This is a genomic window from Mesorhizobium sp. CAU 1732 (assembly GCF_039888675.1).
In the GTDB taxonomy this organism is placed as follows: Bacteria; Pseudomonadota; Alphaproteobacteria; order Rhizobiales; family Rhizobiaceae; genus Aerobium.
Genome location: NZ_JBDQQR010000001.1, coordinates 2,306,046 through 2,362,251, shown reverse-complemented (window position 1 = coordinate 2,362,251; position 56,206 = coordinate 2,306,046). Strand labels below are relative to the sequence as shown.

The following is a 56,206-nucleotide window of genomic DNA, read 5'->3' as shown; positions in this document are numbered from 1 at the left end:
CCAGCACCGCCGAGCCGGAGCGCGCGAGGTCGATGAGGGCCTGCCTGATATGTGCCGCCGCCCCTGCGTCAACGCCCCAGGTCGGCTGGTTGACCACCATCACGACCGGTTTGCGATCGAGTTCCCGTCCGACGATGAATTTCTGGAGGTTTCCGCCCGACAACGCCGCCGCCTCTGGATCTTCGGCACTCTTGCGCACGTCCATGTCGGACGAAATGCGCTTGGCGGCGGAAGACAGCGCGGCGGTGCGGATCAACCCCATCCCGCCGAGAAATGCCTTGGCGTCCGTCTTGAAGCGCGACAGCAGCAGGTTCTCCGACAGGCGCATGCGCGGCGCGGCGCCATGACCGATCCGCTCTTCGGGGACAAAGGCTGCGCCAAGCAGCCTGCGCTGCGTGATCGTCAGCTTTCCCGCATCCTTGCCGCGAAACCGGATCACGTCGGCTTTTGCCTGGATCGCCTCGCCGGATACCGCTTCGAAGAACTCACCCTGGCCGTTTCCGGCAACGCCCGCGATCCCGACCACTTCGCCCGCATTCACCGTCAGCCGGATGTCGCGCAGCGGGATGGAGAAAGGCGTCGCCGGCGGGCGGGTCAGGCCGCGAATTTCCAGCATCGGGGTCCGCTCGCTGGTGACGGGAGCCTCGCGGTGGACCTGCTGCACCTCATTGCCCACCATCATGCGGGCGAGCGAGGCCGCCGTCTCCTTGCGCGGATCGCAGTGATCCACAACCTTGCCATGCCGCAGCACGGTCGCGCGATCGCAAAGCCGCTTCACCTCTTCCAGACGGTGCGAGATGTAAAGGATTGATTTTCCTTCCGAACGAAGCCTTTCGAGCGTTTCGAAAAGCTTGTCGGCCTCCTGCGGCGTCAGCACAGACGTCGGCTCGTCCAGGATGATCAGCTCGGGTTCCTGCAGAAGGCAGCGGATGATCTCGATGCGCTGGCGCTCGCCGACCGAAAGGTCCCCCACCAGCGCATAAGGATCGAGCGGGAGCCCGTAGGTGACGGAAAGCTGCCGTGCGCGCGCGGCGATCTCGTTGATCGTCGTATCGTCGTCGAGCGAGAGCATGATGTTCTCGGCGGCAGTCAGCGCCTCGAACAAGGAGAAGTGCTGGAAAACCATGCCGATGCCGAGCTTGCGTGCCTGGGCGGGGCTTGAAATCGTGACCGTCTCGCCCTTCCAGACGATGTCGCCGGACGCGGGTTCGAGCGAACCGAACAGCATCTTGACCAGCGTCGACTTGCCGGCGCCGTTCTCGCCCAGCAACGCATGGATTTCGCCCTTCTCGATCGTCAGGTCGATCGAGTCGCAGGCCTTCAGCGTGCCGAATATCTTCGTCAGGCCGCGAACATCGAGCAGATCGCGACGCGGAGTCACGCGTGTTTCGTCCACTACGCCCCCATTGAGTCAGATTTTGTTTTTGTTCCCTGAAACATCGTAGGCGCGCTACGGCGATGGTGCAAATGCGCGCCCAGCTTGAAAGTGCTTCAAGATTTTCAACGCAAACTCATGGAATGAGGATCGTGGTGCCCGTCGTGCGCCGTGCTTCCAGATCCGCATGCGCCTGCGCGACATCCTTCAGGGCATAACGCTGGTTGATGAGAATCTTCACCGCGCCTGATCCCACGACGTCGAACAGAGCGGCGGAGGACTCTTCGAGCTCCGCGCGCTTGGCGATGTACTGGAACAAGGTCGGGCGCGTCGCGTAAAGCGATCCCTTCTGCGACAGGAGGGCGAGGTTGAAAGGCGGGATGGGCCCCGACGACTGGCCGAACGTCACGAACATGCCGCGCGACCGCAGGCAGTTCAGCGATCCCTCGAAGGTGTCCTTGCCGACGGAATCGTAGACGACATCGCACAGTTTGCCGCTGGTGATCTCCTTCACGCGGGCTGCGAAGTCCTCTTCGGCATAGTTGATGACGTGCTCGTAGCCATTCGCTTTCGCGAGTTCGGCCTTCGCCGCCGATCCGACCGTTCCGATGAGCGTGACGCCCAGCTTGCGGGCCCACTGGCCGAAGATCAGGCCGACGCCGCCCGCCGCCGCGTGATAGAGGACGGTGTCGCCCGCCTTCACCGGATAGGTGCGCCGGAGCAAATATTCCGCCGTCATGCCCTTCAGCATCATCGCTGCGGCGTCCTCGTCGCTCACCGCGCCGGGCACCTTCACCAGCTTTTCCGCCGGGATCAGCCGTTCCTCGCAATAGGCGCCGAGCGGCGTGGTGTAGGCGACACGATCGCCTTTCTTGAGAAAGGTCACCCCGTCCCCGACAGCCTCCACGATTCCTGCCGCCTCGCCGCCGGGAACAAGCGGAAGTCCGTTCGGCGCGGGATAGAGCCCGCTGCGATAGTAGGTGTCGAGAAAATTCAATCCGATCGCCGTGTGGCGGATGCGAACTTCGCCCCCGCCCGGCGCACCAACTTCGACATCCTCATAGCGCAGCATGTCTGGTCCACCATGTTGGTGGATCATAACGGCTTTCGACATGTCAGGCCTTCCTCAGTCCAAGTGTTGGGAACAGCTGCATGACGCCGCCGATCACGAAGAGATAGATGCTGGTGATGCCGACGCCCACCTGCACGGGCAAGGATGCCTGCATGCCTTGCGCCAGCGCAGCACAGGAAAAGGCGCACCAAGCCAGAAAGACGCCGAGGTTCAACGGTCTCAGGCGTTTCACCCGCACCGGGTGCAGGAAATTGATGGGCACGAAGGACAGGATCGCCGCCACGACCACGACCGCGAAGGACACATACTCGCCGGTCTGGAGCACGAAAAGCGCGAAGACCAGCATGTTCCAGACGACGGGGAAGCCCTTGAAGAAGTTCTCCTTCGTCTTCATCCCGACGTCCGCGTAGTAGATCGCGCTCGACACGACGATGATCGCTGCCGAGAGAAACGACAGCCCCTCGCCCATGAAGCCGCTCTGATAGAGCGCGAAGGCGGGGATCAGAACATAGGTGACGTAGTCGATGATGTTGTCGAGGAGTTCGCCCGACCATGTCGGCAGCACTTCCTTGACCTCGAGCTTGCGCGCGATGGGGCCGTCGATGCCGTCGACGAAGAGAGCCAGCCCGAGCCAAAGGAACATGGCGGTCCATTGCTTTTCGGCGGCTGCCACGAGCGACAGGAATGCCAGGAACGAGCCCGAAGCCGTCAGCAGATGAACGGAAAAGGCACGAGCCTGCGGCCACGTGACCTTCTTGCGCGGGCGCGGAATACGCTCGGAGAGCTTTCGGCGCGTCACACCCTTCCTCACGGCCGGCGTCCGCACGTCCGCAGGATACGCGGGGCGCGTCCGAATTCTCGCAGGGCTTGCGGCACTGTCACACTGTCATTCCCGATCGACCACTCGGCTTGCGCCATCCGTACTCCTCCGAAACGCCGAAACTACAGGCAGCCGCTTCGCCTGCACAAGCGCTATAGCGCTCGCCTGGGGCTGAGATCGACCACCCGTCCCGGTTTTCAACAAGCGGTAGCATGAAACCGGATGGCGCGCCTCGCAAGGCGCGGCCTTGTCGCAACGGAGAGAGATCGAATGTGTTCCTGTCCGTTATGCGGTTATCGGGACGCTCAGGAGCCGTTTCCGGCATCGACAACACCGCGCAATGGGCCAATTCGACACGTTGATCAGGTAGCGAGATCGCCCCTATATGAGTGCCGTCGACGCAACCATGTGGTGGCGCTTGAGGAGACCCGGGATGACGCGTGAGTACGATATCATCGTAGCTGGTTCAGGTCCCGTGGGTCTGATGGCCGCGCTGTTGCTTGGCCGGAGCGGTTTGCTCGTCCTGCTGGCGGGTCCCGATGTGAACCTCTCCGATCGCAGGACGACGGCGCTCATGAAACCGTCGCTGAACTTCCTCGAACGGCTCGATGTGCTCGATGATGTGCGAACGCATGCCGCGCCGCTGCGGGTGATGCGGATCGCGGATGCGACGCAGCGCCTGTTGCGCAGCCCCGTCGTGACCTTCCGCGCGGCCGAAATCGACGAGGACGAGTTCGGCCTCAACATCCCGAATGCGCGCCTGCTCGACGTCCTGGCTCACGCGGTCGATTCAACGCCCGGCGTCGAGTGGCGCAAGACGATGATCGCACATTGGGAACCGGGCGAGCATGAGATCGTGGGGCGTCTGTCCGATGGCGATTCAGTCACGGCGAAGCTTGCGGTCGCCGCCGACGGCCGTCTGTCGCCGGCGCGCGAAGCGGCCGGCATCGCGGTGCGCACGAAAGAGAGCAGGCAAGCGGCGCTGGTCCTGACGTTCACGCATACGCGGCCTCACGACGATATTTCGACCGAGTTTCACACCGAGGACGGTCCGTTCACGCAGGTTCCCCTGCCCGGCAACCGGTCGAGCCTCGTCTGGGTTACGCGGCCGGAGCGAGCCAAGGAGCTTTCCGGATTGGACGATGCCGCCCTTGCTCGTCTCATCGAAGAACGCATGCAATCGATGCTTGGCCGCATCGAGGTTGAGGCCGGCCGTCAGGTCTATCCCTTGAGTTCCGCTTTGCCCGACCGGTTCGCGGCGCGGCGCGTGGCGCTGGTCGGTGAGGCGGCGCACATCTTCCCGCCGATCGGCGCGCAGGGCCTCAATCTGGGTATCCGCGATCTGGAAAGCCTAGATGCGATCTTGGCCCGGCATGTCGGCGACCCCGGAGCCCCCGACGCGCTGAGCGCCTATGACCGCAGCAGGCGTCCCGACATTCTGGCGCGCGCATCCGCGGTCGACCTGCTCAACCGGTCGCTTCTCTCCGACATGCTGCCTGTCCAGGCCGCACGCGCAGGCGGCCTTGCCCTGCTCGGCGCGCTGCCCCCGCTTCGCGCGCTCTTCATGCGCGAAGGCCTGCGGACCGGAAGCGGATTTGGAAGCCTGTTCGCCGCGTCAGGGAAATAGGTCGGGCGGCAGGATGCCCGACTTGATCAGATACAAAAGCGCAGTCACCGTGCCGACGGACAAAAGCGTGGTGACGAGAACGCTCGCCGACGCCCGCTGAACCCAGACGCCATATTGCTGGGCGATCACGAACACGTTCGTGGCCGTTGGCAGTGCGGCAAGCAGAACGGCCGAAAACACCCACACTTCGGAAAAATTGCCGATCGCGCTGAGCACGACGTAGCACAGGATCGGGTGAACGATCAGCTTGAGCGCGGCGATCGGCGCCAATTCGAGCGGCATCCGTTGCAGCGGACGCAGCGCCAAGGTCACGCCCATTGCAAAGAGCGCGCAGGGCGCCGCTGCCTGCGCCAGATACTCCAGAAGCCGCGCTATCGGTGCTGGCGGTTCGAATTGCGCCCATGCCGCAACCACGCCGATCGCGGTCGCGATGATGAACGGGTGAAGCGCGATGCGCTTGACCACGCCGATGGCGAGTTGCATGGGCGATGCCTTCTCGCCGCCCGCCAGAGCCATCATCGTCGGCGCCACAGCGAAGTGGACGATGTTCTCGAAGCAGAAGATGAGCGCCACCGGAACCGCGGCCTCCGGCCCGAAGGCGAGCAAAGCCAGACCTGGCCCCATATAGCCGATATTGCCATAGGCGGCGGCAAGGCCCTGGATCGTGCTTTCGGCGATCGCGCCGCGCGAGACGACAAGTGCGCCGACGAACATGATCGTGAAGACGATGTAGGTCGAAAACACGACACCGAAAATGTAGCGCCATTCGGTCAGTTGCTCGATCGGCGTGCGCGCCAGAAGCTGGAAGAACAGCGCAGGCAGGGCAATATAGATGATGAAAATGTTCATCCAGCCGAGCGCTTCGATCGGCTGCTTCGATATCCGGGCAGCCAGGGCGCCCAGGAAAATCATGCCGAAGAAGGGCAGAACGAGCCCGAAAATGTCTGCCATGTTTGCTCGAAATCTTGGACGAAACCGGCTGAAAGCTACGAAGACAGTTCGCGGCTAACTGTTCCGTGATGTGACGTCAAGTTGGGGAAGGATTGAATTGTGCGCTGCAATGCGCCAAATAGGGCTCAAGGTACAGGCGCATGCGTGAAGCAAAACTAGCGAAGTTTCGAATTGGTCAGGTGGTCCGGCACCGGCTTTTCCCGTTCAGAGGTGTCATCTTCGACGTTGACCCCGAGTTCGCGAACACCGAGGAATGGTACGACGCCATCCCTGCCGAAGTGCGGCCCCGCAGGGACCAGCCATTCTATCATCTGCTCGCCGAGAACGACGAGACGGAGTATGTGGCATATGTGTCCGAGCAGAACCTGCTCGACGACAGTTCGGGCGAACCGGTGCGGCATCCTCAACTCGCAGAGTTCTTCGAGAAAACGAGCGATGGCCACTACGCGCCCAAGGGCCGCGCGCAGCACTAGTCCAAGATATCCAGACACATCGCGCATAACAAAAAGGCGGGCCTCGCAGCCCGCCTTTTTCAATTCCTATGAAGGTGGGCTTAGTTGCCCTGCTTCGCCTTTTCCTGCTCTTCCTTGAGCTTGCGCGCGAAATCGTCGGTGTTCTTGCTGACGAAATCCTGGATCTGGCGCTGGCGATCCTCGATGTCGGCCTGCTGGAGCGGCTCACCGTCGAACGCATTGGTGAAGCCGGCGAGCGTTACCTTGATCGGGTTCGGCTGGTTCTGGAAGTTGACCGAGGTCAGCGTGATCTCGGAGCCGCGCTTGAAGGATGCAACGAGCTGGTCGGTCAGAGCGCCTTCGGCAATGCAGCGATCCGGAAGACAGATCATGTAATCCACCTTCTGCACCTGGCCGCCGTCGATCTGGAGGCCGATGCCGGGAGGCATCATGCGGCCGGTCGGCACGGTGACCTGAAACACCTTGCGGTTGACCTTGCCCTTGACCTCGATGAGGCTGACGCCGGTCAGAAGCTGGCCGCTGTCTGCGACCATGATGTTCTGGACGTTGCAGATATCCACGTCTTCCTGCTTGCTGCAGGCCTTGAACCAGCCTTCCGGCAGGCTCTGCTGCGACTGCTGCTGCGCTGACACAGGGGTAATGGCGCTCGCGGCGATGCCGAGGGCTCCGGCGGCCAGAATGGAAAGTCGGGTCGCGTTGGTCTTCCGGCGGTTCATAGGGTCGTTGTCCTCTCAAATTGAGCTGCGACGCTGCGCTGGCGGTTGATCCGCTACTGCTGAGCAAATGCGGCGACAGAATGGCTCTCGCGCGCCTGTTACACCGCGTTGGGCCGCAAATCCAGACCTCCCGGCGAATTTCAACCTATATGGCACGCGGGATTCCTGTCTCTCGGGGCCCATGTTAGGGTAAGTCGAATCATCCCCGAATGCCATCGTGCCGGAGTATCGTATGCGCCTGTCGCCATTTGCGATGACATTGATGGTCGCTCTCGCCATGCCGGCTCTCGCGATTGCCCAAAATGGCCCGAGCCATGCGATCGCGATGCACGGCGAGCCGGCGCTGCCCGCCGACTTCACGCATTTTCCCTATGCGAACCCGGATGCGCCGAAAGGCGGGCGCGTGGATTATGCGCTGCAGGGCTCGTTCGACAGCCTCAATCCGTTCATCGTCCAGGGTGATGGCGCCAGAGGCCTCTTCGACCAGTTCCTGGGCTCCAACGTCTTCGAGACGCTGTTGATGCGCTCGCGCGATGAGCCCTTCACGCTGTATCCGCTGATTGCGGAACGCGTCGAGACCGATGACGCGCGCAGCTTCATCGAATTCACGCTCGACCCGCGGGCGCGGTTCTCCGACGGCGAGCCGATTACGCCCGACGACGTCATCTTCACGATGGATTTGTTGCTGGAAAAGGGGCGGCCGATCTACCAGAACTGGATCCGCGCCGCCGACAAGATCGAAAAGGTCGGCGAGCGTGGCGTGCGCTTCACGTTCAAGCCGGATGCGGGGCGCGAGGCCCCTCTCCTCATCGCGGGCCTGCCTATCCTGCCCAAGCACGCAACCGATGCGGAGAATTTCGACAAATCCTCGCTTAAGCCGATGATCGCTTCAGGACCCTACGTCGTCGACAGCGTACGACCCGGCGAACTCGTCGTTCTCAAGCGCAATCGCGATTATTGGGCGAAGGACATTCCGTCCAAGCGCGGCTTCGACAATTACGACGAGGTGCGCATCAACTACATCCGCGACGACAACACGATGTTCGAGAGTTTCAAGAAAGGCGTCAGCGTCATCTATGAAGAGACCGATACGGGGCGCTGGTCCACCGGATACGACTTTCCGGCCGTGAATGACGGCCGCGTCATCAAGGACACGTTTCCGGTCGAGTTCCCATCGGGCATGTACGGTTTCGTCATGAACACCCGCAGGGCGATGCTCGACGATCGCGACCTGCGCCACGCGCTGGCCGGGTTGTTCGACTTCGAATGGGCAAACAGAAACCTCTTCAACGGCGCCTATGTGCGCACGCAGAGCTACTATGCGGGATCGGAGCTGTCCTCGTCCGGCGTGCCGGCAAGTGCGGCGGAGCGCGAGCTTCTTGCGCCCTTCCCCGACGCCGTGTTGCCCTCCATCATGGACGGCACCTACAAATTGCCGGCTTCGGACGGCTCCGGGCGCGATCGCGGCTTCCTGCAGCAGGGCTTCGAGGCTCTCAAGGCCGCAGGCTATACGCTCGACGGGCGCAGGCTAGTGGACGAGAAAGGGCAGCAGCTCTCCTTCGAGATCATGCTCAACGGAAAGTCGGGCGAGCCGCTCGCCATGGCATGGGCGCGCACCCTCGGGCGGCTCGGCATCAGCACCAACATCCGCGTGGTCGACAGCGCGCAATATCTGCAGCGCCAGCGCACCTACGATTTCGACATGATGCTGATGCGCTACACCTCGTCCTTGTCGCCCGGCGCCGAACAGATCGGGCGATGGGGCTCCAGCACGCGCGACCTCGATGGCACATACAATTTCGCAGGCGTTGCCGATCCGGCGGTGGATGCGATGATCGACGCGCTCGTGAACGCACGCTCGCAGGAGGATTTCGTCACCGCCGTGCGTGCCTTCGATCGCGTGCTGTTGAGCGGCGCCTATGTCGTGCCGCTCTATCACCAGCCCGACAAGTGGGTCGCACGATGGAAACAGATTCAACGGCCGGAGGAAACGCCCGTCTATGGGCCGCAATTCCCGACCTGGTGGAATGCAACTGCAAAAGGCGAAGGGCAATGAGCGAACCGATCAAACTCGTCATCGATGTCATCTCCGATGTGGTGTGCCCGTGGTGCTTCATCGGCAGCAAACGGCTTGAGAGCGCGCTGGCAATGGCTGAAGGCGTCGAGGCCACGATCCACTGGAGGCCGTACCAGCTCGACGCGACCATTCCGCCCGCCGGCCTGCCGCGGCGTGAATACATGCTGGCGAAATTCGACAGCGAGGAGCGGTTGCGGGAAATTCACGCGACGGTGGAAGGACTTGGCGAAGTCGAGGGCATCCGCTTCAATTTCGACGCGATCGAAACATCGCCCAACACGCTCGACGCGCATCGTCTGATCCGCTGGGCCGGTTCGCCCAAATCGCCGCCCGGTGCGCAAGGTATCGTGGTCAAGCGGTTGTTCGAACTGTTCTTCGAGGAAGCCCGCGACATCGGAGATCGCAGCGTTCTGGTCGAAGCGGCCGGCGATGCGGGTATGGACACCGCTCTGGTCGAAGCCCTCCTGAGTTCGAACGCCGATGTCGATGCGGTGAAATCCGAGATCGAGACCATCGCGCAGATGGGCGTTCGCGGCGTTCCGTGCTTCCTGCTCGAAGGGAAATTCGCGCTCATGGGGGCGCAGGACCCTGAGACGTTGGCCGATGCGATCAAGAAGGTCGCCGAAGCCAAGGCGCGCGGCGAACTCGATGCTCCCCAGACTGCCTAAGTCTAAGCCGCGACCTTCTCCGCCAGTTTCGCAAGCTGCGTCATGACGACCGCCGAGCCGGCCAGCCGCTTTTGCGGGGTCGGCCACTCGCGCATCAGGACGATGCTGTGATCCGGCCGGATTTTTGCCAGTGAACCCTGCTCGCCGATGAACCGCACAAGCCCCGTCGGATCGGGGAATTCGCGCTTGCGGAAATGGATGACGACGCCCTTCGGCCCGGCATCCAGCTTCTCGACATTGGCCTTGCGGCACAGAGCCTTGATGAAGACGATCTTGAGCAGGTGATCGACTTCTTCCGGCATCGGCCCGAATCGGTCGATGAGTTCCGCGCCGAACCCGTCGATTTCTTCGGTGGTTTGAAGATCGGCGAGCCTGCGATAGAGGCCAAGACGCAGTTGAAGGTCAGGCACGTAAGCCTCGGGAATCATGACCGAAGTGCCCACGGTGATCTGCGGCGACCAGCTTCCGTCGCTGATCTCGCCCGAACCGCGCAGTTCGGCAACCGCCTCCTCCAGCATCTGCTGGTACAGTTCGAAGCCGACTTCCTTGATATGGCCGGACTGTTCCTCGCCCAGAAGGTTGCCGGAACCGCGAATGTCGAGATCGTGGCTCGCCAGTTGGAAGCCCGCGCCCAGCGTATCGAGCGACTGCAACACTTTCAGGCGGCGCTCGGCGAGCTGTGTCATCGTGCGGTTGGCCGGCAGCGTGAACAGCGCATAGGCGCGCAGCTTCGAACGCCCCACCCGGCCGCGCAACTGATAGAGCTGCGACAGGCCGAACATGTCCGCCCGATGCACGATCATCGTGTTGGCGGTCGGGATGTCGAGGCCCGACTCCACGATCGTGGTCGACAAAAGCACGTCGTATTGCCCGTCGTAGAAGGCGTTCATGATGTCGTCGAGCTCGCCGGCCGCCATCTGACCATGCGCGGTTCCCACCTTCAATTCGGGCACCTGCTCGGTCAGGAAGTCCTTGATCTCGGCAAGATCGGAGATGCGCGGCACGACGTAAAAACTCTGTCCGCCGCGATAGCGCTCGCGCAGAAGCGTCTCGCGGATGACGAGCGGATCGAAGGGCGAGATGAACGTGCGCACGGCCATGCGATCGACCGGCGGCGTGGTGATCAGCGAAAGCTCCCGAACGCCGGTCAGCGCAAGCTGAAGCGTGCGCGGGATCGGCGTTGCGGACAGCGTCAGCACATGGACGTCCGACTTGAGTTCCTTCAGCCGCTCCTTGTGCTTGACGCCGAAATGCTGCTCCTCGTCGATGATCAGCAGGCCGAGATTCTTGAATTCCATCGTCGCACCAAGGAGAGCGTGGGTGCCGACGACGATGTCTACCGTGCCATCCGCGAGCCCTTTCCGCGTCTCGGCGAGTTCCTTGGACCCGACAAGGCGCGAAGCCTGCCGAACCTTGACCGGCAGGCCCGAAAAGCGCTGGCTGAATGTCCGGAAATGCTGGCGTGCGAGGAGCGTCGTCGGCACGACGACGGCAACCTGGAAGCCTTCCATCGCGGCGAGGAAGGCCGCGCGCAGCGCCACCTCGGTCTTGCCGAATCCCACATCGCCGCAGATGAGGCGATCCATCGGCCGGCCGGCTGCGAGGTCGTCCGACACGGCGTCGATGGCGGCCTGCTGGTCCTCCGTCTCATCATAGGGAAAGCGCGCGGCAAACTCGCCATAAAGGCCCTCCGGCGGGGTCAGAACCGGTGCCGGACGCATCTGCCGCTCAGCCGCGAGCTTGATCAACTGTCCGGCCATATCGAGCAGGCGGCGCTTCAGCTTCGCCTTGCGCGATTGCCACGCGCCGCCGCCAAGCTTGTCGAGCACCGCCTCGGCGGCTTCCGACCCGTAGCGCGACAGAAGCTCGATGTTTTCGACCGGCAGGAACAGGCGATCATCGCCGGCGTAGCGCAGCTCCAGGCAATCGTGCGGTGCACCGGCAGCCTCGATCGTCTTGAGGCCCACGAAGCGGCCGATGCCGTGATCGGCATGCACGACGATATCGCCAGCCGACAGTGCGGACACTTCCGCAATGAAATCAGATGCTTTTCGCCGCTTCTTTGACCGTCGTATCAGGCGGTCGCCCAAAATATCCTGCTCGGCGACAACCATGAGCTTGTCGGTTTCGAAGCCTGATTCGAGCGGCAGGATGACAAGACCCGCCTCACCGGGCTTCAGCCGTTCCGCTTCGTCCAGCGTGTTCACGCGCTTCAAATTGCCAAGCTGATGCTCGCCCAGAATTTGCGCCAGGCGATCGAGCGAACCCTCGCTCCAGCCTGCGATCAGCACGCGCTTGCCGGAAGAACGCTTCTCCGCGATGTGCGTAACCACGTGGTCGAAGACATTCGCCTTCGGATCGGCGCGTTCCTCGGCGAAGCTGCGGCCCGCATGGGCACCGGCATGCTGCAGTTTCCGGCCGCTCGATTCGGGCGCGTCGAACGGCGTAAACTCGACCGCGATGCGTTGCCCGGCACGGCTGGAGACTTCGTCGTTCGAAAGATACAGGAGTTCCGGTTTGACCGGCTTGTACGGGACAGCGTCGCCCATGCCGGCGGCGGGCTGGCGCGCGCGAGCATCGTAGTGGTCGACGATCAGTATATCGCGCTCCCCGATCGCCTCGCGCGCCATATTGTCGAAGATCACCGGCGCGTCGGGCAAATAGTCGAACACCGTATCCAGGCGCTCGTAGAACATCGGAAGCCAGTGTTCCATGCCGGCGAACCGCCTGCCTTCGCTGACAGCCGCATAGAGCGCGTCATCACGCGAGGGCGCGCCGAACGCCTCGATGTAGCTGCGGCGAAAACGGCTGATCGTCTCCGGCGTCAGCGTCACCTCGCTCATCGGCTTCAGCGTGAAGACCTGCCGCTGCCCGGTCGTGCGCTGGCTTGCGACGTCGAAGATGCGGATCGATTCGAGCGTGTCGCCGAAGAAGTCGAGGCGAAGCGGTTCCCCGCCGGGCGCGAACAGATCCAGTATGCCGCCGCGCACGGCGAACTCGCCGACTTCTCGGACGGTCGGGACGCGCTCGAAGCCGCTCATCTCCAGCCGTGCGGTCAGCGTGTTCATGTCGACCTGGTTCCCGGGACGCGCGACGAAACTCTGCGCTTCGATCGCGTCTGCCGGCGGCATGCGCTGGAGCAACGCATTGGCGCTGACGATCACCACGGCGCGATGCGGCTTGGCCTTCAGTGCCGCAAGCGATGCCATCGCATCGAGACGGCGGCCGGCGGCGTCCGATCCGGGCGAGACGCGATCATAGGGAAGGCAATCCCAGGCCGGCAGTTCAAGCACAGGCAGGCTAGGTGCCACGAATGCGAGGATTTCCGCGATCGCCGGCAAGCGCTGACCGTCGCGCGCGACGAAGAGCACCGGCTGCTCGCCGGCCTCGGCGGCAATGGCCGCGAGCGCGAATGCTTCATAGCCGTCGGCAACCCCGTCGACGACGGTCGTAGCCGAATTGGTCTTCGGAAGACGGATAGAATCGATCAGAGTCATGGTCTTAGGATATCGGGCTTGCGCGATAGGCGAGGATTTTCGCAAAGACGGGCGTGTCATGGCTGGGCGGCACGGAGGCCTCGCCGGTGACCCATCGCAGGATATCGGCGTCCAACTCGGCCATGAATGATTCGTAGACCGTCAATTCGTCGTCGGTGAGGTTGCCGATCTCGCCATCGGCGAAACTTCCCAGGATCAGATCGACCTCGCGCATGCCGCGATGCCACGAGCGGAAAAGCGCCTTGCGGCGGCGGGGATCGAGGTCGGAACTGGACCGCGTTGTTCCGGTCATGAGGGGATACACCTGTGTGATGAACCGCGCATATAGCGCTTGAGAACGACAATGTCAGCCTTTGCTGAGCTGCTTCCGCGACTTAGAGTGCAAACCATGCGTCCTTCCGTTCTCGACCCCCTCTTCGCCTCGGTCACGACCCTCGACGGTATCGGCAGCAAGCTTGCAGCCTTGCTTGCCAATGTTGTGCCGGTGGACACGACCGGCCGCGACGTGCGGATCGGCGATCTGATCTTCGTGCTGCCCCATGGCATGATCGACCGGCGGAAGCGCTACGAGATCGCCACTGCGCCGGAGGGCGTCATCGTCACGATCGAGGTGCGGATCGACCGGCATCAGGCACCGTCGCGCGGCGGGGGATCGATGCCGTACCGTGTCTTCGCGCATGACGAGACGGGCGAACTCGCGCTGACCTTCTTCCACGCCAAGGGCGCATGGTTGCAAAACGTGCTGCCCGAAGGCGAGCGTATGATCGTTTCAGGGCGGATGGAGTGGTTCAACGGCCGGCCGTCCATGGTTCACCCGGACCACATGGTGCTCGCGGACCGCGCCGGCGAACTCCCGCTCGTAGAACCCGTTTATCCGCTGACGGCCGGTCTCTCGACGAAGGTTTTGCGCCGGTCGATCCTCGCCGCGGTCGATCAGGTTCCCCCCTTGCCCGAGTGGATGGACCCCGAACTCATGCGCCGGCGCAGCTTTCCCGCGCTGAACGAAGCGCTGGCGCGGCTGCACAACCCCGCCGATCCGGTGGAGATCGATCCGAACAGCGCGGCCTGGCGACGCCTCGCCTATGACGAACTCCTCGCAGGTCAATTGGCGCTTGCGCTGGTGCGCCGCCGCATTCGCAAGGCCAGCGGCCGGCCTCTCGTCGGGGATGGCCGGTACGAGGCCCTCATCCGGGCGGCACTGCCGTATTCGCTGACCGAATCGCAGAGCATCGCGTTGTCCGAGATCAAAGCGGACCTCGCTTTGCCGGAACGCATGTTACGCCTGCTGCAAGGTGACGTCGGCTCCGGAAAAACCGTCGTCGCGCTTCTGGCGATGGCGCGTGCGGCGGAAGCGGGTGGGCAGTCCGCTCTCATGGCGCCGACCGAAATCCTGGCGCGTCAGCATCTGGCGACCATCGCACCGCTTGCCGAACGGGCGGGGCTGCGTGCGGCGATCCTTACCGGGCGCGACAAGGGCGCGGAACGGCAGCGAACGCTGGACGACATCGCCGCCGGGCGCATCGATTTCGTGATCGGCACGCACGCCTTGTTTCAGGAAAGCGTAGCCTTTCACGATCTTGCGCTCGCCATCGTCGACGAGCAGCATCGTTTCGGCGTGCATCAGCGCTTGTCCATGTCCGCCAAGGGCGATACGCCCGACATGCTGGTGATGACCGCGACGCCCATACCGCGAACGCTGGTACTCACCGCGTTCGGCGACATGGACGTGTCGCGCCTGCCGGAAAAACCGGCCGGCCGCCAGCCGATCCAGACGGCCACGCTGCCGATCGAGCGGCTGTCGGATCTTGTGGAGCGTCTTCGCAAAGCCGTCGCCGAGGGCCAGAAGGTCTACTGGATCTGCCCGCTGGTCGAGGAATCCGAAGAGGTGAAGCTGATGTCGGCCGACGAGCGCTTCACGGCGCTCCAGCCCGCCTTCGCCGGCAAGATCGGCCTCATCCACGGCCGGATGAACGGTCGCGACAAGGACGAGGCCATGCGCGCCTTCAAGGCCGGCGAAACGCGTCTTCTCGTCGGCACGACCGTCATCGAGGTGGGTGTCGATGTTCCCGACGCCACCATCATCGTGATCGAACACGCGGAGCGTTTCGGCCTCGCGCAGTTGCATCAGCTTCGCGGCCGCGTCGGCCGGGGGTCGAAGCCGTCAAGCTGCGTGCTTCTCTACAAGGAACCGCTCGGCGAGGTCGCGAAACAAAGGCTGTCGGTCATGCGCGAGACGGAAGACGGGTTTCGCATCGCCGAAGAGGACCTGAAACTTCGCGGCGAAGGCGAGCTTCTTGGCACTCGACAGTCCGGCACGCCCGGGTTTCGCGTGGCGCGGCTGGAGCACCATTCCGATCTTCTGGAGATCGCGCGCGACGATGCACGCCTCATCCTGGAGCGCGATCCCGAACTGCGCTCCGAGCGCGGCGAAGCGCTTCGCCTGCTGCTCTATCTCTACGGCCGCGACGATGCCGTAAGGCTGCTGCGCGCGGGCTGACCATCCTCCGCAATCGGCGGCTCGATCTGTTCTGGCGTTACCAGGCCGGCGGACACCAGGAAGCGCGCCGCTTCCTCCACGGTCATGTTGAGCATGATCACATCCTTGCGCGCCACATACATGATGTAGCCGGTCGTGATGTTGGGCGTGATCGGCCGAAAGACCGCGATCGTCTCGCCTTCTTTTTCCATCAGGACGTCGTTCAGTTCGGACGCCTGCTGCTTGGGGATCAGCACGAGCGACCATGTGCCGCGACGGGGCCATTCGACCATGCCGACCTTGCTGAACAGCTCAGTGCGGTTGGCCAGCACCGTCTGGAAGATCTGCTTGAGGCCGCGATATACGTTGCGCACCAGCGGCATGCGGTCCAGCAGGTTCTCGCCCACCTGCACGATCGTCCTGCCGATGAAATTCGCCGTCATGAAGCCGACCAGCGTGATCAGCAGCAACGCCACGATCAGGCCGAAGCCCGGAACGGCGAAGGGCAGGTAATTATCGGGGTTGTAGCGCTCGGGAATGTAGGGCTTCACCCACGAATCCACCCAGCCGACGAAGGACCATGCGAGATAGGCGGTAATCGCAAGCGGCGCCGTGACGATGAATCCCGTCAGGAAGTAGTTTCGCAATCGGGTCATCGATGAATTCCAAACGCCTCCACGGCTCGCATTCCGCTATCTAGCACAAGATAGGGATGCGCGAAGGCGTTTGGTAGCAGCGGTCGATGAAGACTATTCGACAGTCACCGATTTCGCGAGATTGCGTGGCTGATCGACATCCGTGCCCATGAAAACGGCCGTGTAATAGGCCAGCATCTGGATCGGCAGCGCATAGATGATCGGCGAGATGATTTCCGGCACGTCCGGGACGACGATCGTATCCATCGTGTCGATGGTCGACAGTTTCGCACCCTTGGCGTCGGTGATCAGGATGATCTTGCCGCCCCGCGCCGCGACTTCCTGCATGTTGGAGACGGTCTTTTCGAAGATGCGGTCATGCGGCGCGATGACGATGACCGGCATCGTCTCGTCGATCAGGGCGATGGGGCCGTGCTTCAGCTCTCCCGCGGCATAGCCTTCGGCGTGGATGTAGGAGATTTCCTTGAGCTTGAGAGCCCCTTCCATCGCCAGCGGGAAGTTGGTGTCGCGGCCGAGATAGAGCACGTGCTTGTACTGCGACAGGTCGCGCGCGAGCTTCTCGATCTGCTCTGCGAGTTTCAGCGTCTGGTTGGCAAGCTTGGGCGCCTCGGAGAGCTGGCGCACCAGCATCTTCTCCTTCTCCTTGTCGATGGTTCCGCGCGCGGCGGCGGCGCGCACGGCAAGCGATGCGAGGACCGAAAGCTGGCAGGTGAACGCCTTTGTCGATGCCACGCCGATCTCAGGCCCGGCTAGCGTCGGGAAGATGCCGTCGGATTCGCGCGCGATCGTGGATTCGCGCACGTTGACGATCGCGCCGATCGGCAGACCCTCCTGACGGCAATAGCGCAACGAGGCCAGCGTGTCGGCCGTTTCGCCAGACTGCGAGATGAAGAGCGCGCCGCTCTGCTTCGACAGCGGCATTTCGCGATAGCGAAACTCGGACGCGATATCGATGTCGACCGGCAGCCGCGCATAGCGCTCGAACCAGTATTTTCCGATCAGCCCGGCAAGGTAGGCCGTTCCGCAGGCGGAGATGGCAAGCCGGTCGATCGTCCCGAAGTCGAACGGCGTTTCGAAATCCTTGGCGGTGCCGGTCGAGAAGTCGAGATAGTGGGCCAGCGTGTGCGACACGACCTCCGGTTGCTCATAGATTTCCTTCTCCATGAAGTGCCGGTAGTTGCCCTTGTCGACCATGTAGCTCGTACCGACGGACTGCTGCCGGCGACGCTCGACCTGATTGCCGGCGCTGTCGAAGATCTTCAGTTCGTTGCGGCGCACGACGGCCCAATCGCCATCTTCCAGATAGGTGACGGCGTTGGTGAAGGGCGACAGGGCAATCGCGTCCGAACCGAGATACATCTCGCCGTCGCCGTGACCGACCGCCAGAGGCGGGCCGTTGCGCGCGCCGATGATCATGTCCTCGTCGCCCCGGAACATGATCGCGAGCGCGAACGCGCCATCCAGTTGCTGCAGCGCCTTATGGGCGGCTTCGACCGGCGCGAGCCCCCTTGAAAGCTCCCGCGAGACGAGGTGCGCCACCACTTCGGTGTCGGTCTGCGACGCGAACTCGTATCCGTCCGCGATCAGGTCCGAGCGCAGTTCGGCGAAATTCTCGATAATGCCGTTGTGGACGATCGCGACATCCTTGGAGAAATGGGGGTGCGCGTTGGTCTCGTTCGGCACGCCATGCGTGGCCCAGCGGGTGTGCCCGATGCCGATCGTGCCGTCGAGCGGCTCGTCCTGGATACGCTTCTCAAGGTTGATCAGCTTGCCTTCGGCACGACGACGCCCGAGATTGCCATGCGAGATCGTCGCGACACCGGCCGAGTCATATCCGCGATATTCCAGGCGCTTCAGCGCATCGACGATCAAGGGTGCTACGGGCGAGCGCCCGACAATCCCGACTATTCCGCACATGATCGCGATACCTTCCCGTTCCCGCCATTGGTCTGCTGTCGGAGTGATAGTGAACTCCCGACCGCCGCAATATTCACATATCGTTTCAGAGTTTATCGAGCCGATATGTCAGGCCAAAATTCATAGAGCACAAGGCCTGACCATTCGGTTACTTGCCCGCCCGCGCCGCATATTTTTGCCTCAGCCGCTTGCCGAAGCCGTCCTTGTTGGTCTGCCTGGCCCGCCCGAAAGCCAGCGCGTCGTCCGGCACATCGTCGGTGATCACGCTTCCCGACGCGATATAGGCTTCTGCCCCGATGGTGATGGGGGCCACAAGAGACGTATTCGATCCGATGAAGGCGCCCGCTCCGATCTCGGTGTGGTGCTTGCCGAAGCCGTCATAATTGCAGGTGATCGTGCCCGCGCCCAGATTGGCCTTCGCGCCGACATGCGCGTCTCCGACATAGGACAGATGGTTGATCTTCGCGCCTTCGTCCAGGACCGCGTTCTTGACCTCGCAGAAATTGCCCACCTTGGCTTTCCTGCCGATGCGCGCGCCGGGGCGCAGCCGCGCGAACGGCCCGATCTCGGCGTTTTCGGCGACGGTTGCCTGCTCCAGATAGGAAAACGCGCGGATACGCGCGCCGGACGCCACGGTGACGCCCGGACCGAAGAACACGTTCGGCTCGATCAGCGCATCCTGCGCGATCTGCGTGTCATGGCTGAGATGAACCGTTTCCGGTGCCGTCATCGTGACGCCATTGAGCAGCAGCGCGGTGCGGCGGCGCGCCTGCCATACCGCTTCGGCCTGCGCGAGCTCGGCCCGATTGTTGATGCCCAGGATATTTTCATACGGCGCCCGCGTCGCAACCACTTTCAGGCCGCGAGAGGCCGCGATCTCGACGATGTCGGTGAGGTAATACTCACCCTTGGCGTTGTCGTTGCCGACAGCATCGAGCAGCGACAAAGCGTGTTTTCCCGAAACCGCCATCAGCCCGCCATTGCAGATGTCGATGCCGCGCTCTTCCTCCGTGGCATCCCTATGCTCGCGGATCGCCACCAGCGAACCGTCGCGCTCAATCAGGCGGCCGTAACCGGTCGGGTCCGGCGCCTGGAAGCCCATGACCACGACATCCGCGCCCGCTGCCAGTTCGGCGCGCAGATCGGCCAGGGATTGCGCCTCGACCAGCGGCGTGTCGCCGAACACGATCAGGACGTCGTCGTAGCCGCGCGCGATCGCCTCACGCGCCGCCAGCACTGCATGCGCCGTGCCGAGGCGCTCGGTCTGAAGGAACGTCTCCGCATGCGCCGCGAACGGCGCGACGGCTGCCCGCACCGCATCCGCCTCGCGCCCGACGACGACCGCCACGTCCACCGTTCCGCCGCTGTTTGTCGCGCGCACCACATGGGCGATCAGCGGGAGACCCGCGATCTGGTGCAGGACCTTCGGCAGGTCCCCTTTCATGCGCGTGCCCTCACCTGCCGCGAGGACGACCGACAGACAACTTCTCTGGCTCATTGACGAGTTCCGGGCTTATCGATTGATCGGATTCCGTTGCTGTGTAACACCGCGAGCGGTCGGGTCCAATCCTCCCGGCATCGAAGGAAACGCTGTTGGCACATGCAACCGACGGCCGCACGCGGCTCGCCTATGTCGTGATGGTGGTCGCCCCGCTCTTCTTCTCCACCAACCTCATCTTCGGCCGCGGCGTCATCGGCGAGGTCTCGCCGTTCCTGCTCGCCTTCCTGCGATGGCTGGCGGTGGCGATCGCGCTGTCGCCATTCTTGTGGGCCGAGCAGCAGGCCGTTGCAGCGATCATGCGATCACACTGGCGGCTCGTGCTGACGCTCGCCTTTCTCGGCATGTGGCTCTGCGGCGCCGGCGTCTATGTCGCGCTCGACATGACCACGGCGACCAACGGCACGCTGATCTACACGACCTCCCCGGTCATCATCCTGCTGATCGAAGCCGCGTTCAAGGACCGCAAAATCGGTGTGCGCGAAGGCGTCGGCGCGATCATCGCGCTCTGCGGGATCGCCACGATCGTGCTGCGCGGACATCCCGCGTCCATCCTGTCGCTGGGGCTCAATGTGGGCGACATCATTTTCGTCGCGGCAGCGGTGGCATGGGCGATCTATTCGATCCTGCAACGCACGCCCGATTTCCAAAAAGCCTCGAATGCTGCCTTGCTCGGCCTTCTGGGGGCGGCGGGGGCCGTGCTTCTCCTGCCCTTCGCAGCCTTCGAGATCGCGGCCGGCGCGCCGCTGCCGAGCACTGCCGCGGCATGGGGAGGAATTGCCGGCATCGTCGTCTTCGCGTCGCTGCTCGCCTTTTCAAGCTTCCAGTTCGGCATCCGGATGCTCGGCGCCCCGCTTGCCGGCGTGTTCATGTATCTGATGCCGCCCTACGGCGTCATGCTTGCCGTGCTGTTTTTGGGCGAGCGGCTTGAGCCGTTCCACGTGGCGGGCATCGCGCTGGTGATGGGCGGGGTCATTCTCGCCACGCTGCCCGCGCGGCCAGGCGCTCGCCCTCGCGACTAACCGAGCAGGCCAAGCGCCGGGAACGTCTCGAGCAGCCAGTAGGATGCTGTCTGGATGCCGCCCGTCAGGAAGAGCAGTCCGGCGACCACGAGCAGTCCGCCCATGACCTTTTCGACACGCCCGAGATGGACGCGAAACCGCCCGAGAAAGCGCATGAAGGCACCGGAGAAGAGTGCCGCCAGCATGAACGGTATGCCGAGGCCCAGCGAATAGGCGGCAAGCAAAAGCGCGCCTTCGCCGACGGTGGCGCGACCGCCCGCAAGCGTCAGGATGGGTCCGAGAACCGGGCCGATGCAGGGTGTCCAGCCGAATGCGAAGGCGAGGCCCATCACATAGGCAGCGATCCCGCTCGCCGGCTTGCCGCCCGACTGGAACCGCGCTTCCCGCGACAGGAGCGGTATCCGGATCACTCCCAGAAAGTTGAGGCCCATGACGATGATGACGAGCCCTGCCGCGATCGCGAGTTCCTGCTGGTAGGCCCGCAACAGGCCGCCGATCGTCGATGCGCCCGCGCCGAGCGCCACGAAGACGGTCGAAAAGCCGAGCACGAAGGCGAATGAAGCGGCCAGGAGAGACGCCCGCGTCCTCGATGTCGTCTCGCCGCGCACCGCCGTGCCGCGAAAATCGTCCACCGACACGCCGGCCATGTAGCACAGATAGGGCGGCACGAGCGGCAGCACGCAAGGCGACAGGAACGAGATCGCGCCCGCGCCGACGGCGCTTATATATCCGACATCGATAGCCATCAGCCCCTTGACCGTTCGCTTCACAGTGCGCCCGATATAACCGGAGCCGCCATCAGTCTCCAATCACCATAGCGTGGCAAACAGTCGCTGAGGGGGCGGTTTATCGAATGTGGTTGAGCATTCTTGGTGAGCGCGCAGGGGTTCGAACCCTGGACCTACTGATTAAAAGTCAGTTGCTCTACCGGCTGAGCTACGCGCTCCCGGGGGCGTTTTCGGCCCGGGGAAAGTGCGGCGGAACATAGGGAGACGATCATTGCCGGTCAACAGCAAAAGAGCCTCTTCACCACGAGAGAAACACGCTTCTGTGACGCCGATGTACACCTATAGCGGGAACGGAAGCTGGTATGATACGTTTGATAGCCAAAGGGACTGTCTGTCTAGGGACCCAGGAGGTCAAAAAAATGCTGAAATTCATCTCAGGCGCGTGCGCCGCAATGATGACACTGACGATACCGTTCGCGACGCCGGCTACCGCCATGCCAACCGGCGTGCCCGCATTCGCACAACAGGATGTCGTGAACGTGCAATACCGCGACCGAGATCGGCGCTGGGATCGGCGGGGAGACCGACGTGATCGCGGGCGTTACGAGCGCCGGGGCAACTATCACTACTACAACGGTCATCGCGGCTATCGCGAGGCTCGTCGTGGCTATCGCCAGCACAATGGCTACTGGTTCCCGCCGGCAGCCTTCATCGCTGGAGCGATCATCGGTGGCGCAATCGCCAATCAGCCGCCAACTCAGTACCGTCCGCGCGGCGGCGGCAATGCGCATATCGAGTGGTGCTACAACCGTTATCGGTCATACGATGCGCGCAGCAACACCTATCAGCCCTACAATGGCCCGCGTCGCCAGTGCAACTCGCCCTACGGCTGATCATAAGTTCGTAAAGCGTATGCGTTGCGTAAAAGAGGCCCGCCACTGGCGGGCCTCATGCTGTCGGCAGAGCCCGGCTGCCGCGCGACGCTATTCCTGGAAATCCGGCAGGCTCTTGAATGCGGATTTGAGCGCGTTCGACCAGCCGTCCGAAATCGTCTTGTAATACTGGTCGTCGACGCCGATGCGCTTTCTGTAGCCGACGCGATAGGTGTCGCGCTGGTAATAGAGCAGGTCGAGCGGAAGCCCGACGGACAGGTTCGATTTCACGGTCGAATCGAACGACACCATCAGCAGCTTCACGGTCTCGGCGAATGTCATGGTCCGCTCATAGGCCCGCACGATGATCGGCTTGCCGTATTTCGTCTCGCCGATCTGGAAGAACGGCGTGTCTTCGCACGTCTCGATGAAGTTGCCTTCCGGATAGATCAGAAACAGGCGCGGCTCGGTTCCCTTGATCTGGCCGCCGAGAATGAAGGACGCGCCGAAGGCATCCGCGCTCTGCCCGACAGGGGCGGAATTGGTGATGACTTCCTTGACGATTTCCCCGACGAGACGGGCCGTCTGGTACATCGACGGCGTCTGCATGATAGACGGCGCGCGGTCCGACGGTGCCTTGGAACGCTCGTCGAGCAGGCTCACCACGGCTTGCGTGGTTGCCAGATTGCCGGCAGCCAACATTACCAGCGCGCGCTCGCCGGGCTCCTCCCAGACATGCATCTTGCGGAACGTCGAAATGCTGTCGATGCCCGCATTGGTGCGGGTGTCGGACATGAAGACGAGGCCGCCATCGATCTTGAGGCCAACGCAGTAGGTCATGAATCAGGTGCCCGGTTTGGCAGAACGCGCGATTACTGCTCGACTGTTATGAGAACATCAAGCTGTTCCTGCGCCTGACCGGTGCGTATTCCCGAAACCGGCATGGCATCGCGGTAATCGCGGCCGGTCGCGACCCTCACATAGCGCGAATCGGGTGAAATGCCGTTCGAGACGTCGAACGCCACCCAGCCGAGCCCCGTCACGAAGGCTTCGGCCCACGCATGGCTCGCGACCTGCTCCGTCGTCTCGTCCAGCAGGAGGTAGCCGCTGACATAGCGCGCGGGGAAACCGAGCTTGCGCGCGGCCGCGAGGAAGATGTGCGTGTGATCCTGGCATACGCCCTCCCCCCGGGCGACGGCGTCTTCCGCGACCGTCGTCGCGTCGGTCGCGCCCACGCGGTAGACGACGCGTTCGCCGATCCCTCGCGAGAGAGCGTGCAGCCTTTCGACGTCGCCCTTCGCGGTCGCACGTTGGGCGATCTCCGCGATGAGTGGTCCCGGCGTGGTCAGGGGTGTATCCTGCTTGAACAGCCAGAGCGGTGCGAAGCCGGAATGTGGTCCGGTAATACCCGCGGTATCGCGGACGTCGACCTCGCCGCTCGCGACGATCTCCATGAAATTTGATCCCGTGGACAGGCTCAGGAGCCGCGTGTCATTTCCGAAATGGTCGACGAAGCGCACTTCCTCCTTCGCCCCATCGACCGCCAGCGTCCACGCGGCGACGGTCTGCGTGGCGCAGTTCTGCGGCGACAGGCGTACGCGCTGGAGCGCATAGGAAACCGGTCCGTCGTAGGTGTATCGGGTGCGGTGGGAAATCCTGAGCTTCATGGCGACCTCAGAAGAAGCTGTAGTCGCGGGCGACTTCATCGCCCAGCTTGTTGTTGCGATTGATGAAGTCGCTCAGGAATTCGTGCAGCCCGCCGTCGAAAATCGACTGAACGGAGCCGGGTCGCAGCTTCGCCATGATCGAGTCCAGCGTCTCATGGCACATGTGGCGCCTGCCGTAATCCTCCTCGAGGAAGGTCAGGCTTTCGGCGATCATGCGATAGCAGAACGCGAGCGAGCGCGGCATGCGGCGATTGAGGATCAGGAAGTCGGCGATGTTGGTCGGCTTGTAGTCGGCTTCGTACACCCAGCGATACGAGCGATGCGCCGACACCGAGCGCAGGATCGATTCCCACTGGTAATTGTCGAGCGACGACCCGACCCACGAGATCGACGGCAGCAGCACATAATACTTCACGTCGAGAATGCGCGCGGTGTTGTCGGCCCGCTCCACATAGATGCCGAGCTGGGCGAAATCGAAGATTTCGTTGCGCAGCATCGTGCCATGGAACGCGCCACGGATCAGCGCGGTCTCGCGCTTGATGGCGTCGAGTATCTTGGGCAGTTCGCGCTGGTCGATCGGTGAATCGAGCATGCGCTTCAACGCCATCCAGGCCTCGTTCACGCTCTCCCATGTCTCGCGCGTCAGGGCCGTGCGGACCATGCGCGCGTTCATGCGCGCGGTCTCCATCGACGATATCACGCTCGAATGATTGCTGACGTCGCGCAGTAGGAAATCCGCCACCGTGTCTGCGGAATAAACGTCGTGTCGCGCAGCAAAGGCGTTTTCGGCGCCTGCGCTGACGACCACGGACGACCACTCGTCGGTCGGATTCTCGGTGCGCGTCAGCGCCAGCCGCAGCCCGGCATCCACGATGCGCGCCATGTTTTCGGCGCGCTCGATATAGCGAAACATCCAGTAGAGACCGTTGGCCGTGCGCCCCAGCAGCATCTCAGCGCCTCGCCGTATCAATCATCGAGCACCCACGTATCCTTCGTTCCGCCGCCCTGCGACGAGTTGACGACCAGCGAGCCTTCCTTCAGCGCGACACGCGTCAGCCCACCGGGAACGATGCGGATGCGGTCGGAGACGAGCACGAACGGACGCAGGTCGACATGGCGTGGCGCGAGCCCCTTTTCCGTCAGGATCGGGCATGTCGAGAGCGCGAGCGTCGGCTGCGCGATGTAGTTCGACGGCCGGCTTGCAAGCTTCAGCGCGAACGCCTCGCGCTCCTTCTTGCTGGCGGCGGGACCGACGAGCATGCCATAGCCGCCCGACCCGTGCACTTCCTTGACGACGAGCTCGTGCAGATGCTCGAGAACATATTTCAGGCTGTCGGGTTCCGAGCAGCGCCATGTCGGGATGTTGCCGAGGATCGCCTTGCGGCCGGTGTAGAACTCGATGATCTCGGGCATGTAGGAATAGATCGCCTTGTCGTCGGCGATGCCTGTTCCGGGCGCGTTGGCGATGGTGATGTTGCCGGCGCGGTAGACATCCATGATTCCCGGCACGCCCAAGGCGGAATCCGGGTGGAAGGTCAGCGGATCGAGGTAGCCGTCGTCGACGCGGCGGTAGAGCACGTCGATCTGCTTGTAGCCTTCGGTGGTGCGCATCGCGACGTGGCCGTCCACCACGCGCAGATCCTGCCCTTCGACCAGTTCCACGCCCATCTGGTCGGCCAGGAACGCATGCTCGAAATAGGCCGAGTTGTAGCTGCCGGGCGTGAGGACCGCGATCGTGGGCGCAGCCGTCCGGTGCGGGCTGACCGCCGAAAGCGACTGGCGCAGGAGCTGGGGGTAGTTTTCGACCGGCCGTACACGCACCGTCTGGAACAGCTCCGGGAAGAGCTGCATCATCGTTTCGCGGTTTTCCAGCATGTAGGAGACGCCCGAAGGCGTGCGGGCATTGTCCTCCAGCACGAAGAAATCATTCTCGGCGGTGCGGACGATATCCACCCCGATGATGTGCGTGTAGACGCCCGCCGGGGGCCGGACGCCGATCATCTCGGGCAGAAACGCCTCGTTCGACGCGATCAGCTCGCGCGGGATGCGCCCTGCCCGCAGGATTTCCTGGCGGTGGTAGATGTCGTCGAGGAACGCGTTGAGCGCCTGAACGCGCTGCTCTATGCCCTGGGTCAGCCTGCGCCATTCCGACCCCGAGATGATGCGCGGAACGATATCGAACGGGATCAGGCGCTCTGCCGCCTCCTGCTCGCCATAGACGGCGAAGGTGATGCCGGTCCGCCTGAAGACGCGCTCGGCATCTTCCATCTTCTCCGTCAGCCGCGCGGGGTCCTGCGACTGAAACCAGCTATCATACCCAAGATATGGATCCCGCAGCCCGCTGGACGTCGGGCGCATTTCGTCAAATGCAGCCACTCGGCAACTCCCTTTGGGGACATAACAATGACCGCCCAGAATAAAATCAAGCAAAATCCGACATATAGACTTGGTCGCATGACAGATTGCGCCGACTGCACACGTATTGGGCAACCTGCTCATTCAACCTGTATCTTTGTCGGGCAAGGTCAACCCACGACAGGAAATCAAATGGCTTTGAAACCCGATTGCGGCTGCTTGCGTATGCTACCGTGAGGGGATAGCCGCCGCGCTTACCCCACGCTCCAGGGAGCCCGCACCATGACGACGCTTCGCATTGCAGCCATGTCCGCCCTGGCCATCATCATGAGCGTCGGAGCGGCGCTGGCCGGCGAAGCGGAAATCCGCGCCGCGCAGACGACGATCGACCGGCAACTCCGCGCATTTCTCGCCGACGACGGGGCGGCCGCCTACAGCCATGCGGCCCCGAACATCAAGCGCATGTTTCCGACGCAGGAGGCGTTCATGGGGATGGTGCGCAAGGCCTACCCGATGGTCAACCGGCCGACGAACTACGCCTTTGGAAAGTCCAAGGAAACGGGCACGACGATCACCCAGCAGGTTCTGATCCTCGGCCCGGACGGCAATGACTATGAGGCGGTCTATACGCTGGAACTGCAGGAGGACGGCGTCTTCCGGATCACCGGCGTGAGCCTGCGAGCCGCCACGTCGCTCAGCACCTGAGCACCGGAAGCGCAGAAAACCGCGTCGGATGACCGGGAGTGTAGAATTTGCAAACGGGTCTCTTGGCTCCACCATATGAAACGCTGGATGATCGCCACCGTGCCGTCGGCAACGACGGTGCCGGGCATGGGGGCCAATCCGTATCAGCGTGGCGGGATGTCGCCCGCTGCCCACGCGGCACTGATCTCCGCCGCGCGCTGTGCAAAGACGCCGCCTTCGATCGCGGCGCGGATATCGGCCATCAGGCTCTGGTAGTATGCGAGGTTGTTCCAGGTCAGAAGCATGCCGCCCAGCGCCTCGCCGGATTTCACCAGGTGGTGCAGATAGGCGCGGCTGTAGTCGCGCGCGGCCGGGCAATCGCTGTCCTCGTCGAGCGGCCGGTTGTCCTCCGCATGGCGGGCATTCTTGAGATTGACCTTGCCGCGCCGTGTATAGGCGAGACCATGCCGCCCCGCCCGCGTCGGCATCACGCAGTCGAACATGTCGATGCCGCGGGCGACCGACTTCAATATATCGTCCGGCGTGCCGACGCCCATCAGATAGCGCGGCTTGTCGTGCGGCAGAACGGGACAGGTCACGTCCAGCATGTCGAGCATTACGGCCTGCGGCTCGCCGACCGCCAGTCCGCCGACCGCGTAGCCCTTGAGATCGAGCCCCTTCAGCGCCGACGCGGAGCGTTCCCGAAGGGCGGCGATGTCGCCGCCCTGCACGATGCCGAACATCGCCTTGCCCGCTTGCGTGCCGAACGCCGTCTTGCAGCGATCGGCCCAGCGCAGCGACAGTTCCATCGCGCGCTCGATCTCCTGAGGCGTCGCCGGCAGCGCCACGCATTCGTCGAGCTGCATCTGGATATCCGAATCGAGCAGGCCCTGAATCTCGATCGAGCGTTCCGGCGTCATGACGTGCGGCGTGCCGTCGATATGCGACCGGAACGTGACGCCGCTCTCGTCGAGCTTGCGCAGTTGCGACAGCGACATGACCTGGAAGCCGCCGGAATCGGTCAGGATCGGATGAGGCCAGCGGGCGAACTCATGCAGTCCCCCAAGCCGGGCGACCCGCTCCGCGCCGGGGCGCAGCATCAGGTGATAGGTGTTGCCGAGAATGATGTCGGCGCCGAGGTCGCGGACCTGGTCCATGTACATCGCCTTCACGGTGCCCCCCGTACCGACCGGCATGAAGGCAGGCGTGCGCACCGTCCCACGTGGCATGGTGATCTCGCCCCGGCGGGCCTGGCCGTCCGTCGCGAGCACGGTGAAGGAAAAATCGTCGGTCACTGGTCGGTCCTGAAGAGAAGGCTGCCGTCGCCATAGGAATAGAAGCGGTAGCCTGAGTCGATCGCATGGGCGTAGGCTTCGCGCATCGTATCGAGCCCGCTGAACGCCGAAACGAGCATGAAGAGCGTCGAGCGCGGCAGGTGGAAATTGGTGAGGAGCATGTCGGCCGTGCGGAAGCGGTAGCCGGGCGTGATGAAGATGTCCGTCGCGCCGGACCATTCGGCAAGTGTGCCGTCCTCGGCTGCGGCACTCTCCAAAAGTCTGAGCGACGTCGTTCCGACCGAGATGATGCGGCCGCCACGCGCCCGAACCGCGTTGAGCGCGTCGGCCGTTTCCCGCGACACGTGCCCGATCTCGGCATGCATCTTGTGGTCCGCCGTATCGTCGGCCTTGACCGGCAAGAACGTGCCGGCTCCCACGTGCAGCGTCACGAAGTGGCGCTCGATGCCCTTGGCGTCCAGCGCATCGAAAAGCGTGTCCGTGAAATGAAGGCCGGCCGTCGGAGCCGCGACAGCCCCCTCCTCCTTCGCATAGATGGTCTGGTAGTCGGCGCGGTCGCGTTCGTCCTCCGCGCGCTTGCCCGCGATGTAAGGCGGCAGCGGGATATGGCCGACCGTGCGCAGCGCCTCGTCCAGATAGGGACCGGACACGTCGAAGGCCAGCGTGACTTCGCCGGCGTCGCCCTTTTCGGTCACGGTCGCGTCGAGCGTGCCGATCAGGCAGGCGCCGCCCTCATGGCCGAATGCGATGCGGTCGCCGACGGTCAGGCGTTTGGCAGGCCGCACGAACGCCTTCCAGACATCGGGTGCGGTGCGCATGTGCAGCGTGGCGTCGATCTGCGCCGTCGCGCCATCGGCGCGAACCCGCCGGCCGGACAATTGCGCGGGGATGACGCGCGTGTCGTTGAAGACGAGCGCGTCGCCCTCGCGCAGATAGTTCGGCAGGTCGCGCACGATGCGATCGGCAAGGTCGCTACCTGGCCGAACGACGAGCAGGCGTGCGCTGTCGCGCGGATCGGCTGGTCTCAGCGCGATCCGCTCGTCAGGCAGGTCGAAATCGAAGAGCTCGACGCGCACGGCGTGTTCCCGTCCCGTCGCGCTGCCGATCAGATGTCGGCAGCAACTCGCATGGTGACGATCGAGTCGGGATCGCGAACAGGCTCGCCCTTCTTGATCTGGTCGATGACGTCCATGCCATCGATGACCTGACCCCACACCGAATACTGGCGGTTCAGCCAGGGCGCATCGTCGAAGCAGATGAAGAACTGCGAGTTGGCGGAATTCGGGTTCTGCGAGCGCGCCATCGAGCACGTTCCGCGCACGTGGCTGACATTCGAGAACTCGGCCTTGAGGTCAGGCTTGTCGGAGCCGCCCATGCCGGTGCCGGTCGGATCGCCGGTCTGCGCCATGAAGCCGTCGATCACGCGATGGAAGACAATGCCGTCATAGAAATTCGCGCGCGCAAGTTCCTTGACGCGGGCGACATGGTTGGGCGCGAGATCGGGCAGAAGCTCGATCACGACCTTGCCTTTGGTGGTTTCCATGACGATCGCGTTTTCGGGATCCTTGATATCGGCCATGTGGCGTCCTTCCTGATGTGTGTTTTGTTTTACTGATCGTCTGCGGCGATGCGAACCGAGATCATGCGATCCGGGTCGGTCACCATGCCGTTCTGGGCCTGGTTGCCCCGCTTGATCGCATCGACGAGTTCCATGCCGCTCTCGACCGCGCCGACCACGGTGTAGCTTCCGTTGAGCGACGCGGCGGGAGCGAACATGATGAAGAACTGCGAATTCGCCGAGTTCGGATCCTGCGCACGCGCCATGCCGAGTGTTCCGCGGACGAACTGTTCGTCGGAGAATTCAGCGTCGATGTTCCCCAGCGAGGATCCGCCGGTGCCCGCCATCTGGCTGTTGTAGCCATTTTCCATGTCGCCATACTGGACGTCGCCGGTCTGGGCCATGAAGCCGTCGATCACGCGATGAAACGCGACATTGTCGTACTCGCCGGCGCGGACCAGCGCCTTGATCTGCTCGACATGCTTCGGAGCGAGGTCGGGACGCAGTCCGACGACGACCTCACCACCCTTCAGCTCGATGATCATGGTGTTTTCCGGCTCTGCGGCAAACGCTGCCGAGCCGGCCAGAATGCCTGCCGCGACGATCAACGAAGAGGCGAACCTCAGCATCTTCATGTGGAAACTCCCGAGTCTCAAGATTTGAACTTCGCTTCCAGTGCGGTCGCAACGACGGCCGGAACGAACGGGCGGATGTTGCCGCCCATGGCGGCTATCTGGCGTACAAGTGTGGCGGTAATCGTGCGCACGGAGGGGCTTGCCGGCAGGAAAATCGTCTGCAGGTCCGGCGCCATCGTCTCGTTCATGCCGGCCATCTGCATCTCGTAGTCCAGATCGGTGCCGTCGCGAAGGCCACGGATCAGGATCGACGCACCCTGCTTGCGCGCCGCCTCGACCAGCAGGCCCTCGAACGAGACGATGTGAAGCTTGGCCGCGTCCTCCCCGAGTTCCTCCGCCGCCCAGCGTTCGATCAGGTCCACACGTTCCGCGAATGAGAAGAGCGGCTGCTTGGACGCCTGCACGCCGATGCCGACGAAGATCTCGTCGGCGATCGTGAGCGCGCCTTTCAGCACGTCGAGATGACCATTGGTGAGCGGGTCGAACGACCCCGCATAGAATGCAATGCGCTTTGTCATGGCAGGGCTTCTAGCGGGCTGCGCGCGCCTTGGCAATTCGCCGCTGGAGCATCCGGCCGAAAAGTGGAATCCGGTTTTCGGGCTGTTCCGATGCTCGAACAAAGAGACAGATCGCCCCTTGCGCGTCCGTCAGGATGCACGGCGATCCGGCGTCAAAGGGATCGGAAACATGAACTCTGGATGAACGGTCGGATCAGCGCGGGTTCAAGCGTCCTTGGGCACAAGAGCGTGAACGATGAAACAAAACGACACGTCGCCCGTTTATGGATCAAGGAGACACGACCATGATGATACTCATGCTTGCCGCTTCAATGACCCTCGCAATGCTCATCGCGACGGCTTTCGCGCTTCACAGCGAAGCACAGAACGTCCGGTTGGAAGCTCAGCGCACCACGGTTCGTCGTCACCGCCTCTAAGAGACGGTGACGTCCTTGCGATCGCTCACTCGCCTTCGGCGGGTGGCGTCTGTTCCACCGGAAGCTCAGCCCCGCTCTCCAGTTCCGCAGCGTCGTCCTGCGGCTCCGGCTCAGTGATCCGCTCGACGGACACGACCTTTTCACCACTTGCCGTGTTGAAGATCGTGACACCCTTGGTGGCGCGGCTTGCGATACGGATGCCCGTCACGGGCACCCGAATGACCTGGCCACGGTCGGATACGAGCATGATCTGGTTGGTCGGCTCGACCGGGAAGCCGGCGATCAGCCTGCCGATTTCGCCCGTCTTCGACACGTCGGTGGCACGAATGCCCTTGCCGCCGCGCCCGATCACCCTGAAATCATACGAAGATGAGCGCTTGCCGTAGCCTTGCTCGGTTACCGTCAGCACGAATTCCTCATGCTGCTTCAGGAACTCGTACCGGTCGTCGGAGAGGTCCGTCACTTCCGCGACCTCTTCATTCGTCAGCACGACGTCTTCCTCACCCTCGGCTCCCTCGAGCGACACGGCACGACGCTCGGCCACCGCGCGCCGGAGATAGGCCGCGCGTTCCGACGCATCGGCATCCACATGTTCGAGGATCGCCATCGAGATGGCCCGTTCGCTGGCGCCGAGCATGATGCCGCGCACGCCTTGCGAATCGCGCCCCTTGAAGACGCGCACATCGGTCACCGAGAAGCGGATGCACTGGCCCGAATCGGCGATCAGGAGAACGTCGTCGTTCTCCGTGCACGTTTCGACAGCCAGGATGGCGTCGCCCGGCTCGTCGAACTTCATCGCGATCTTGCCGTTGCGGTTCACCTGAACGAAATCGCTGAGCTTGTTGCGCCGAACGGTGCCGCGCGTCGTCGAGAACATGACGTCGAGCTCGCCCCAGCTTTCCTCGTCCTCGGGCAGCGGCAGGATCGCCGTGATGCGATCGCCCTCCTCCAGCTTGAGGATGTTGCGCAGGAACTTGCCGCGCGATGTCGGCGTGCCGATCGGCAACCGCCAGACCTTTTCCTTGAAGACGATGCCGCGCGACGAGAAGAACAGGATCGGCGTGTGGGTGTTGGCGACGAACAGCCGCGTCACCACGTCGTCGTTCTTGGTCGACATGCCAGAGCGGCCTTTGCCGCCGCGTGCCTGCGCGCGATAGATCGAGAGCGGCACGCGCTTGATGTAGCCTTCATGCGTGACCGTGACCACCATATCCTCGCGCTGGATAAGGTCCTCGTCGTCCATGTCGCCGCCGCCGTCGCTCAATTCCGTGCGGCGTGGCGTACCGAACTCGTCGCGCACCGCGATCAGCTCGTCCTTGACGATCTGCTGGATGCGCATGCGCGACGACAGGATTTCGAGATAGTCCGAGATTTCGGTGCCGATCGTGTTGAGTTCGTCGGCGATTTCATCGCGGCCAAGCGCCGTCAGGCGCTGCAGGCGCAGTTCGAGAATGGCGCGGGCCTGCTCCTCGGAGAGGTTGTACGTCTTGTCTTCATTGATGCGATGGCGCGGATCGTCGATCAGCAGGATCAGCGATTCGACGTCCGCTGCCGGCCACCGGCGCTCCATCAACTGCTCGCGCGCCGTCTGCGGATCGGGCGCCTGGCGGATCAGGCGGATCACTTCGTCGATGTTCGCGACCGCGATCGCCAGGCCGACGAGCACATGGGCACGCTCGCGCGCCTTCTTGAGCAGGTACTTCGTGCGGCGGCTGATGACATCCTCGCGGAACGCCACGAACGCGCGAAGCATGTCGAGCAGGTTCATCAGCTCCGGCTTGCCGCCGTTGAGCGCCACCATGTTGGCGCCGAACGAGGTTTGCAGGGGCGTGAATCGGTAGAGCTGGTTCAGGACGACTTCCGCATTGGCATCGCGCTTGAGCTCGATGACCACGCGGTAGCCCTGGCGGTCGCTTTCGTCGCGAATGTCGGAAATGCCCTCGATGCGCTTGTCGCGCACCAGTTCCGCCATCTTCTCGATCATCGTGGCCTTGTTCACCTGATAGGGAACTTCGGTGACGATGATGGCTTCGCGCTCGTTGCGGATTTCCTCGAAATGCACCTTGCCGCGCATCATGATCGAGCCGCGGCCGGTCTGGTAGGCGTTGTAGATGCCCAGACGGCCGAGCACGATACCGCCGGTCGGGAAGTCCGGTCCGGGGATGATCTCCATCAGTTCCGGCAATTCGATTGCCGGGTTGTCGATCATGGCGACACAGCCATTCACGACTTCCGAGAGATTGTGCGGCGGAATGTTGGTCGCCATGCCGACGGCGATGCCGCCGGAGCCGTTGACGAGCAAATTCGGGAAGCGGGCCGGCAGAACCTTCGGTTCGCTGCCCGATGAATCGTAGGTCTCCTGGAAATCGACGGTCTCCTTGTCGATGTCTTCCAGAAGTTCGTGCGCGACCTTTGTCAGGCGCGATTCCGTGTAACGCATCGCCGCCGGCGGATCGCCGTCGATCGAGCCGAAATTGCCCTGTCCATCGATCAGCGGAACGCGCATCGACCACGGCTGCGCCATGCGCACCAGCGCGTCGTAGATCGAGGCGTCGCCATGGGGATGGTATTTACCCATCACGTCGGCGACGGGACGCGCCGACTTCACGTATTTGCGGTTCCAGTGATAGCCGCTCTCGTGCGAGGCATAGAGAATGCGGCGGTGCACCGGCTTCAGGCCGTCACGGACATCCGGCAGCGCCCGGCTCACGATCACGCTCATCGCGTAATCGAGATAGGAACGCTGCATCTCCTCGATGATCGAAACGGGTTCGATGCCCTCGGGCAGATCCTGCGGGCCGCGCGGCGTGGTCTGGTCAGTCAATTCGGATCACGATCGTTCTTGGGAATCACTTGCCCCTTATATAGGAACTGCCTCGGCGACTCCAACCTCCAGGACTGTTTTCCAAAGCCAATTTTATCAACGATATCAATCGGATATGAGGGCGATCGAAATGTCGCAACCCGGCCTCGCCGAATGCATGCCGAAGATGGCGATTTGCGCGCAACTATCCAGCGACAATCACTCTGCGATTCGCTCCCCTATGCTTTGGCGCTCTGCTTTGGTCCGGTGCGTTGGCCCGTGCGTTGGATTGCAATCGCTGGAATTGGCGCGTCGCAGACACGCTGCAGTTGTCGTGCGCGCAGAACGGCCCTATCCATTTCACGTTCGGATCGTGGGGGATGCCAATGGCGGGACTGCGCACAGATGAATTCGATGCCTATGTCGCGCTGGCGTCGGAGGGCAAAAACAGCGTCGCGCGGATCATCGTCGGCATTCTCGTCATCGCCGCGGTGACCGTCGGCATCGGCTTCCTGATCGTTGTCAACAGCATGTTCGTCGAACGCCTCGGCGTCTTGCCGGACGCTTTGCACGCCTTCATCTTTTCGAACGGCGGGGGCGCGTCGAGCCCTGTTGCCGTGTTTCTGCTCCTCGTTTCAGTGGGGCTTTTGTGGTTCGGAATGTATGTCGCCATACGCCTGGTGCATCGGCGGGCCTTTTCGACGCTCCTCGGGCGGCAGCGCCGCATCGCCATGGGCGACCTGTGGCGCGGACTGGCCGCGGGCATCATCGTCGCGTGTCTGCTCGTTGCGGTGGGTTTTTTGGTCGATCCCCAGTTCGAACGATCCGACATTCCGCTGCAAACCTGGCTCGTCATGGCGGCGCCTCTCGCGCTGCTCATCCTGATCCAGGCGTCAGCCGAGGAACTGGTGTTTCGCGGTTACCTTCACCAGACGCTGGCCGCGCGCTTCGCCTCACCGATCGTCTGGGCAGGCCTGCCCACCATCGCCTTCACCCTGATGCATTGGTATTCGGGCGCCCTGCCCTGGATGAACGCCGCGATGCTCGTCAGCATCGGCAGCATCGCGGTCGCGATGACCGTCCTGCTGGTGAGGACCGGCAATCTGGGGGCCGCCGCCGGCGCCCACACCGGCAACAATTTGATCGCGCTCCTCGTCTTCGCGGTCGATGACGAGTTAGGCGGCGCATCGCTGTTCCACATGCGCGGTCTCGACGATCCCTACTGGACGATCGGGCAGGCGGTCGGCCTTACGCTGATCTCGATGGCGGGAGCGCTGGTGCTTGTCGTCCTCCTGTTGCATCCGCGCTCACCGCTACGGGTGCGGAGCACGACGGCGTAAACCCGTTGGACGGTTCCGGTTCCTGCATTACGCTTGCGCGCGACGCGCGACACAATGAGGGTCAGATCGAATGCCGAGCTTCGATACGCTGTTCAACGCCTTCGTCACGCTTCTGGTGACCATAGACCCGCCGGGGCTTGCGCCGCTGTTTCTGGCGCTTACACGCGGAATGAACCGGGCAGAGCGCAAGCAGGTCGGCCTGCGGGCATCGGTCATCGGATTTGGGCTGCTGGCGCTGTTCGCCGTTGCCGGCGCGGCGATCCTCAGCATATTCGGCATCACCCTCCCCGCCTTCCGCGTGGCGGGCGGGCTGCTGCTTTTCTACATCGCCTTCGAGATGATCTTCGAGCGACGTCAGGAGCGGAAGGAAAAGAGCGCCGATATCGCGATCACCAGGGATCACATTCACAACATCGCCGCGTTCCCGCTCGCTATCCCGCTGATTGCCGGACCGGGCGCGATCTCGGCGACCGTGCTCCTGTCGGGTACGTTTTCGACTGCGGGCGAGCGCGGCCTGCTCGTGCTCATCATCGCCGCCTGCATCGCGCTGACCTATCTGGTCTTCCTGCTGGCGGAGCGTGTCGACGGCTTTCTCGGCGAGACGGGCCGCTCCATCCTGACGCGCCTGCTCGGCGTGATCCTGGCAGCACTCGCGGTTCAGTTCGTCGCCGACGGCATCAAGGCGCTGATGGCCGCCTGAAACATGTCTCCCAAAAGTGGGAACCGGTTTTGGGACAAAGACATGCGTGAAACAAAGACTTGAAGCGCGGGAAGCGAACCCGAAGGGATCGCGAGGCGCTTTAAGCGGCTGCGGCCGGCACCAGAGGCGCCGGCCGCAACGGAAAATCGACTACTGCGCCGGAGCGGGTGCCGGCTCGGTCGGCGCCTCAGGCTGAGCCGGTGCGGCAGCGGGAGCCTCCGGCTGGGCCGGTGCCCCGCCGGCGCCGCCGGCGGCTTCCGTGATGTGACCATTGATGCGCTGGGCAAGTTCAGGATCCGTCTGCGCGGCCTGAATGATCATGTTGTACTCGTCGACGCTGATGTCGGATTTCTCACTGACGGCCTCGACCATCTTTTCGCCGGCCTCCTGCTGGAGCCGCTGCTGGTCTTCGGTGTTACCCGCCGCCTCGATCTGGGGCTGATAGGCCTGCGTCACCTTCGTCACTTCGAGAAAGGCGACGGCGAAGGACTTCAGCTTGGTATCGTCCATTTCGGGCGCCTGCGCGGTCGGCGCTTCCATCTGGGGTGCGGGTGCGGGCTCCTGCGCCTGTGCGACGCCGAAAGAAGCGCCGGCCCCGATCGCCAGTGCCGAAAGGCCGGAAAGCAGTTTGGTCCTGAATGTCATAGTCCTCGTCCTCTTCATGATCCGAAACCGGATGAAAAAGGCCGTTCATGCACGAGTTTGGTCCGCGCCGGTTCACAAACGACCGGGGCGGACCGAAACGCGGCAAGCTGCCGACAATGTGTCATTGCGGCCAAAAACTGCCCGAATGACGGTCACTTTATCGGTCCGGGCGAGACATTTCTTGACTCGGGGCGTCCAGCGTCAAGCCCGGTTCAAGCGTCCCGAGGCTCGAGCGTGCGGGTCACCGGAAGCATGAGACGCAGGGCCGGCGGCGCATCGAGGTCCACGTCCGGCGCATACTCCTCCCGCTGCTGGCAATGCGTCCCGTCCCACGCCAATCCCTGAAGGCGCAGCCATTCGAGGATCCGCCCGAGATGGGAGACGACGTCGCCATCGTCCGGCCCATGCCACGATCCGGCGAATTCCATCGATGGCAGGTCGACGATCGAGAAAACGTCCGGAACGGCCTCCTCCGCCTCGATCGCGATGCCGCAGAAGTAGCGCAAACCGTCTGCGCCCTGCGACCACGACAGCCCGACGATCGGGCTTTTCCAGAGCGCGTCCCGGCTGTCGGAGACGTCCTTCACGGCAGCCAGTGCCGCGCGTGTCGCGCCGCCTGCGGCCTGGGCATGCGTCCCTTCCCACCACAGGCCCGCCAGCCGATGCGCGGGGCGCTCCGTCATCGCTATCGCGTGCCAGCCGAACGACGCGTCACCGCACAGCAGGCACATCGTCACACACCGTCAGAACGGGATTTCGTCGTCCAGGTCGCGCGAATATCCGCCGCCGCCCGAACCGCCCCGTCCACCGCGATCGTCGCGCGAGCGGTCGTCGCCGGGACCGGACTGGCCGAAATCGGAACCACGGCCACCACCGCCGCCGCGGTCATAGCCGACCTGACCGCCCTCGCCGCCCTGTCCGCGCGAATCCAGCATCTGGAGCTCGCCACGGAACTTTTGCAGCACAATCTCGGTCGAGTAGCGCTCGATGCCGTCCTTTTCCCATTTGCGGGTCTGCAGCGCGCCCTCGAGATAGACCTTCATCCCCTTCTTCAGATACTGCTCGGCCACCTTGGCGAGATTGTCGTTGAAGATGACGACCTGATGCCACTCGGTCTTTTCCTTGCGCTCGCCCGAATTCTTGTCGCGCCAGGTTTCCGAGGTCGCAATGCGCAGGTTGACGACCGGATCGCCGGAATTGAGCCGGCGGGTCTCGGGGTCCGCGCCCAGATTCCCAACCAGAATGACCTTGTTTACGCTACCCGCCATGACACTGCTCCGCGCTCGTCCTAAACCATAGTGAAAGTGCCGCGCACCCTATCCGAATGCGCACGTCTCTGCTGCTGTTGACGCTGTGCGACGACAACTCGTCCACAATTTTCCTTGTTCCCTTTTTGTTCTTAGTGCAGGTCGCGATCACTTGCAACACCCGTCGCGTTCAGCACAGCCCATATGAAAAAGGTCTCGCCGCCCTCGGAGGGGCGTGCGAGACCTTCAGGAGCTGCTTGGCTCATTCACCGGCTCTTGCGCCGGTAGATTTTCGGATGCCTCTTGGAAACTCCAATGATCCGACTGCATGTCAGCGATGTGGGTGATCGGCGATCATGTCGACGCGCAAAAGCGCTGTCGGTGTTTTCGCCGTGGCTCCACTCAGCGGTGAAGCCTCGCGATACTGTCAGGTGGCGTCATGCCTCACTCCCTATTCGGTTTCGAGGTGCAGGTGCGCTCCAGCCTTTCACCGTTTCGGCGCGCATTCCGCGCGGAATGCGGAGGCGAGCTTCACCTGACTGATGAAGTGTGGTCCCATGATCCCGGCTCGTCAACGCGCAAGGCCGATATGTCACAAAACGTGATGCGATCGCGCCGGCGCGGCACTCACTCCTGCCACCGGCCTGTCAGGAGACGTTCGCTCTCTGTTCTTTTTGCTTGCCGTCCGGCTCAAAACGCGTGAAAAGCCAATCTTTCTCTGCGTGAGCATCCGCGTCTCGACGGATGGCGAAAACAACCTACATGTGCGGCTTGGCCGGTGCACGCGTTGCCGGCCCTCTTTCATGATGCAAGGCGGCGATCCGGTTATGGTGGACCACAAATACATTTCCATTCGCGGGGCGCGCGAGCACAACCTCAAGAATGTCGATATCGACCTGCCGCGCGACAGCCTGATCGTGATGACCGGCGTGTCGGGCTCGGGCAAGTCGTCGCTCGCCTTCGACACGATCTATGCCGAGGGCCAACGCCGCTACGTCGAAAGCCTGTCGGCCTATGCCCGGCAGTTCCTGGAGATGATGCAGAAGCCCGACGTCGACCAGATCGACGGCCTCTCGCCCGCCATCTCCATCGAGCAGAAGACGACGTCGCGCAACCCGCGCTCGACGGTCGGCACCGTCACCGAGATCTACGACTACATGCGCCTCCTGTTCGCGCGCGTCGGCGTTCCCTATTCGCCCGCCACCGGCCTGCCGATCGAGAGCCAGACCGTCAGCCAGATGGTCGACCGCGTTCTCGCTATCGACGAGGGCACACGCCTCTACATCACCGCGCCGATCGTTCGCGGCCGCAAGGGCGAGTACCGCAAGGAACTGGCCGAGCTTCAGAAGAAGGGTTTTCAGCGCGTCAAGGTGGATGGCCAATTCTACGAGATCGCCGACGTCCCGGTGCTCGACAAGAAATACAAGCACGACATCGACGTCGTGGTGGACCGCGTCGTCGTGCGTGGCGACATCGCCGCGCGCCTGGCGGATTCGCTGGAGACCGCGCTGAAGCTGGCCGAAGGCATCGCGGTCGCGGAACTCGCCGACAAGCCGCTCGATGCCAGCCAGACCGGTGCGGACGCGGTCAACAAATCTGCGAACGAAACCCACGAACGCATTCTTTTCTCGGAGAAATTCGCCTGCCCGGTGTCGGGCTTCACGATCCCCGAGATCGAGCCGCGTCTGTTCTCGTTCAACAACCCGTTCGGCGCGTGTCCGACATGCGACGGCCTCGGCACGCAGCGCGCGATCGATCCGTCTCTGGTGGTGCCGGAGGAGCATGTGTCGCTGCGCGAGGGCGCGGTCGCGCCGTGGGCCAAGTCCAGTTCACCCTATTACACCCAGACGCTCGAAGCCCTCGGCAATGCCTATGGCTTCAAGATCGGCGACCGCTGGCGCGACCTGCCCGCGGAGGGCCAGAACGCCATCCTGCACGGCACCGGCACGCGCAAGATCGAGTTCAGCTATGATGACGGCCTGCGCGCCTACAAGACGTCGAAGACCTTCGAGGGCGTCATCCCGAATCTCCAGCGGCGCTGGAAGGAAACGGAATCGGCCTGGATGCGCGAGGAGATCGAGCGCTTCATGTCTGCCACCCCCTGCCCGGCCTGCAACGGCTACCGGCTGAAGCCCGAGGCGCTCGCGGTCAAGATCGGCGGCAAGCATATCGGCGAAGTCACGCAGATGTCGATCCGCAACGCCAATGGCTGGTTCGTGGATTTGCCGGCGCTGATGAACGACAAGCAGAACGAGATCGCCGTCCGTATCCTCAAGGAAATCCGCGAGCGGCTGCGGTTCCTGAACGATGTCGGCCTCGACTACCTCACCTTGTCGCGCAATTCCGGCACGCTGTCCGGCGGCGAGAGCCAGCGCATCCGGCTTGCTTCGCAGATCGGCTCCGGCCTGACCGGCGTGCTCTACGTTCTCGACGAACCGTCGATCGGCCTGCACCAGCGCGACAATGCGCGGCTTCTCGATACGCTCAAGCACCTGCGCGATCTCGGCAACACCGTCATCGTCGTCGAGCATGACGAGGACGCCGTGCTGACGGCCGACTATGTCGTCGATATCGGCCCCGCCGCAGGCATCCATGGCGGCACGATCATCGCACAGGGCACGCCCGCCGAGGTGATGGCGAATTCCAATTCGTTGACCGGCCAGTATCTGTCCGGCGTTCGCGGCATCGAGGTGCCGGCCGAGCGGCGCCAGGGCAAGAAAGGCAAGCGCATCAAGGTGTCCGGTGCGCGCGGCAACAATCTCAAGAACGTCACGGCTGAAATCCCGCTCGGCACGTTCACCGCGGTGACGGGCGTTTCGGGCGGCGGCAAGTCGACCTTCCTGATCGAGACGCTGTTCAAGGCCGCGTCGCGTCGCATCATGGGCAGCCGAGAGCATCCCGCCGACCACGACCGCATCGAAGGCCTCGAATTTTTGGACAAGGTCATCGACATCGACCAGTCGCCGATCGGGCGCACGCCGCGTTCCAACCCGGCAACCTATACCGGCGCCTTCACACCGATCCGCGACTGGTTTGCCGGCCTGCCGGAATCAAAGGCGCGCGGCTATCAGCCGGGTCGCTTCTCGTTCAACGTCAAGGGCGGCCGCTGCGAAGCCTGTCAGGGCGACGGCGTCATCAAGATCGAGATGCACTTCCTGCCCGACGTTTACGTCACCTGCGACGTCTGCCACGGCCAGCGCTACAACCGCGAAACGCTCGAAGTGCACTTCAAGGGCAAGTCGATCGCCGACGTGCTGGACATGACCGTCGAGGAAGGCGTCGAGTTCTTCGCCGCCGTCCCCGGCGTGCGCGACAAGCTGGTGACGCTCAACAAGGTCGGCCTCGGCTACATCCACATCGGCCAGCAGGCCAACACGCTGTCGGGCGGCGAGGCGCAGCGCATCAAGCTGGCCAAGGAACTGTCGCGCAAGGCGACCGGCAAGACGCTCTACATTCTCGACGAGCCGACGACCGGACTGCACTTCCACGACGTCGCCAAGCTGCTCGAAGTGCTGCACGAACTGGTCGAGCAGGGAAACACGGTGGTGGTGATCGAGCACAATCTCGAAGTCATCAAGACCGCCGACTGGGTTCTCGATCTCGGTCCCGAGGGCGGCGACGGCGGCGGCGAACTGGTCGCGGTCGGCACCCCGGAGGACATCGTCACGGAGAAGCGCAGCTACACCGGACAGTTCCTCAAGGATCTGCTGGAGCGCCGGCCGGGACGCAGGCAGGTGGCGGCCGAATAGCGGCTGGCGCCTTTTTGAGCGTGGGATAGCCAATGATTCTGATCGGACAATACGATTCGTCCTTCGTGCGCCGCGTCGGCATCGCGTTGCGGCTCTGCGACCTGCCCTTCGAGCATCGGCCCTGGTCGGTCTTCGGCGACGCGGACAAGATCGCGGCCTACAATCCGCTGACGCGCGTGCCGACGCTGGTGCTCGATGACGGTGAGGTGCTCGTGGACAGCGTCACCATCCTGGATCACCTCGACAGCCTGATCCCCGCGGATCGTGCGCTGCATCCACGCTCGGGAACTGAGCGCAGACAGTCACTTAAGATTTCGGCTCTGGCGAGCGGACTTGCCGACAAGACGGTGAGTCTGTTTTATGAGCGGCATTTGCACGAAACCGCCTCTCCGCAGTGGGAGACGCGATGTCTGCAGCAAATCCGGGGCACCCTGGCCGCGCTGGAAAGCGACCGTAGCGCACGCCCGGCTCCTTTCTGGTTCGGAGATCGCATCGGCCATGCCGACATCGCAGTTGCGGCTTCCGTCAGGCATATGCGCGAATCCCACCCCGATCTCGCCAACATCCAGGCATTTCCTTCCCTATCGAGCCATTGCGCCCGGCTGGAGGCGCTGCCGGTCTTTCAGGAAATCTCGCAGCCTTTCCTCGCGCCTGCCTGAGGCGTGACGCGGCAGTATGGCCGGGAGGTTTTCGGGTGCAGGTTCAGCCAGTTCCGTTTTTCGTGTACGAATAATGTTGCCGCCCAACGAATTAGCGTGTACGAATAATCCGTGAAGATCGTGTGGGACGAACAGAAGCGTCAGACCAACCTTGCCAAGCACGGCATGGACTTCGCTTCCCTCACCGTCGAGTTCTTCGAGACCGCACGTATCAAGGATACCAGAATCGGCCGCTACCTCGCTGTGGGTGAACTCGAAGGCGTTGCGATCATCGCTGTTGTGTTTCGCCCGCTTGGCTCGGAAGCACTTTCGGTGATCTCCATGCGCCGGGCGAGCAAGACTGAAAGGAACCGCTCATGACCCGCAAATGGCCTACCTTCGTGACCAAAGACCTCGGGGATACCGAGCAAGACGCTGCTGAGATGCAGCGGCGATGGGAGGTATACGACAGCGAGATGAAGGCGCTGATCAAGGCAGGCGGCGTCCATCAGGACGATGACGGCTGGTGGGTGGACAACGCCACCGGCGAACTGATCGGACCTGATCCTGAAATTGAACGCCCCCTTACGAAAGCGGACATGTCGAAGGCAAAGCCATTCAAGGACGCACTCCCCGATCTATACGAAAGCATCCAGCGATCTCGCGGTCGCCCGAAGAGCGATGATCCGAAACAGCCCGTGACCTTGCGCCTTCCTCAATCTGTCCTGGAGCGCTGGCAGCGCGATCCCGATTGGAGAGCAAACATGGTGAACGCGCTGGAAAAGCAAGCGCCCTGACTCAGCCCGGCGGACCGCTTGCCTTCCACTCCCTGCCTGTCGCCTGACGGGCTTGACCGCGTCCATCCGTCGAACGTCCTAAAAGATATCCACACCCCTTCAACCCGCGCGATAATCCCGCCGTGTTGAAGGAGGCGGTGATGGATTGGGACAAGGCAATCGAGCGAAATCGCGTGGCGCTGCATCGCATTCTTGCCATGCTCGTCGCCATGGTGAGGAGCGGTCCGCGCAGCGGGACGGAAAGCCAACGATTTGGCTTTCCGAGCGAACGAACGCCCGAAGCCATAGCCGAAGGCTGGGCTTGTTCAACCCTGCCGCGCCATCTTCACCGCGCCGTGCTGCGGCTGCTGCGTCCGGCCGAGTCCGCCACGCGGCGGCTGATTATCCTGGTCGCGCGTGGTTTGCTCTTGCCTCCGCCGCGCCCGCGCAGGCCGGAACCCATCGTCCTGGGCAAGACAGGGGCAAGCGCTGGGGGTAAACCCGCAGGTCCACGGTCCCTGACCCTGCCCCTCTTCGATCCGCTGCCACGGCAAACGCCCCGCCGGCCGACACCGAGCGCCGTGCCGCGCATCTGCGTGCCGGGCTTCACGGTCCCGTTTCCCGTAGCAGTGCGCCGTCCGCCCATGGCCGGCGACCCCATCGACACCGCGCGTCTCACCCTGCGCCTGTCCGCCCTCGCCTCGGCACTGGACGACCTGCCGGGCCATGCGCGGCGCTTCGCGCGCTGGACGGCTGCCCGCGACGCCGTAGGCGCGCAAAACAAGGGCCGCGACGCCGCAGCCGCTCAGCACCGGGAACAGCAGAGTCGCAGTGCAAATCCCCGCATCGTCGGCCGAATCTGGCCGCTGCGGCCCGGACAACCGCCCGGCCGGCACCGCGCCAAGGGTCGGCGGCAGGTCCATGAGGTCCACCATGTCCTGGGCGAGCTCCACGAACTCGCCCTCTGGGCGCTCGAGGGCCCCAACGTGCCCCCCGACACGTCCTGATGACAGGCGGATTTCCTGTCTTTCACACCAGCTTCTGTCAGCATGGTCCGGGCCGCGGGTGGACAAACCCCGGCACGCCGGCCAATGCTTTGCGGACACATCGGACGGCCGCACCGCTTGCGGGCAAATCGGAGAATGTATTCGAATGACCAGTTCCGGCAAAATCCGCGCAGGCATGGGCGGCTGGACCTTCGAGCCTTGGGAAGGCACGTTCTATCCCGACAAGCTTTCGAAGGCGAAGCAGCTTCAATATGCCAGCCGGCAGGTGAAGACGATCGAGGTCAACGGCACCTATTATTCGACCTTCAAGCCCGCCACCTTCGCCAAATGGGCGGGCGATACGCCCGACGATTTCGTCTTCGCGCTCAAGGCGATCCGCTTTTCCACCAATCGCCGCGTGCTGGCCGAGGCGGGCGAATCCGTTCAGCGTTTCCTCGACTCCGGCGTTTCGGAACTTGGCGACAAGCTCGGTCCGATCGTCTGGCAGTTCGCGCCGACCAAAAAATTCGTCGCGGACGATTTCGGCGCTTTCCTCGCTCTCCTGCCCGAAAAGCAGGATGGCGTTGCGCTGCGCCATGCGGTCGAGGTCCGCAACGACAGTTTTGTCGCGCCCGACTTCGTCGCGCTGGCACGCAAGCACAAGGTCGCCATCGTCTACGCCCATCACAACACCTATCCGGAGGTCGCCGACATCACGGGCGACTTCGTCTATGCGCGCCTCCAGCGCGGCAGCGACGACAACCCGGATTGCTACACGGACAAAGAACTCGACGGCTGGGCTGCGCGCACGAAACTGTGGGCGGAAGGCGGGCAGCCCGACGACCTGCCCTATGCCGGGGATACAAAACCGGCCGCGAAAAAGCCGCGCGACGTGTTCGTCTACTTCATCACGGAAGGAAAAGTCCGGGCGCCCTTCGGCGCCATCGCGCTTCAGAAACGCGTGGATTGATGAGCGTCCCGGATCAGGTCACGGAGAACATTCGGCACAAGAGACGGCAAATCCTCCGCGATCAGTCCCGGGCCGAATTGCGCTGCGGCCTCCGCGTGGATCCACACGGCGGCGCAGGCGGCCTCGAACGCCGGCATACGCTGGGCGGCCAGCCCCGCGATCAATCCTGCCAGCACGTCGCCCGAGCCCGCGGTCGCCAGCCACGGCACGCCGTTGACGTTGACGGCGGCACGGCCATCCGGTGCCGCTATGACCGTGTCTGGCCCCTTATAGACGACCACCGCTCCGGCCCGTGCAGCAGCACCGCGCGCGCGCTCCAGTTTCGACGCGACGGCATCGCTTCCGATATCGGGGAACAGCCTCCCGAACTCGCCTTCGTGCGGCGTCAGCACGAGATCGAGGCCGGAACGCCGCGCCGCCTCGAACAGGGCGTCCGGTTCGTCCCGGAACGCCGTGATGCCATCCGCGTCCAGCACGAGCGTTCCGCGCCCGGCATGGTCCAGCAGCGCCAGCGCCATCTGGCGCAGGCGCGCAAAATCGCCGAACGCCGGTCCCAGCACCCAGGCATCGGGCGGGCGCTTGGCAAGCATCTCGCGCAGATCGTCGGCGCTGCCCAGGCGCTTCAGCATGATCGACGTCAGGTGCGCCGCGTTGACGAGCAGAGCGTCGGGCGGCGACAGGACCGTGACGGCGCCTGCGCCTGCGCGCGCGGCGGCCAGTGCCGACAGGCGCGCCGCACCCGTCCCGGTCGGCCCGCCGGAAAACACCCCGACATGGCCGCGCGAATATTTGTGCTGCTCGCGGCTCGGGCGTGGAAATTTCGGCCGCCAGAGGTCCGGCCCGTTGGCGAAGGCGGCGGGGCGGATCGTGTCGAGCGTATCCTCGCCGATGCCGATATCCTTCACCAGCAGCTCACCGCAGGCGGTGCGGCCGGGCTCCAGCACATGCCCCGGCTTGCGCCGAAAGAAGGTGACGGTCATGGTGGCGCGAAATGCTGCTCCGGTGGCAATGCCACTTTCCCCCGCGATGCCGGACGGCAGGTCGATCGACAGAACCGTCGCGTCGGCGGCGTTGCAGGCTTCGGCCACGCTTGCGGCTTGACCGCCAAGCGCACGCGCCAGGCCGGCGCCGTAGAGAGCGTCGATGACGAGCGCGGTGGATACCGGGACGAAGTCCGCCAGCGGTCGCGCCGGCACGGTGCAGTCGGATGCGGCAATCGCCGCGTCGGTCCCGGCCTTCGGCGCGCCATCCGCCCAGACGCGGACCGCGCAGCCAGCCTCGTGGAGGAGCCGCGCCACGACATAGCCGTCGCCGCCATTGTTTCCCGGACCGCACAGGACGTCGAAAGACGGCGCTTGCGGATAGCGTCGCAGCACCGCGTCCATAACGGCGCGCCCGGCGCGCAGCATCAGCCCGTAGCCGTCGAGCAGGCCGCCCTCGACCGTCAGGCGATCGGCTTGCGCCATCTCCTGCGGCGTCAGCAATTCGAGGCCGTGTCGTCGTGCCCGTTCGCGCATCTGCCTATTCCTCGCGCAGGTTGCGCATATTTTCATCACTCTTCATTATGCGAACATTGGTCCGTGCCTGTATCGGACCATGCAAATCGTCTCGCCGCATCGCCGGATGACGCGTTGCGCAGCGTCACTCTTCGATTTCTGCAATTCGGAGAACATCGACGTCAATTGGCACGCGTCATGCATTCTTTTTGGCGAAGCGGGACCATTCCACTCGTCTTTACCCCACCGGAGGCCATCACCGCATGAAAAAGATCGAGGCTATCATAAAGCCTTTCAAGCTCGACGAGGTGAAGGAAGCCCTTCAGGAAGTCGGGCTCCAGGGTATCACAGTCACCGAAGCCAAGGGTTTCGGGCGCCAGAAGGGGCATACCGAACTCTATCGCGGTGCCGAGTATGTCGTCGATTTTCTTCCCAAGGTGAAAATCGAGGTCGTGCTGGGCGATGAAGGCGTCGAAGCGGCGATCGAGGCGATCCGCAAGGCAGCCCAGACCGGGCGCATCGGCGACGGAAAGATATTCGTCTCGAACGTCGAGGAAGTCGTGCGCATCCGCACGGGCGAAACCGGCATAGACGCGATCTGACGGCCCGCCGGCCAACCACTCAATCTTGCAATGTCACTACAGGGAAACATGATATGACGACGGCAAAAGACATTCTGAAGCAGATCAAGGACAACGACGTAAAGTTCGTCGACCTGCGCTTCACCGACCCGAAGGGCAAGCTTCAGCACGTCACGATGGACATCGCGGAAGTCGATGAGGACATGTTCGCCGACGGCGTCATGTTCGACGGCTCCTCGATCGCCGGCTGGAAGGCGATCAACGAGTCCGACATGGTCCTGATGCCCGACACAGAGACGGTCCACATGGACCCGTTCTTCGCGCAGTCGACCATGGTCATCCTGTGCGACATTCTCGATCCGGTCTCGGGCGAGTCCTACAACCGCGATCCGCGCGGCACCGCCAAGAAGGCCGAGGCCTACATGAAGGCGGAAGGCATCGGCGACACGATCTTCGTCGGTCCGGAAGCCGAATTCTTCGTCTTCGACGACGTCAAGTACAAGGCCGACCCGTACAACACCGGCTTCAAGCTGGACTCGAGCGAGCTGCCGTCCAACGACGACACCGACTACGAGACCGGCAATCTGGGCCACCGTCCGCGCGTCAAGGGCGGCTACTTCCCGGTCCCGCCGATCGACTCGTGCCAGGACATGCGCTCCGAAATGCTGACGGTCCTGACCGAGATGGGCGTGCGCGTCGAGAAACACCACCACGAAGTGGCTGCCGCTCAGCACGAGCTCGGCGTCAAGTTCGATGCGCTGACCCGCAACGCCGACAAGATGCTGCTCTACAAGTACGTCGTGCACCAGGTCGCCAACGCCTATGGCAAGACGGCGACCTTCATGCCGAAGCCCGTCTTCGGCGACAACGGCTCGGGCATGCACGTCCACATGTCGATCTGGAAGGATGGCAAGCCGACCTTCGCCGGCAACGAATATGCCGGTCTTTCCGAGAACTGCCTGTTCTTCATCGGCGGCGTCATCAAGCACGCCAAGGCGGTGAATGCGTTCACCAACCCGCTCACCAACTCCTACAAGCGTCTGGTGCCGGGCTATGAAGCCCCCGTCCTGCTCGCCTACTCGGCCCGCAACCGCTCCGCCTCGTGCCGCATTCCGTTCGGCTCGAACCCGAAGGCAAAGCGCGTCGAGGTTCGTTTCCCCGATCCGGGCGCGAACCCCTACCTCGCTTTTGCGGCTCTCCTGATGGCAGGCCTCGACGGCATCAAGAACAAGATCCATCCCGGCCAGCCGATGGACAAGGATCTGTACGACCTGCCGCCGAAGGAGCTCAAGAAGATCCCGACCGTCTGCGGTAGCTTGCGCGAAGCGCTCCAGAGCCTCGACAAGGATCGCGGGTTCCTCAAGGCCGGCGGCGTGTTCGACGACGACCAGATCGATGCTTACATCGAGCTGAAGATGGCCGAGGTGATGCGCTTCGAAATGACGCCGCATCCGGTCGAGTTCGACATGTACTACTCGGTCTGATCGTTCAAGCGATCGCCTGAGACGACAAACCCGCCGGCGCGATCCGGCGGGTTTTTTCGTCGAACGGCGCGGCAAAACGACGTCAGGGACGATCGACCTCGATCTCGTCCTGTATGGCTTCCGCGTCGAGGCGTGTGCGGAAGTCGGTCCGCACCTCGTTCCACGCGAAGCGGACCGAGTTGAGAACGATTTCGGCATCGTATTTCTTCAGCTCATTTGCGATCGGCGCCCACTTGACCAGCGCCTTCGGGCTGAGCTCGAAGACGTCGCCCGTGGCGGCCGCGTTTTCCCAGTGGATCGTGCCAAGCCGTTTGTCGAAGGCCGCCAACCATTCAGCCACCGCCTCTTGACTCGGCGCGTGGTCGGCATTCTGCTCGATGCCCGATCGATAACACGACGTCGCGGTCCGCTCGCGATCCGCGGTCGTTATCGCATGGCCCGAAAGCGCCTTGGCGACGCAGTGAATGGTCAGGTCCGACAGGCACGCGGCGTATACATGCATCTTCGCGATGTTGACCGATTGAATAAAGACATCGTTTTCGAACATGGTTCTGTAGCTGGTGCCCATGCGCGTCTTCAGATAGCCATAGAGTTTCTTCTGCGCCACGAAAGCTGATCGCGTCGCGGCGAAGTCCTCCAGTCCCGCTATCGTGTCGATTGGCCCCTCGTTGTTGCGCGCTACAAATCGCGCCGCAAGCTCCCGCCAGATCACCGCGGCTCTTTCACTTATCGTCGCCATTGCAACTGCCTCCCTCCAATGGATACGACCAAGGTCTCAATTCCCAATATCCGTCATCGTGTCTAATGCTTGACGATCACCATTGCGATTCCGTCTTTGGTATCGCCTGGTGGGGGTCGATAGCGGCGCAGGTCGCTAGCACAACCAAGGGGAGGAGGACAGCCATGTCCGACAATGCAGTTCAACTGACAGAGGAGCAGAAGGACCGATACTGGAGCAAGACGCGTAATCTCACGATGATCGCTCTAGTCATCTGGTTCATCTTCTCTATCGTCGTTCCGTGGTTTGCGCCGCAGCTCAACACAATGAAATTTCTCGGCTTTCCGCTCGGTTACTACATGATCGCGCAGGGATCTCTCATTGTCTTCGTCGTGACCATCTTCTGGCAGAACTGGGCCCAGGACAGAGTCGACGACGAGTTCGGGCTCGGCGAGGAATAGGGGGGAAGCATGAACGGGACATTCATTCAGAATCTCGGCCGGGTCTACGGTATCTATACCGGCGGCTTCGTCGTCTTCATCATCATCATGGCCATCCTCGAACAGCTCGGGGTCAGCGCCAGAACGATCGGCCTGATGTTCGTCGGCTTCACGATCGTTATCTACGCACTCATCGGCTACCTGTCGCGCACCATGCAGGTCGAGGCCTACTACGTCGCAGGTCGTGAAGTCCCCGCCGTCTACAACGGCATGGCGACGGCTGCCGACTGGATGTCGGGCGCATCGTTCGTCGCGATGGCCGGCGGCATCTATTTCGGCGGCTACGGCTATCTCGCCTATGTCATCGGCTGGACCGGCGGCTACATCCTCGTCAACTCGCTGATGGCGCCCTATCTGCGCAAGTTCGGCTGCTACACGGTTCCGGACTTCGTCGGCACGCGCTACGGCGGCAACTCCGCGCGCCTGGCGGCCGTCATCATTCTGGTTGTTGCGTCCTTCACCTATGTGACGGCCCAGATCGATGCCTCGGGCACCATCGCCGCACGCGCGCTCGGCATTCCGTACGAATACGGTGTGTGGATCGGCCTGGTCGGCATCCTGCTGTGCTCCATGCTGGGCGGCATGCGCGCCGTCACCTGGACACAGGTGGCGCAGTACATCGTGCTGATCATCGCCTACCTCGTTCCGGTGTTCTGGATGTCCAACGCGCAGGGCTTCGGCCTCATTCCGCAGTTCGGCTATGGCGAAGCCATCGACCGTATCGCGGAACTGGAAGCCCAGTACGGTCTGGTGCCGGCGGCACAGGCGATTCCCGGTGTTTCGGTTCTTACCACGCCGCACAACAACCCGCTTGGCGGCATGGACTCGTGGAAGTTCATCACGCTGGCGATCTGTATGATGGCTGGTACGGCTTCGCTGCCGCACATCCTCATGCGCTACTTCACCACGCCGTCCGTGCGTTCGGCCCGCAAGTCCGTCGCATGGTCGCTGCTGTTCATCTTCCTGCTCTACTTCACGGCGCCGGCTCTCGCCACGCTGACGAAGCTTCAGCTCCTCGATCCGGATCTCGCGACCTCGATCATCGGCAAGCCGATCGCCGACGTCATGTCGCTCGCATGGATCCAGAACTGGAGCGCGGTGGGCATGGTGGCAATCGCCGACCAGAACGGGGACGGCATCCTGCAGCTCAACGAGTTCTTCATGCGGCCCGACATCGTCGTTTTGGCCACGCCGGAAATCGCCGGCCTGCCTTACGTCATTTCGGGCCTCGTCGCTGCTGGCGGTCTTGCCGCCGCGATGTCGACCGCCGACGGCCTGCTGCTGGCGATCGCCAACGCGCTCAGCCATGACCTCTACTACAAGATGATCGACCCGAAGGCCGACACCGCGATCCGTCTGATCGTGGCGCGCATCCTGCTGGTGGTCATCGGCCTGGCCAGCGCCTTCGTCGCTTCGCTCCACCTGACCGGCATTCTCGGCGCGGTGGCGTGGGCATTCTGCTTCGCCTGCTCAGGTCTCTTCTTCCCGCTCGCGCTCGGCGTGTGGTGGAAACGGGCCAACAAGCAGGGCGCTCTGGCAGGCATGATCTGCGGCTTCGTCGCAGGTTCGCTCTACCTCTACTATGTCCGCAGCGGCGGAACACCGATCCTCGGGCTCGACGATGTGAGATTCGGCATCATCGGCATGTCGGTCAGCCTCGTTGCGATGGTCGTCGTCACACTGATGACGCCCGAGCCTAGCGAGGAAATCCAGAAGATGGTCGAGGAAACCCGCATTCCAACGGGCAAGACGATCCTTGGCGGCGCTCACTAGGCCGCTTGCATTTTTGACCTTCGGGGGCGAGACAGTGTCTCGCCCCTTCTTTCTTGCCTAGGATCGACATCTCCATGCAGGACGCGCTCGCGATCTTCCCCATCTGGGTTATTGCACTCGACTATCTTCTCGGCGTCATCATGTGGACGCTTGTCGGCCGCTTCGCGATGGGCATCTTCCTCTCGGAAGATTCCGACTTCTTCTTCATGCGGTTCTTCGTCAGGGCAACCGATCCGATTATCCGGCTGTTCCGGCCGATCACGCCGGGTTTCCTGCTCGACCAGTTCGTACTGCTCTACGTGGCCTGGTTCTTCTTCATGATCCGCTTCTACCTGATGCCGTGGTTGCTGGGCTATTCGGTCATGGGGATGCTGTCCTTCCCGCTGGAAGGTGAAATCGCACGGGCGATCTACCAGACGTTCGGCGCGCGCTGACTTTAAAGCGCGTTCGCGATCTTTCAGATTGGCTTACCGCGCTTCATGTCCTTGTTTTGATGCATGTCGTGGTCCCAAAACCGGTTCCCACTTTTGGGCGACATGCATTAGCCCGGCAGGGCTCTGATCAGCGCTACGGCGGCATCGAAGTCCCGGCGGCGCAGGACCCGGCGATGGATCGCTTCCGCGTCGTCGCCCCATTGCTCGATGTTCCAGTCCTCGTCGATATGGGCAGCCGTCCAGGCCTCGTCGGGATCGAGCGCGCCGGCATCGATCGCAAGCGCGAGAAGTGCGGATCCGGTCAAAGTGGTCATCAGGTGAATCGCCGATAGGCGGCAGGCGTCGTCGCGCTGCTTGAGCCATATGCCGACGGCGGCGATGGCGTCGCGCGGCTGGTCGACATGAACGATGCCTTCGGCGAGGAAGAAGCGCGCGCCCAGCGTCGAGCGCGCCCAATCGATGACAGGGTCCCACGCGTCGGCCTGCCGCGTCACCAATGCCTCGGGCGTATCGGCGCGGTAGAACAGCATGTCGGACGACGAAAAGCGCATGATGTCCTCGAGCACCGCCTGCGTGTCGGTTGCAACGCCATCGATCGCCGTATTCACCAGCCTGAGGACCGGCATCGTCGTCGGGTCGATCGTCTCGCGCTGAGCCTCGAACTCGTCGGCGATCAACTGCGCCGCGGCAGCCGTCGGGAGCGCGAGCAGCGCCCTGCCCGGCGTGCGCACCGGCTTTGCATCCAGTTGCACGGCAAAACCTTCCGGCGTCTCCGCGACGCTTGCCTCGGTGTAAAACCGCTTCGGCAGTTGCCGGCGCATCTGGATTTGCGCGCGCTTGACGGGGTCCGGATCGGAAAGCTGGTGTCCGGTTTCTGGATCGTTGGGCAGATCACGCACGGTCGTTCCTCGTCATGTCAGTCATGGAGCGGGTGGAGTTCGACGCACCGGCCGGTTCACCACAAGCAGGCCGGCGATCACCAGCGCCAACGCCAGGAAGATGCGTATCGAGAGCGGCTCGTTCAAGAGAACGCCGCCACACAGGACGCCGAAAGCGGGCGTGAGGAACGCGAAGTTCGACAGCGCGGATGCCGGATAGCGCCGCATCAGCCAGAACCACAGGACATAGGTGAAGGCGACGATGAAAACCGCCTGGAACAGCAGCGAGCCAGTGGCGAGCGCAGTGGGATCGCGCAGAAGCGGTCCCGCCAGCGGCAGGAACGGAACAACGATGATCGCCGACACGACCAGTTGATAGAGCAAGGTCTTTTCGGCGCTCGCACCGGACAGGCGCGAGCCCTTGATCACCAGCGTCGTCGCCGCCCAGAGAATGCCCGCGGCCAGGCACATCAGGTCGCCCCAGATCGCAGATGCGTCGGGCAGGCTCAGCCTGTCAGAGAAGACCAGCGCAACGCCGCTGAAGGCCAGCACCAGACCGGCGAATTTCTGCAGCGTCATGCGTTCGCCGAGCATGAAATGCGCGCCGAGCAGCACCCAGAACGGCATGGTGTTGACCATCAGTGCACCGCGCGCGGCGGTGGTGAAGTCGAGTCCGAGGAAGATCAACGCGAATTCCGCGCCGAACAACACGCCGGCGGCGATGCCGGCAATGAGCGTGCCGTCGCGTCGAAAGATCGGAATGCGGCGATAACGGCACCAGAGATAGACGAGCACGCAGGCGATGGCCGAGCGCAGCAGCACGGCGAAGATCGGGTTGTAGCCGACGTTGGAAACCTTCACGGCCACCTGATTGAGGCCCCAGAAGAAGGTCAGGCCGACCATCGCAACAGCCGCGAACGTGTCGATGGACGGGCGCGCGTCGCTCCCGCCCGCAGCAGGGCTCATTCGTTTTCCCCGGCGCTCGCTTCCTCGAAACCGAGCAGGTTCCAGCTCTGGCGCATATGCGGTGGAATGGGCGCGGTCACGTCTATGACGCCGCCATTGGGATGCGGGATGACGATGCGGCGGGCGTGCAGGTGCAGGCGGTTCTGCATGCCGCCCGGAAAATCCCAGTTCTTGTCGGCCTCGAAATATTTCGGATCGCCGATGATCGGGCATCCGATGTGAGCGGCATGCACGCGCAACTGGTGGGTGCGCCCGGTATGCGGCTGCATCTCCAGCCAGGTCAGGGCCTGCGCGGCCTGCTCGATCACGCGGTAGTAGGAAACGGCATGGTCGGCGCCCTCCTCGCCGTGCCTGGCCACGCGCATGCGATCGCCATCGAGGGTCTGTTCCTTGACGATCCAGGTCGAAATCTTGTCTTCGCGCTTCGGCGGCACGCCTTTGACCAGCGCCCAATAGGTCTTCGTCGCATCGCGGCCACGAAACGCCTCGGCGAGCTTCATGGCGGCCAGCCGCGTGCGGGCGACGACCAGAACGCCCGACGTGTCGCGGTCGAGGCGATGGACGAGGCGCGGCTTCTCGCCCTTCTTGCTGCGGAAGGCCTCCAGCATGTCGTCGACGTGGCGGTTGACGCCCGAGCCGCCTTGAACAGCAAGGCCGGACGGCTTGTTGAAGACGAAAACCTGCGGGTCTTCGTGCAGCATCATCTTCGAGAGGACGGCGCCATCGTCCTGGCCACGCATCGTGCGGGCGGTGACGGGTGCGTCGCCCTTGCGGTCGACACCCAGCGGCGGAATGCGCACCACCTGCCCCGGCTCCAGCCTCGTGTCGGATTTGACGCGGCCGCCATTGACGCGCACCTGCCCCGACCGGAGCAGCTTCTGCAACGGCCCGAAGCCCAGTCCGGGGAAATGGGTCTTGAACCAGCGATCGAGGCGCATGCCCGCTTCGCCCGCTTCGACGGTAATTTGTTCTACGCCTGCCATGTGTCGCCAATCTTCCGCGTTCCGTGCGCCAGATAGCATCACGCGAGGCTGCGCGCGAGCGCCAATCCTGCAAACAGGGCCGCGAGTGACAGAAGGACGCTTGCCGCGGCGTAACCGAACGCCTGAAACAGCGCGCCGCGCTCATGCAGAACGGCAAAATCGAGCGCGAACGCCGAGAAGGTCGTGAAACCGCCGAGAATTCCGGTCGCGACGAACAGACGAAGCTCGTTCGAGCCGCCGTAGCGGCGCGCGAGGATCTCGACGACCACCCCCATCAGGAAACAGCCGACGATATTCACGGTGAGGGTCGCCCACGGGAACCCCGGCCCGACGATCCGAAGCGCGGCGACGTTGACGAGGTGGCGGGCCGACGCGCCGATCGCACCGCCAGCGGCCACGAGAAGCAGATGATACATCCGGATACTCTTGTGGCCGAATGGGCCGGCAGTCAACGCGGGCCCGTTACGACTAGTCGTCGGCCTGCGCTGCCCGTTCGCGCCGCAGCTTGGACCAGTAATCCAGACGCTTCCTGATCTCGCGCTCGAACCCACGGTCCGGCGGCGCATAGAATGTCTGGCGACCGAGTGCTTCGGGGAAATAGTCCTGACCGGAAAACGCGTCGGGCTGGTCGTGGTCGTACTGGTAGGCCGTGCCGTAGCCTTCGGCCTTCATCAGCTTCGTCGGCGCGTTGAGGATGTGCTTGGGCGGCGCCAGCGAGCCGTTCTCCTTCGCGGTCCGCATCGCAGCCTTGAAGGCGGTGTAGACGGCATTGGATTTCGGAGCCGTCGCGAGATAGACGCAGGCCTGCGCGAGCGCCAGTTCGCCCTCGGGCGAGCCGAGATAGTCATAGGCGTCCTTGGCGGCGTTGCAGATGACGAGCGCCTGGGGATCGGCAAGGCCGATATCCTCCACCGCCATGCGCACAAGCCGCCGCCCGATATAGAGCGGGTCCTCGCCGGCATCGAA

The 56,206-nt window shown here is 63.3% G+C and carries 52 protein-coding genes and 1 tRNA gene (2 of these 53 only partly in view); 21 read left to right on the top strand and 32 right to left on the bottom strand.

Features of this window, described 5'->3' with window-relative positions; translation table 11 throughout:
- From AAFN55_RS11610 to pcsA, 3 genes are all read right to left on the bottom strand, one after another.
- Nucleotides 1-1,381, bottom strand: partial view of an ABC transporter ATP-binding protein gene (locus AAFN55_RS11610; RefSeq protein WP_347798988.1) — the 5' portion only. The gene continues 173 nt to the left of window position 1, outside the view; 1,381 of the gene's 1,554 nt are visible here — the first part of the coding sequence; the start codon lies at nucleotides 1,379-1,381; its stop codon lies off the left edge, out of view.
- A 130-nt stretch (nucleotides 1,382-1,511) separates the two neighbouring features.
- The gene (locus AAFN55_RS11605; protein WP_347798987.1) at nucleotides 1,512-2,489 is read right to left on the bottom strand and encodes a quinone oxidoreductase; all 978 of its coding nucleotides are present in this window, start codon (nucleotides 2,487-2,489) and stop codon (nucleotides 1,512-1,514) included.
- Nucleotide 2,490: 1 nt separating this feature from the next.
- Nucleotides 2,491-3,246, bottom strand: coding sequence for a phosphatidylcholine synthase (gene pcsA / locus AAFN55_RS11600; protein ID WP_347798986.1), 756 nt, complete (start codon nucleotides 3,244-3,246; stop codon nucleotides 2,491-2,493).
- A 454-nt stretch (nucleotides 3,247-3,700) separates the two neighbouring features.
- Here pcsA and AAFN55_RS11595 point away from each other — a divergent pair, with 454 nt between their 5' ends.
- Nucleotides 3,701-4,894 carry a UbiH/UbiF family hydroxylase gene (locus AAFN55_RS11595; RefSeq protein ID WP_347798985.1) on the top strand — a complete coding sequence of 398 codons (1,194 nt, stop codon included), beginning with the start codon at nucleotides 3,701-3,703 and terminating at the stop codon, nucleotides 4,892-4,894.
- Here AAFN55_RS11595 and AAFN55_RS11590 read toward each other — a convergent pair.
- Complete coding sequence (locus tag AAFN55_RS11590) at nucleotides 4,883-5,845, bottom strand: AEC family transporter (protein ID WP_347798984.1); 963 nt, start codon at nucleotides 5,843-5,845, stop codon at nucleotides 4,883-4,885. The two genes, AAFN55_RS11595 and AAFN55_RS11590, sit on opposite strands and share 12 nt — an antisense overlap.
- A 140-nt stretch (nucleotides 5,846-5,985) precedes the next feature.
- Here AAFN55_RS11590 and hspQ point away from each other — a divergent pair, with 140 nt between their 5' ends.
- Nucleotides 5,986-6,318: a heat shock protein HspQ gene (gene hspQ, locus AAFN55_RS11585; RefSeq protein WP_347798983.1), complete on the top strand. Its 333-nt coding sequence runs from the start codon at nucleotides 5,986-5,988 to the stop codon at nucleotides 6,316-6,318.
- 80 nt (nucleotides 6,319-6,398) lie between these two features.
- Here hspQ and AAFN55_RS11580 read toward each other — a convergent pair whose 3' ends face one another.
- Nucleotides 6,399-7,034 (bottom strand): invasion associated locus B family protein, encoded by a 636-nt coding sequence (locus tag AAFN55_RS11580; RefSeq protein ID WP_347798982.1) that lies wholly within the window; start codon nucleotides 7,032-7,034, stop codon nucleotides 6,399-6,401.
- A gap of 253 nt (nucleotides 7,035-7,287) precedes the next feature.
- Here AAFN55_RS11580 and AAFN55_RS11575 point away from each other — a divergent pair, with 253 nt between their 5' ends.
- Both AAFN55_RS11575 and AAFN55_RS11570 read left to right on the top strand, forming a co-directional pair.
- The gene (locus AAFN55_RS11575; RefSeq protein ID WP_347800247.1) at nucleotides 7,288-9,090 is read left to right on the top strand and encodes an extracellular solute-binding protein; all 1,803 of its coding nucleotides are present in this window, start codon (nucleotides 7,288-7,290) and stop codon (nucleotides 9,088-9,090) included.
- Nucleotides 9,087-9,779, top strand: a complete 693-nt coding sequence (locus tag AAFN55_RS11570; protein ID WP_347798981.1) for a DsbA family oxidoreductase — start codon at nucleotides 9,087-9,089, stop codon at nucleotides 9,777-9,779. Before AAFN55_RS11575 ends, AAFN55_RS11570 begins: the two co-directional genes overlap by 4 nt.
- A gap of 2 nt (nucleotides 9,780-9,781) precedes the next feature.
- Here AAFN55_RS11570 and mfd read toward each other — a convergent pair whose 3' ends face one another.
- Complete coding sequence (mfd, locus tag AAFN55_RS11565) at nucleotides 9,782-13,276, bottom strand: transcription-repair coupling factor (RefSeq protein ID WP_347798980.1); 3,495 nt, start codon at nucleotides 13,274-13,276, stop codon at nucleotides 9,782-9,784.
- A 4-nt stretch (nucleotides 13,277-13,280) separates the two neighbouring features.
- Entirely contained in the window at nucleotides 13,281-13,568 is a 288-nt protein-coding gene (locus tag AAFN55_RS11560; RefSeq protein ID WP_347798979.1) for a succinate dehydrogenase assembly factor 2, read from the bottom strand.
- A 96-nt stretch (nucleotides 13,569-13,664) separates the two neighbouring features.
- On the opposite strand from AAFN55_RS11560, the gene recG reads away from it, so the two are divergent.
- On the top strand, nucleotides 13,665-15,773 hold the full coding sequence (gene recG, locus AAFN55_RS11555) for an ATP-dependent DNA helicase RecG (RefSeq protein ID WP_347798978.1): 2,109 nt from the start codon (nucleotides 13,665-13,667) through the stop codon (nucleotides 15,771-15,773).
- On the opposite strand, the gene AAFN55_RS11550 is transcribed toward recG, so the two are convergent.
- The 3 genes from AAFN55_RS11550 to glmU form a co-directional block, all read right to left on the bottom strand.
- Nucleotides 15,731-16,408 (bottom strand): DUF502 domain-containing protein, encoded by a 678-nt coding sequence (locus tag AAFN55_RS11550; protein ID WP_347798977.1) that lies wholly within the window; start codon nucleotides 16,406-16,408, stop codon nucleotides 15,731-15,733. The genes recG and AAFN55_RS11550 overlap by 43 nt on opposite strands.
- 93 nt (nucleotides 16,409-16,501) lie before the next feature.
- Nucleotides 16,502-18,325: a glutamine--fructose-6-phosphate transaminase (isomerizing) gene (gene glmS, locus AAFN55_RS11545; protein ID WP_347798976.1), complete on the bottom strand. Its 1,824-nt coding sequence runs from the start codon at nucleotides 18,323-18,325 to the stop codon at nucleotides 16,502-16,504.
- A 148-nt stretch (nucleotides 18,326-18,473) separates the two neighbouring features.
- A complete protein-coding gene (gene glmU, locus AAFN55_RS11540; RefSeq protein ID WP_347798975.1) occupies nucleotides 18,474-19,823 on the bottom strand; it encodes a bifunctional UDP-N-acetylglucosamine diphosphorylase/glucosamine-1-phosphate N-acetyltransferase GlmU in 1,350 nt (449 codons plus the stop codon).
- A gap of 95 nt (nucleotides 19,824-19,918) precedes the next feature.
- On the opposite strand from glmU, the gene AAFN55_RS11535 reads away from it, so the two are divergent.
- The gene (locus AAFN55_RS11535) at nucleotides 19,919-20,845 is read left to right on the top strand and encodes a DMT family transporter (RefSeq protein WP_347798974.1); all 927 of its coding nucleotides are present in this window, start codon (nucleotides 19,919-19,921) and stop codon (nucleotides 20,843-20,845) included.
- On the opposite strand, the gene AAFN55_RS11530 is transcribed toward AAFN55_RS11535, so the two are convergent.
- The gene (locus tag AAFN55_RS11530) at nucleotides 20,842-21,591 is read right to left on the bottom strand and encodes a cytochrome c biogenesis CcdA family protein (protein ID WP_347798973.1); all 750 of its coding nucleotides are present in this window, start codon (nucleotides 21,589-21,591) and stop codon (nucleotides 20,842-20,844) included. The genes AAFN55_RS11535 and AAFN55_RS11530 overlap by 4 nt on opposite strands.
- Before the next feature lie 124 nt (nucleotides 21,592-21,715).
- A tRNA-Lys gene (locus AAFN55_RS11525) sits at nucleotides 21,716-21,791 on the bottom strand.
- Nucleotides 21,792-22,067: 276 nt separating this feature from the next.
- On the opposite strand from AAFN55_RS11525, the gene AAFN55_RS11520 reads away from it, so the two are divergent.
- Nucleotides 22,068-22,466, top strand: a complete 399-nt coding sequence (locus AAFN55_RS11520) for a BA14K family protein (protein WP_347800246.1) — start codon at nucleotides 22,068-22,070, stop codon at nucleotides 22,464-22,466.
- Nucleotides 22,467-22,556: 90 nt separating this feature from the next.
- Here the strand turns inward: AAFN55_RS11520 and AAFN55_RS11515 are convergent, their stop codons facing one another.
- The 4 genes from AAFN55_RS11515 to AAFN55_RS11500 are packed head-to-tail and all read right to left on the bottom strand — an operon-like array spanning nucleotide 22,557 to nucleotide 26,488.
- The gene (locus AAFN55_RS11515; RefSeq protein WP_347798972.1) at nucleotides 22,557-23,285 is read right to left on the bottom strand and encodes a proteasome-type protease; all 729 of its coding nucleotides are present in this window, start codon (nucleotides 23,283-23,285) and stop codon (nucleotides 22,557-22,559) included.
- A gap of 32 nt (nucleotides 23,286-23,317) precedes the next feature.
- Nucleotides 23,318-24,112 (bottom strand): transglutaminase family protein, encoded by a 795-nt coding sequence (locus tag AAFN55_RS11510; protein ID WP_347798971.1) that lies wholly within the window; start codon nucleotides 24,110-24,112, stop codon nucleotides 23,318-23,320.
- A gap of 7 nt (nucleotides 24,113-24,119) precedes the next feature.
- A complete protein-coding gene (locus tag AAFN55_RS11505) occupies nucleotides 24,120-25,061 on the bottom strand; it encodes an alpha-E domain-containing protein (protein ID WP_347798970.1) in 942 nt (313 codons plus the stop codon).
- Between the two features lie 17 nt (nucleotides 25,062-25,078).
- The gene (locus AAFN55_RS11500; RefSeq protein WP_347798969.1) at nucleotides 25,079-26,488 is read right to left on the bottom strand and encodes a circularly permuted type 2 ATP-grasp protein; all 1,410 of its coding nucleotides are present in this window, start codon (nucleotides 26,486-26,488) and stop codon (nucleotides 25,079-25,081) included.
- 261 nt (nucleotides 26,489-26,749) lie between these two features.
- Between AAFN55_RS11500 and AAFN55_RS11495 the strand changes: the two genes are divergently transcribed.
- The gene (locus tag AAFN55_RS11495) at nucleotides 26,750-27,172 is read left to right on the top strand and encodes a DUF4864 domain-containing protein (RefSeq protein WP_347798968.1); all 423 of its coding nucleotides are present in this window, start codon (nucleotides 26,750-26,752) and stop codon (nucleotides 27,170-27,172) included.
- 143 nt (nucleotides 27,173-27,315) lie between these two features.
- Here AAFN55_RS11495 and tgt read toward each other — a convergent pair whose 3' ends face one another.
- The 6 genes from tgt to gyrA all read right to left on the bottom strand — a co-directional run bounded on the left by tgt (nucleotide 27,316) and on the right by gyrA (nucleotide 34,397).
- On the bottom strand, nucleotides 27,316-28,446 hold the full coding sequence (gene tgt, locus AAFN55_RS11490) for a tRNA guanosine(34) transglycosylase Tgt (protein ID WP_347798967.1): 1,131 nt from the start codon (nucleotides 28,444-28,446) through the stop codon (nucleotides 27,316-27,318).
- Nucleotides 28,443-29,522 carry a tRNA preQ1(34) S-adenosylmethionine ribosyltransferase-isomerase QueA gene (gene queA / locus AAFN55_RS11485; RefSeq protein WP_347798966.1) on the bottom strand — a complete coding sequence of 360 codons (1,080 nt, stop codon included), beginning with the start codon at nucleotides 29,520-29,522 and terminating at the stop codon, nucleotides 28,443-28,445. The genes tgt and queA overlap by 4 nt, the downstream gene beginning before the upstream one ends.
- A gap of 29 nt (nucleotides 29,523-29,551) precedes the next feature.
- A complete protein-coding gene (locus tag AAFN55_RS11480) occupies nucleotides 29,552-30,025 on the bottom strand; it encodes a peptidylprolyl isomerase (RefSeq protein ID WP_347798965.1) in 474 nt (157 codons plus the stop codon).
- A gap of 29 nt (nucleotides 30,026-30,054) precedes the next feature.
- Nucleotides 30,055-30,639, bottom strand: coding sequence for a peptidylprolyl isomerase (locus AAFN55_RS11475; protein ID WP_347798964.1), 585 nt, complete (start codon nucleotides 30,637-30,639; stop codon nucleotides 30,055-30,057).
- Nucleotides 30,640-30,656: 17 nt separating this feature from the next.
- Nucleotides 30,657-31,157, bottom strand: a complete 501-nt coding sequence (gene coaD, locus AAFN55_RS11470; protein ID WP_347798963.1) for a pantetheine-phosphate adenylyltransferase — start codon at nucleotides 31,155-31,157, stop codon at nucleotides 30,657-30,659.
- Nucleotides 31,158-31,598: 441 nt separating this feature from the next.
- Nucleotides 31,599-34,397 carry a DNA gyrase subunit A gene (gene gyrA / locus AAFN55_RS11465; protein WP_347798962.1) on the bottom strand — a complete coding sequence of 933 codons (2,799 nt, stop codon included), beginning with the start codon at nucleotides 34,395-34,397 and terminating at the stop codon, nucleotides 31,599-31,601.
- A 365-nt stretch (nucleotides 34,398-34,762) separates the two neighbouring features.
- Between gyrA and AAFN55_RS11460 the strand changes: the two genes are divergently transcribed.
- Nucleotides 34,763-35,716, top strand: a complete 954-nt coding sequence (locus AAFN55_RS11460) for a type II CAAX endopeptidase family protein (protein WP_347798961.1) — start codon at nucleotides 34,763-34,765, stop codon at nucleotides 35,714-35,716.
- A 70-nt stretch (nucleotides 35,717-35,786) separates the two neighbouring features.
- A complete protein-coding gene (locus tag AAFN55_RS11455; protein ID WP_347798960.1) occupies nucleotides 35,787-36,416 on the top strand; it encodes a MarC family protein in 630 nt (209 codons plus the stop codon).
- A 150-nt stretch (nucleotides 36,417-36,566) separates the two neighbouring features.
- Here the strand turns inward: AAFN55_RS11455 and AAFN55_RS11450 are convergent, their stop codons facing one another.
- From AAFN55_RS11450 to ssb, 3 genes are all read right to left on the bottom strand, one after another.
- Nucleotides 36,567-37,061: a DUF4168 domain-containing protein gene (locus AAFN55_RS11450; protein WP_347798959.1), complete on the bottom strand. Its 495-nt coding sequence runs from the start codon at nucleotides 37,059-37,061 to the stop codon at nucleotides 36,567-36,569.
- Nucleotides 37,062-37,273: 212 nt separating this feature from the next.
- Nucleotides 37,274-37,744, bottom strand: coding sequence for a hypothetical protein (locus AAFN55_RS11445; protein ID WP_347798958.1), 471 nt, complete (start codon nucleotides 37,742-37,744; stop codon nucleotides 37,274-37,276).
- Between the two features lie 60 nt (nucleotides 37,745-37,804).
- Nucleotides 37,805-38,329, bottom strand: a complete 525-nt coding sequence (gene ssb / locus AAFN55_RS11440; protein WP_347798957.1) for a single-stranded DNA-binding protein — start codon at nucleotides 38,327-38,329, stop codon at nucleotides 37,805-37,807.
- Nucleotides 38,330-39,135: 806 nt separating this feature from the next.
- Here ssb and uvrA point away from each other — a divergent pair.
- The 6 genes from uvrA to AAFN55_RS11410 all read left to right on the top strand — a co-directional run bounded on the left by uvrA (nucleotide 39,136) and on the right by AAFN55_RS11410 (nucleotide 45,427).
- Nucleotides 39,136-42,057 carry an excinuclease ABC subunit UvrA gene (gene uvrA / locus AAFN55_RS11435; protein WP_347798956.1) on the top strand — a complete coding sequence of 974 codons (2,922 nt, stop codon included), beginning with the start codon at nucleotides 39,136-39,138 and terminating at the stop codon, nucleotides 42,055-42,057.
- A gap of 32 nt (nucleotides 42,058-42,089) precedes the next feature.
- Nucleotides 42,090-42,716 (top strand): glutathione S-transferase family protein, encoded by a 627-nt coding sequence (locus tag AAFN55_RS11430; protein WP_347798955.1) that lies wholly within the window; start codon nucleotides 42,090-42,092, stop codon nucleotides 42,714-42,716.
- A gap of 111 nt (nucleotides 42,717-42,827) precedes the next feature.
- Nucleotides 42,828-43,076: a BrnT family toxin gene (locus AAFN55_RS11425; RefSeq protein WP_347798954.1), complete on the top strand. Its 249-nt coding sequence runs from the start codon at nucleotides 42,828-42,830 to the stop codon at nucleotides 43,074-43,076.
- Nucleotides 43,073-43,492, top strand: a complete 420-nt coding sequence (locus tag AAFN55_RS11420; protein ID WP_347798953.1) for a BrnA antitoxin family protein — start codon at nucleotides 43,073-43,075, stop codon at nucleotides 43,490-43,492. The genes AAFN55_RS11425 and AAFN55_RS11420 overlap by 4 nt, the downstream gene beginning before the upstream one ends.
- 140 nt (nucleotides 43,493-43,632) lie before the next feature.
- On the top strand, nucleotides 43,633-44,478 hold the full coding sequence (locus tag AAFN55_RS11415) for a hypothetical protein (protein ID WP_347798952.1): 846 nt from the start codon (nucleotides 43,633-43,635) through the stop codon (nucleotides 44,476-44,478).
- Between the two features lie 145 nt (nucleotides 44,479-44,623).
- On the top strand, nucleotides 44,624-45,427 hold the full coding sequence (locus AAFN55_RS11410) for a DUF72 domain-containing protein (protein ID WP_347798951.1): 804 nt from the start codon (nucleotides 44,624-44,626) through the stop codon (nucleotides 45,425-45,427).
- Here AAFN55_RS11410 and AAFN55_RS11405 read toward each other — a convergent pair.
- Nucleotides 45,409-46,944 carry an NAD(P)H-hydrate dehydratase gene (locus AAFN55_RS11405; protein WP_347798950.1) on the bottom strand — a complete coding sequence of 512 codons (1,536 nt, stop codon included), beginning with the start codon at nucleotides 46,942-46,944 and terminating at the stop codon, nucleotides 45,409-45,411. The genes AAFN55_RS11410 and AAFN55_RS11405 overlap by 19 nt on opposite strands.
- 242 nt (nucleotides 46,945-47,186) lie before the next feature.
- On the opposite strand from AAFN55_RS11405, the gene AAFN55_RS11400 reads away from it, so the two are divergent.
- Entirely contained in the window at nucleotides 47,187-47,525 is a 339-nt protein-coding gene (locus tag AAFN55_RS11400) for a P-II family nitrogen regulator (protein WP_347798949.1), read from the top strand.
- 53 nt (nucleotides 47,526-47,578) lie between these two features.
- Nucleotides 47,579-48,988: a type I glutamate--ammonia ligase gene (glnA, locus tag AAFN55_RS11395; protein ID WP_347798948.1), complete on the top strand. Its 1,410-nt coding sequence runs from the start codon at nucleotides 47,579-47,581 to the stop codon at nucleotides 48,986-48,988.
- An 82-nt stretch (nucleotides 48,989-49,070) separates the two neighbouring features.
- Here glnA and AAFN55_RS11390 read toward each other — a convergent pair whose 3' ends face one another.
- Complete coding sequence (locus AAFN55_RS11390) at nucleotides 49,071-49,727, bottom strand: hypothetical protein (RefSeq protein ID WP_347798947.1); 657 nt, start codon at nucleotides 49,725-49,727, stop codon at nucleotides 49,071-49,073.
- Between the two features lie 164 nt (nucleotides 49,728-49,891).
- Between AAFN55_RS11390 and AAFN55_RS11385 the strand changes: the two genes are divergently transcribed.
- The 3 genes from AAFN55_RS11385 to AAFN55_RS11375 all read left to right on the top strand — a co-directional run bounded on the left by AAFN55_RS11385 (nucleotide 49,892) and on the right by AAFN55_RS11375 (nucleotide 52,413).
- Entirely contained in the window at nucleotides 49,892-50,167 is a 276-nt protein-coding gene (locus AAFN55_RS11385; protein WP_347798946.1) for a DUF4212 domain-containing protein, read from the top strand.
- Nucleotides 50,168-50,176: 9 nt separating this feature from the next.
- The gene (locus AAFN55_RS11380) at nucleotides 50,177-51,979 is read left to right on the top strand and encodes a sodium:solute symporter family protein (protein ID WP_347798945.1); all 1,803 of its coding nucleotides are present in this window, start codon (nucleotides 50,177-50,179) and stop codon (nucleotides 51,977-51,979) included.
- Between the two features lie 74 nt (nucleotides 51,980-52,053).
- Nucleotides 52,054-52,413 carry a hypothetical protein gene (locus AAFN55_RS11375; protein ID WP_347798944.1) on the top strand — a complete coding sequence of 120 codons (360 nt, stop codon included), beginning with the start codon at nucleotides 52,054-52,056 and terminating at the stop codon, nucleotides 52,411-52,413.
- A gap of 107 nt (nucleotides 52,414-52,520) precedes the next feature.
- Here the strand turns inward: AAFN55_RS11375 and AAFN55_RS11370 are convergent, their stop codons facing one another.
- The 5 genes in view from AAFN55_RS11370 to AAFN55_RS11350 are tightly spaced (at most 52 nt apart) and all read right to left on the bottom strand, a layout consistent with a single transcriptional unit that may run on beyond the window.
- Nucleotides 52,521-53,312, bottom strand: a complete 792-nt coding sequence (locus tag AAFN55_RS11370; RefSeq protein WP_347798943.1) for an ATP12 family protein — start codon at nucleotides 53,310-53,312, stop codon at nucleotides 52,521-52,523.
- A gap of 21 nt (nucleotides 53,313-53,333) precedes the next feature.
- Nucleotides 53,334-54,257, bottom strand: a complete 924-nt coding sequence (locus AAFN55_RS11365; RefSeq protein ID WP_347798942.1) for a DMT family transporter — start codon at nucleotides 54,255-54,257, stop codon at nucleotides 53,334-53,336.
- Nucleotides 54,254-55,240 carry an RluA family pseudouridine synthase gene (locus tag AAFN55_RS11360; RefSeq protein WP_347798941.1) on the bottom strand — a complete coding sequence of 329 codons (987 nt, stop codon included), beginning with the start codon at nucleotides 55,238-55,240 and terminating at the stop codon, nucleotides 54,254-54,256. The genes AAFN55_RS11365 and AAFN55_RS11360 overlap by 4 nt, the downstream gene beginning before the upstream one ends.
- A gap of 38 nt (nucleotides 55,241-55,278) precedes the next feature.
- Nucleotides 55,279-55,656 carry a fluoride efflux transporter CrcB gene (gene crcB, locus AAFN55_RS11355; RefSeq protein WP_347798940.1) on the bottom strand — a complete coding sequence of 126 codons (378 nt, stop codon included), beginning with the start codon at nucleotides 55,654-55,656 and terminating at the stop codon, nucleotides 55,279-55,281.
- 52 nt (nucleotides 55,657-55,708) lie between these two features.
- Nucleotides 55,709-56,206: the end of a replication-associated recombination protein A gene (locus AAFN55_RS11350; RefSeq protein ID WP_347798939.1), read on the bottom strand. 819 nt of this gene lie beyond the right edge of the window; 498 of the gene's 1,317 nt are visible here — the last part of the coding sequence; the start codon falls outside the window, past its right edge; the stop codon is at nucleotides 55,709-55,711.

Bases quoted from the DNA above. Each gene is read 5' to 3' on its own strand.
- AAFN55_RS11595 (WP_347798985.1), top strand. From the start codon at position 3,701: ATGACGCGTGAGTACGATATCATCGTAGCTGGTTCAGGTCCCGTGGGT.
- AAFN55_RS11590 (WP_347798984.1), bottom strand. From the start codon at position 5,845: ATGGCAGACATTTTCGGGCTCGTTCTGCCCTTCTTCGGCATGATTTTC.
- AAFN55_RS11405 (WP_347798950.1), bottom strand. From the start codon at position 46,944: ATGCGCGAACGGGCACGACGACACGGCCTCGAATTGCTGACGCCGCAG.
- ssb (WP_347798957.1), bottom strand. From the start codon at position 38,329: ATGGCGGGTAGCGTAAACAAGGTCATTCTGGTTGGGAATCTGGGCGCG.
- AAFN55_RS11460 (WP_347798961.1), top strand. From the start codon at position 34,763: ATGGCGGGACTGCGCACAGATGAATTCGATGCCTATGTCGCGCTGGCG.
- AAFN55_RS11520 (WP_347800246.1), top strand. From the start codon at position 22,068: ATGCCAACCGGCGTGCCCGCATTCGCACAACAGGATGTCGTGAACGTG.
- AAFN55_RS11400 (WP_347798949.1), top strand. From the start codon at position 47,187: ATGAAAAAGATCGAGGCTATCATAAAGCCTTTCAAGCTCGACGAGGTG.
- AAFN55_RS11420 (WP_347798953.1), top strand. From the start codon at position 43,073: ATGACCCGCAAATGGCCTACCTTCGTGACCAAAGACCTCGGGGATACC.
- AAFN55_RS11475 (WP_347798964.1), bottom strand. From the start codon at position 30,639: ATGAAGATGCTGAGGTTCGCCTCTTCGTTGATCGTCGCGGCAGGCATT.
- AAFN55_RS11455 (WP_347798960.1), top strand. From the start codon at position 35,787: ATGCCGAGCTTCGATACGCTGTTCAACGCCTTCGTCACGCTTCTGGTG.
- AAFN55_RS11410 (WP_347798951.1), top strand. From the start codon at position 44,624: ATGACCAGTTCCGGCAAAATCCGCGCAGGCATGGGCGGCTGGACCTTC.
- AAFN55_RS11530 (WP_347798973.1), bottom strand. From the start codon at position 21,591: ATGGCTATCGATGTCGGATATATAAGCGCCGTCGGCGCGGGCGCGATC.
- AAFN55_RS11575 (WP_347800247.1), top strand. From the start codon at position 7,288: ATGACATTGATGGTCGCTCTCGCCATGCCGGCTCTCGCGATTGCCCAA.
- AAFN55_RS11505 (WP_347798970.1), bottom strand. From the start codon at position 25,061: ATGCTGCTGGGGCGCACGGCCAACGGTCTCTACTGGATGTTTCGCTAT.
- AAFN55_RS11445 (WP_347798958.1), bottom strand. From the start codon at position 37,744: ATGACGGAGCGCCCCGCGCATCGGCTGGCGGGCCTGTGGTGGGAAGGG.
- AAFN55_RS11560 (WP_347798979.1), bottom strand. From the start codon at position 13,568: ATGACCGGAACAACGCGGTCCAGTTCCGACCTCGATCCCCGCCGCCGC.
- recG (WP_347798978.1), top strand. From the start codon at position 13,665: ATGCGTCCTTCCGTTCTCGACCCCCTCTTCGCCTCGGTCACGACCCTC.
- uvrA (WP_347798956.1), top strand. From the start codon at position 39,136: ATGGTGGACCACAAATACATTTCCATTCGCGGGGCGCGCGAGCACAAC.
- glmU (WP_347798975.1), bottom strand. From the start codon at position 19,823: ATGAGCCAGAGAAGTTGTCTGTCGGTCGTCCTCGCGGCAGGTGAGGGC.
- AAFN55_RS11385 (WP_347798946.1), top strand. From the start codon at position 49,892: ATGTCCGACAATGCAGTTCAACTGACAGAGGAGCAGAAGGACCGATAC.
- AAFN55_RS11550 (WP_347798977.1), bottom strand. From the start codon at position 16,408: ATGACCCGATTGCGAAACTACTTCCTGACGGGATTCATCGTCACGGCG.
- glnA (WP_347798948.1), top strand. From the start codon at position 47,579: ATGACGACGGCAAAAGACATTCTGAAGCAGATCAAGGACAACGACGTA.
- glmS (WP_347798976.1), bottom strand. From the start codon at position 18,325: ATGTGCGGAATAGTCGGGATTGTCGGGCGCTCGCCCGTAGCACCCTTG.
- crcB (WP_347798940.1), bottom strand. From the start codon at position 55,656: ATGTATCATCTGCTTCTCGTGGCCGCTGGCGGTGCGATCGGCGCGTCG.
- AAFN55_RS11480 (WP_347798965.1), bottom strand. From the start codon at position 30,025: ATGGCCGATATCAAGGATCCCGAAAACGCGATCGTCATGGAAACCACC.
- hspQ (WP_347798983.1), top strand. From the start codon at position 5,986: ATGCGTGAAGCAAAACTAGCGAAGTTTCGAATTGGTCAGGTGGTCCGG.
- AAFN55_RS11580 (WP_347798982.1), bottom strand. From the start codon at position 7,034: ATGAACCGCCGGAAGACCAACGCGACCCGACTTTCCATTCTGGCCGCC.
- mfd (WP_347798980.1), bottom strand. From the start codon at position 13,276: ATGACTCTGATCGATTCTATCCGTCTTCCGAAGACCAATTCGGCTACG.
- AAFN55_RS11450 (WP_347798959.1), bottom strand. From the start codon at position 37,061: ATGACATTCAGGACCAAACTGCTTTCCGGCCTTTCGGCACTGGCGATC.
- AAFN55_RS11375 (WP_347798944.1), top strand. From the start codon at position 52,054: ATGCAGGACGCGCTCGCGATCTTCCCCATCTGGGTTATTGCACTCGAC.
- AAFN55_RS11390 (WP_347798947.1), bottom strand. From the start codon at position 49,727: ATGGCGACGATAAGTGAAAGAGCCGCGGTGATCTGGCGGGAGCTTGCG.
- AAFN55_RS11360 (WP_347798941.1), bottom strand. From the start codon at position 55,240: ATGGCAGGCGTAGAACAAATTACCGTCGAAGCGGGCGAAGCGGGCATG.
- AAFN55_RS11365 (WP_347798942.1), bottom strand. From the start codon at position 54,257: ATGAGCCCTGCTGCGGGCGGGAGCGACGCGCGCCCGTCCATCGACACG.
- AAFN55_RS11515 (WP_347798972.1), bottom strand. From the start codon at position 23,285: ATGACCTACTGCGTTGGCCTCAAGATCGATGGCGGCCTCGTCTTCATG.
- AAFN55_RS11380 (WP_347798945.1), top strand. From the start codon at position 50,177: ATGAACGGGACATTCATTCAGAATCTCGGCCGGGTCTACGGTATCTAT.
- AAFN55_RS11510 (WP_347798971.1), bottom strand. From the start codon at position 24,112: ATGAAGCTCAGGATTTCCCACCGCACCCGATACACCTACGACGGACCG.
- coaD (WP_347798963.1), bottom strand. From the start codon at position 31,157: ATGACAAAGCGCATTGCATTCTATGCGGGGTCGTTCGACCCGCTCACC.
- AAFN55_RS11495 (WP_347798968.1), top strand. From the start codon at position 26,750: ATGACGACGCTTCGCATTGCAGCCATGTCCGCCCTGGCCATCATCATG.
- AAFN55_RS11415 (WP_347798952.1), top strand. From the start codon at position 43,633: ATGGATTGGGACAAGGCAATCGAGCGAAATCGCGTGGCGCTGCATCGC.
- AAFN55_RS11430 (WP_347798955.1), top strand. From the start codon at position 42,090: ATGATTCTGATCGGACAATACGATTCGTCCTTCGTGCGCCGCGTCGGC.
- AAFN55_RS11570 (WP_347798981.1), top strand. From the start codon at position 9,087: ATGAGCGAACCGATCAAACTCGTCATCGATGTCATCTCCGATGTGGTG.
- AAFN55_RS11605 (WP_347798987.1), bottom strand. From the start codon at position 2,489: ATGTCGAAAGCCGTTATGATCCACCAACATGGTGGACCAGACATGCTG.